At 72.3% G+C, this 57,671-nt stretch carries 46 protein-coding genes and 1 pseudogene (1 of these 47 running past the window's edge); 30 read left to right on the forward strand and 17 right to left on the reverse strand.

The genetic code is table 11. From position 1 onward, the window contains the following. Positions 1-654, forward strand: a 654-nt coding sequence (locus ACH5HR_RS07930; protein WP_416477238.1) for a PKD domain-containing protein, incomplete at its 5' end; no start/stop codon positions are given. Between the two features lie 214 nt (positions 655-868). On the opposite strand, the gene ACH5HR_RS07935 is transcribed toward ACH5HR_RS07930, so the two are convergent. The 4 genes from ACH5HR_RS07935 to aceA form a co-directional block, all read right to left on the reverse strand. Then, entirely contained in the window at positions 869-1,417 is a 549-nt protein-coding gene (locus tag ACH5HR_RS07935) for an HAD domain-containing protein (RefSeq protein ID WP_416477239.1), read from the reverse strand. Between the two features lie 66 nt (positions 1,418-1,483). Further along, complete coding sequence (locus ACH5HR_RS07940; RefSeq protein WP_416477240.1) at positions 1,484-1,912, reverse strand: hypothetical protein; 429 nt, start codon at positions 1,910-1,912, stop codon at positions 1,484-1,486. Positions 1,913-2,090: 178 nt separating this feature from the next. Next, the gene (aceB, locus tag ACH5HR_RS07945; RefSeq protein WP_416477241.1) at positions 2,091-3,818 is read right to left on the reverse strand and encodes a malate synthase A; all 1,728 of its coding nucleotides are present in this window, start codon (positions 3,816-3,818) and stop codon (positions 2,091-2,093) included. A gap of 27 nt (positions 3,819-3,845) precedes the next feature. Continuing rightward, positions 3,846-5,180: an isocitrate lyase gene (aceA, locus tag ACH5HR_RS07950; protein WP_416477242.1), complete on the reverse strand. Its 1,335-nt coding sequence runs from the start codon at positions 5,178-5,180 to the stop codon at positions 3,846-3,848. Positions 5,181-5,337: 157 nt separating this feature from the next. On the opposite strand from aceA, the gene ACH5HR_RS07955 reads away from it, so the two are divergent. Together ACH5HR_RS07955 and ACH5HR_RS07960 are read left to right on the forward strand one after the other, a co-directional pair. Continuing rightward, a complete protein-coding gene (locus ACH5HR_RS07955; RefSeq protein ID WP_402372135.1) occupies positions 5,338-6,894 on the forward strand; it encodes a helix-turn-helix domain-containing protein in 1,557 nt (518 codons plus the stop codon). Positions 6,895-6,946: 52 nt separating this feature from the next. Beyond that, positions 6,947-11,722 carry an NAD-glutamate dehydrogenase gene (locus ACH5HR_RS07960; RefSeq protein WP_416477244.1) on the forward strand — a complete coding sequence of 1,592 codons (4,776 nt, stop codon included), beginning with the start codon at positions 6,947-6,949 and terminating at the stop codon, positions 11,720-11,722. Positions 11,723-11,823: 101 nt separating this feature from the next. Here ACH5HR_RS07960 and ACH5HR_RS07965 read toward each other — a convergent pair whose 3' ends face one another. The 3 genes and pseudogenes from ACH5HR_RS07965 to ACH5HR_RS07975 all read right to left on the reverse strand — a co-directional run. Next, on the reverse strand, positions 11,824-13,044 hold the full coding sequence (locus tag ACH5HR_RS07965; RefSeq protein ID WP_416477246.1) for an acetyl-CoA C-acetyltransferase: 1,221 nt from the start codon (positions 13,042-13,044) through the stop codon (positions 11,824-11,826). Beyond that, positions 13,041-13,685 carry a CoA transferase subunit B gene (locus ACH5HR_RS07970; protein ID WP_416477497.1) on the reverse strand — a complete coding sequence of 215 codons (645 nt, stop codon included), beginning with the start codon at positions 13,683-13,685 and terminating at the stop codon, positions 13,041-13,043. The genes ACH5HR_RS07965 and ACH5HR_RS07970 overlap by 4 nt, the downstream gene beginning before the upstream one ends. Positions 13,686-13,754: 69 nt before the next feature. Beyond that, positions 13,755-14,558: pseudogene (locus ACH5HR_RS07975) on the reverse strand (CoA transferase subunit A); the annotation flags it as partial. Between the two features lie 135 nt (positions 14,559-14,693). Here ACH5HR_RS07975 and ACH5HR_RS07980 point away from each other — a divergent pair. After that, entirely contained in the window at positions 14,694-15,590 is an 897-nt protein-coding gene (locus ACH5HR_RS07980) for a LysR family transcriptional regulator (RefSeq protein ID WP_416477247.1), read from the forward strand. Positions 15,591-15,592: 2 nt separating this feature from the next. Here ACH5HR_RS07980 and nhaA read toward each other — a convergent pair whose 3' ends face one another. Further along, positions 15,593-17,059, reverse strand: a complete 1,467-nt coding sequence (nhaA, locus tag ACH5HR_RS07985; RefSeq protein WP_416477249.1) for a Na+/H+ antiporter NhaA — start codon at positions 17,057-17,059, stop codon at positions 15,593-15,595. A 172-nt stretch (positions 17,060-17,231) separates the two neighbouring features. On the opposite strand from nhaA, the gene phoH2 reads away from it, so the two are divergent. Continuing rightward, positions 17,232-18,569, forward strand: coding sequence for an RNA 5'-3' helicase PhoH2 (gene phoH2 / locus ACH5HR_RS07990; RefSeq protein WP_402372128.1), 1,338 nt, complete (start codon positions 17,232-17,234; stop codon positions 18,567-18,569). Between the two features lie 96 nt (positions 18,570-18,665). On the opposite strand, the gene ACH5HR_RS07995 is transcribed toward phoH2, so the two are convergent. Genes ACH5HR_RS07995 through ACH5HR_RS08010 form a run of 4 tightly spaced genes read right to left on the reverse strand, consistent with a single transcriptional unit; the run spans position 18,666 to position 21,955 of the window. Further along, complete coding sequence (locus ACH5HR_RS07995) at positions 18,666-20,099, reverse strand: class II fumarate hydratase (RefSeq protein WP_402372127.1); 1,434 nt, start codon at positions 20,097-20,099, stop codon at positions 18,666-18,668. A 46-nt stretch (positions 20,100-20,145) separates the two neighbouring features. Beyond that, positions 20,146-20,787 carry a carbonic anhydrase gene (locus ACH5HR_RS08000; RefSeq protein ID WP_402372126.1) on the reverse strand — a complete coding sequence of 214 codons (642 nt, stop codon included), beginning with the start codon at positions 20,785-20,787 and terminating at the stop codon, positions 20,146-20,148. Beyond that, positions 20,784-21,707, reverse strand: a complete 924-nt coding sequence (locus ACH5HR_RS08005; RefSeq protein WP_416477251.1) for a carbohydrate kinase family protein — start codon at positions 21,705-21,707, stop codon at positions 20,784-20,786. The genes ACH5HR_RS08000 and ACH5HR_RS08005 overlap by 4 nt, the downstream gene beginning before the upstream one ends. After that, positions 21,707-21,955, reverse strand: a complete 249-nt coding sequence (locus ACH5HR_RS08010; protein WP_402372123.1) for an exodeoxyribonuclease VII small subunit — start codon at positions 21,953-21,955, stop codon at positions 21,707-21,709. Before ACH5HR_RS08010 ends, ACH5HR_RS08005 begins: the two co-directional genes overlap by 1 nt. 131 nt (positions 21,956-22,086) lie before the next feature. Here ACH5HR_RS08010 and ACH5HR_RS08015 point away from each other — a divergent pair, with 131 nt between their 5' ends. After that, on the forward strand, positions 22,087-23,718 hold the full coding sequence (locus ACH5HR_RS08015; protein WP_416477253.1) for an ABC-F family ATP-binding cassette domain-containing protein: 1,632 nt from the start codon (positions 22,087-22,089) through the stop codon (positions 23,716-23,718). 32 nt (positions 23,719-23,750) lie between these two features. Here the strand turns inward: ACH5HR_RS08015 and ACH5HR_RS08020 are convergent, their stop codons facing one another. Next, positions 23,751-24,320, reverse strand: coding sequence for a hypothetical protein (locus ACH5HR_RS08020; RefSeq protein ID WP_416477254.1), 570 nt, complete (start codon positions 24,318-24,320; stop codon positions 23,751-23,753). Here ACH5HR_RS08020 and ACH5HR_RS08025 point away from each other — a divergent pair. Beyond that, entirely contained in the window at positions 24,306-24,968 is a 663-nt protein-coding gene (locus ACH5HR_RS08025) for a helix-turn-helix transcriptional regulator (protein WP_416477255.1), read from the forward strand. The two genes, ACH5HR_RS08020 and ACH5HR_RS08025, sit on opposite strands and share 15 nt — an antisense overlap. A gap of 16 nt (positions 24,969-24,984) precedes the next feature. On the opposite strand, the gene xseA is transcribed toward ACH5HR_RS08025, so the two are convergent. Next, positions 24,985-26,250: an exodeoxyribonuclease VII large subunit gene (gene xseA, locus ACH5HR_RS08030; protein WP_416477257.1), complete on the reverse strand. Its 1,266-nt coding sequence runs from the start codon at positions 26,248-26,250 to the stop codon at positions 24,985-24,987. 97 nt (positions 26,251-26,347) lie between these two features. Between xseA and ACH5HR_RS08035 the strand changes: the two genes are divergently transcribed. Beyond that, positions 26,348-27,388, forward strand: a complete 1,041-nt coding sequence (locus ACH5HR_RS08035; RefSeq protein WP_416477258.1) for a 4-hydroxy-3-methylbut-2-enyl diphosphate reductase — start codon at positions 26,348-26,350, stop codon at positions 27,386-27,388. Positions 27,389-27,391: 3 nt separating this feature from the next. Here the strand turns inward: ACH5HR_RS08035 and ACH5HR_RS08040 are convergent, their stop codons facing one another. Both ACH5HR_RS08040 and ACH5HR_RS08045 read right to left on the reverse strand, forming a co-directional pair. Continuing rightward, complete coding sequence (locus ACH5HR_RS08040) at positions 27,392-29,167, reverse strand: SLC13 family permease (protein WP_416477259.1); 1,776 nt, start codon at positions 29,165-29,167, stop codon at positions 27,392-27,394. Positions 29,168-29,208: 41 nt separating this feature from the next. After that, on the reverse strand, positions 29,209-30,792 hold the full coding sequence (locus ACH5HR_RS08045; RefSeq protein ID WP_416477261.1) for a DNA recombination protein RmuC: 1,584 nt from the start codon (positions 30,790-30,792) through the stop codon (positions 29,209-29,211). 94 nt (positions 30,793-30,886) lie between these two features. Between ACH5HR_RS08045 and ACH5HR_RS08050 the strand changes: the two genes are divergently transcribed. The 7 genes from ACH5HR_RS08050 to ACH5HR_RS08080 are packed head-to-tail and all read left to right on the forward strand — an operon-like array spanning position 30,887 to position 36,665. After that, complete coding sequence (locus ACH5HR_RS08050; RefSeq protein WP_416477262.1) at positions 30,887-31,693, forward strand: ABC transporter ATP-binding protein; 807 nt, start codon at positions 30,887-30,889, stop codon at positions 31,691-31,693. Further along, complete coding sequence (locus ACH5HR_RS08055; protein WP_416477264.1) at positions 31,663-33,285, forward strand: hypothetical protein; 1,623 nt, start codon at positions 31,663-31,665, stop codon at positions 33,283-33,285. Before ACH5HR_RS08050 ends, ACH5HR_RS08055 begins: the two co-directional genes overlap by 31 nt. A 59-nt stretch (positions 33,286-33,344) precedes the next feature. Beyond that, positions 33,345-34,400 carry a GNAT family N-acetyltransferase gene (locus ACH5HR_RS08060; protein ID WP_416477266.1) on the forward strand — a complete coding sequence of 352 codons (1,056 nt, stop codon included), beginning with the start codon at positions 33,345-33,347 and terminating at the stop codon, positions 34,398-34,400. Between the two features lie 51 nt (positions 34,401-34,451). Continuing rightward, positions 34,452-35,537, forward strand: coding sequence for a redox-regulated ATPase YchF (gene ychF, locus ACH5HR_RS08065; RefSeq protein ID WP_416477267.1), 1,086 nt, complete (start codon positions 34,452-34,454; stop codon positions 35,535-35,537). A 33-nt stretch (positions 35,538-35,570) separates the two neighbouring features. Next, entirely contained in the window at positions 35,571-35,852 is a 282-nt protein-coding gene (locus ACH5HR_RS08070) for a type II toxin-antitoxin system RelE/ParE family toxin (protein ID WP_416477269.1), read from the forward strand. Next, positions 35,827-36,147: a HigA family addiction module antitoxin gene (locus ACH5HR_RS08075; RefSeq protein WP_416477271.1), complete on the forward strand. Its 321-nt coding sequence runs from the start codon at positions 35,827-35,829 to the stop codon at positions 36,145-36,147. Before ACH5HR_RS08070 ends, ACH5HR_RS08075 begins: the two co-directional genes overlap by 26 nt. After that, positions 36,144-36,665, forward strand: a complete 522-nt coding sequence (locus ACH5HR_RS08080) for a P-loop nucleotide/nucleoside kinase family protein (protein WP_416477273.1) — start codon at positions 36,144-36,146, stop codon at positions 36,663-36,665. The genes ACH5HR_RS08075 and ACH5HR_RS08080 overlap by 4 nt, the downstream gene beginning before the upstream one ends. 183 nt (positions 36,666-36,848) lie before the next feature. On the opposite strand, the gene ACH5HR_RS08085 is transcribed toward ACH5HR_RS08080, so the two are convergent. Beyond that, positions 36,849-37,313 carry a hypothetical protein gene (locus ACH5HR_RS08085; protein ID WP_416477274.1) on the reverse strand — a complete coding sequence of 155 codons (465 nt, stop codon included), beginning with the start codon at positions 37,311-37,313 and terminating at the stop codon, positions 36,849-36,851. A 148-nt stretch (positions 37,314-37,461) separates the two neighbouring features. On the opposite strand from ACH5HR_RS08085, the gene ACH5HR_RS08090 reads away from it, so the two are divergent. The 15 genes from ACH5HR_RS08090 to ACH5HR_RS08160 all read left to right on the forward strand — a co-directional run. After that, positions 37,462-38,139 (forward strand): TetR/AcrR family transcriptional regulator, encoded by a 678-nt coding sequence (locus ACH5HR_RS08090; RefSeq protein ID WP_416477276.1) that lies wholly within the window; start codon positions 37,462-37,464, stop codon positions 38,137-38,139. A 507-nt stretch (positions 38,140-38,646) separates the two neighbouring features. Then, complete coding sequence (locus ACH5HR_RS08095) at positions 38,647-39,234, forward strand: hypothetical protein (protein ID WP_416477278.1); 588 nt, start codon at positions 38,647-38,649, stop codon at positions 39,232-39,234. A 63-nt stretch (positions 39,235-39,297) separates the two neighbouring features. Beyond that, positions 39,298-40,107, forward strand: coding sequence for a GNAT family N-acetyltransferase (locus tag ACH5HR_RS08100; RefSeq protein WP_402375922.1), 810 nt, complete (start codon positions 39,298-39,300; stop codon positions 40,105-40,107). Beyond that, complete coding sequence (locus ACH5HR_RS08105; RefSeq protein WP_402375924.1) at positions 40,104-40,319, forward strand: hypothetical protein; 216 nt, start codon at positions 40,104-40,106, stop codon at positions 40,317-40,319. The genes ACH5HR_RS08100 and ACH5HR_RS08105 overlap by 4 nt, the downstream gene beginning before the upstream one ends. A gap of 312 nt (positions 40,320-40,631) precedes the next feature. Further along, the gene (locus ACH5HR_RS08110; RefSeq protein ID WP_402375926.1) at positions 40,632-42,461 is read left to right on the forward strand and encodes an ABC transporter substrate-binding protein; all 1,830 of its coding nucleotides are present in this window, start codon (positions 40,632-40,634) and stop codon (positions 42,459-42,461) included. Positions 42,462-42,549: 88 nt separating this feature from the next. Next, a complete protein-coding gene (locus ACH5HR_RS08115) occupies positions 42,550-44,070 on the forward strand; it encodes an ABC transporter permease (protein WP_416477280.1) in 1,521 nt (506 codons plus the stop codon). A gap of 45 nt (positions 44,071-44,115) precedes the next feature. Then, positions 44,116-45,024 (forward strand): ABC transporter permease, encoded by a 909-nt coding sequence (locus ACH5HR_RS08120; RefSeq protein WP_402375930.1) that lies wholly within the window; start codon positions 44,116-44,118, stop codon positions 45,022-45,024. Continuing rightward, positions 45,024-46,763 (forward strand): ABC transporter ATP-binding protein, encoded by a 1,740-nt coding sequence (locus ACH5HR_RS08125; RefSeq protein WP_416477282.1) that lies wholly within the window; start codon positions 45,024-45,026, stop codon positions 46,761-46,763. The genes ACH5HR_RS08120 and ACH5HR_RS08125 overlap by 1 nt, the downstream gene beginning before the upstream one ends. Further along, positions 46,764-49,622, forward strand: coding sequence for an FtsX-like permease family protein (locus ACH5HR_RS08130; RefSeq protein ID WP_416477284.1), 2,859 nt, complete (start codon positions 46,764-46,766; stop codon positions 49,620-49,622). Further along, a complete protein-coding gene (locus ACH5HR_RS08135) occupies positions 49,619-52,381 on the forward strand; it encodes an FtsX-like permease family protein (RefSeq protein WP_416477286.1) in 2,763 nt (920 codons plus the stop codon). Before ACH5HR_RS08130 ends, ACH5HR_RS08135 begins: the two co-directional genes overlap by 4 nt. Before the next feature lie 27 nt (positions 52,382-52,408). After that, positions 52,409-53,287, forward strand: coding sequence for an ABC transporter ATP-binding protein (locus tag ACH5HR_RS08140; protein WP_402375936.1), 879 nt, complete (start codon positions 52,409-52,411; stop codon positions 53,285-53,287). Continuing rightward, positions 53,284-53,973 (forward strand): ABC transporter ATP-binding protein, encoded by a 690-nt coding sequence (locus ACH5HR_RS08145; protein WP_402375938.1) that lies wholly within the window; start codon positions 53,284-53,286, stop codon positions 53,971-53,973. Before ACH5HR_RS08140 ends, ACH5HR_RS08145 begins: the two co-directional genes overlap by 4 nt. A gap of 250 nt (positions 53,974-54,223) precedes the next feature. Further along, positions 54,224-55,846 carry a peptide ABC transporter substrate-binding protein gene (locus ACH5HR_RS08150; RefSeq protein ID WP_416477287.1) on the forward strand — a complete coding sequence of 541 codons (1,623 nt, stop codon included), beginning with the start codon at positions 54,224-54,226 and terminating at the stop codon, positions 55,844-55,846. A gap of 230 nt (positions 55,847-56,076) precedes the next feature. Beyond that, entirely contained in the window at positions 56,077-57,003 is a 927-nt protein-coding gene (locus tag ACH5HR_RS08155) for an ABC transporter permease (RefSeq protein WP_402375942.1), read from the forward strand. Next, on the forward strand, positions 56,996-57,671 hold the 5' portion of the coding sequence (locus ACH5HR_RS08160) for an ABC transporter permease (protein ID WP_416477289.1). The gene runs 305 nt beyond the window's last position; only the first 676 of its 981 coding nucleotides appear in the window; its start codon is at positions 56,996-56,998; its stop codon lies beyond the right edge, outside the window. Before ACH5HR_RS08155 ends, ACH5HR_RS08160 begins: the two co-directional genes overlap by 8 nt.

A 57,671-nucleotide genomic window follows, 5' to 3' on the forward strand; every position in this document is an offset into this window, starting at 1 on the left:
GCCACGGTGCATCAGTGCTGGCTGCGGGACCTGGACGCGACCCTGCTGGCCGAGGCGTGCGAAGAGGGCACCGAGATCGCCTACGACGGGCTGGACTGTGACGAGGACTCCTACGAGCTCGCCGGGCTGTGGGCTCTCACCGACCAGCCAGGCGACGCCCAGAGGCCCGCCGAGCTGGTCGACGAGGGCGCCTGCGTCACCCCGGCCGACCTGCTGGACGCCGCCACCCGCGAGTTCAAGGCCATGCCTATCGACCCCGCCCAGATCGCCCTGCACGCCGAACGCGACTGGGCCATCGTCAACTTCGGGGTCCACCCCCGCACGGACGACACCCCCCAGATGCTGGACACCACCCTGCTCGGGGTGCCCGTGCAGATCCGTGCCGTGCCGGCCGAGTACACGTGGGATCCCGGTGACGGCACCGAGGCCGTGGTCACCGACCACCCCGGCGGACCGTGGGACACCCCCACCGCGATCCACCTGCCCTACCCCGCCCCCGGCACCTACTCGGTCACCCTGACCACCACCTGGCACGGCCAGTTCCGCATCACCGGCACCCCCACCTGGACCGACGTGCCCGGCCAAGCCACCACGACCGACACCACCTACCCCATCGAGGTCCACGACGCCGAGGTCCGCCTCGTCCAACCCTGATCACGCCACGCGGGATCACCGTGTCCTGCGCGGGAGCCAACCACGCTGTGCGGACACCTGCGATCCGCCGACTCGTCCCGGCCCACGGTGTGGTCGACATCGACGCTCCATGCGCCGCGCTGACGCCTGCCGCCGATCGTGCTCCGGAGTGCCAGCAGGGTGTCTGGTCCTGGCGCGATGGCGAAGGCGAAGGCAACGAAGGACAGGTGGTGGGTCACGACGGTTCACTCTCGGCCAGCCCTCGAAGCCATGCCTCGACGACGTCGAGGTCGCTGGCCTGCATACCCGCCAGCGAGTCGACGCGATGCAGGAGTGTGGCCCCAGAGTGGTTTGCGCCCGCCCAGGCGCGGTCGACGGCCGTGAGCTCGTCGTCGATCCACACGAACGGGCGCCCCGCCGCGATCCGGCACAGGTGCTTCGTCTTCCAACTCAGCTCAGCAGACCCGTCGTCGTCGGCCCAGACCGGATCCTCGATCCCTGGCAGCACACCCATCTCCGCGACCGGCAGGGCAGGAAGACCGAGGATCGGTGCGATCACGGCGTTCGCGTCGTGCATCCACGCTGTTGCCCAGACGACGTCGCAGTCGAGCGCCAAGAGCCGCGGGCCGTGCGAGCGATCGATGGCAGCAAGCTGCGGGTTGTTCGGATGCTGCCACGTGGCGTACCAGGCCTCGAGGGATTCCGGGAGTGACACCCCGCCTGTCGGCAGCACGGTGCCGTCGACGTCGAGGAACAGCAGCGGGCGTTGCTCGGCGCGGCTCACGGCGGCGAAACTAGCAGGGAGGTCGCGGCCGCGCTCTCGCATTCACCAGGCGCCGCGTCCTGGACCTCAGGCGGCGTCGTCGAGGGCGAGCGGCCGGACCGCACCGCCGGCGGCGACGAACAGGCCGTGCAGCCGGAAGCCGCGCTCGGCGGCCTGGGTGCGCAGCGCGGTGTTCCACGCCCGGTCGGCGGCGGTCACGGACTGCTCGCCAGGTCGCTCGAGCATCGCCACCACGGAGCCGCCCGGCACGGACTGCCCGGTGACCGAGGCGATCACGCCGCCGAACCGGGCGGCGTCCTCCGCACTGGGCTGCTCGGGGACGTCGCGGACCGGCACGGCGATGCCGGTGACGCGGTCGTCCGCGTCGAGCCAGGTCAGGGTGAGGACCCGCTCGCGGGGGAGGACCCCGCCGGACAGGAAGGTGGCGAGCTCGAGGAGGGCGCCGTCGTCGGCCACCTTGTCGCCGGGGCGGAAGGACGCGGAGGTGAGATTCATGGCTGCCACCCTGCCCGGGACCGCCCACCGCCCGCAGGCGCCATCCACAGGTGACGACCCCGAGCCCGGCCTGTGGACGGACTCGGAAGCGTCTCCCGACAGCCGAGTATCCAGGTCCGGACCGGTATGGGCATCCATACCGGTCCGAACCTGGATACTCGGCGACCGAAGGGGAGGGTCAGAAGAAGCGGGCGTACGCGCTCGTCGTGAGGAACGGCGGGAACTCGTCACCCATCGCCACCTCGCGGAAGATCGCCGCGGCGTCGTCGAGCCGGTCCCCGCTCGACCGCGGCGTGGACCGCAGGAACTCCCGCAGCATGGCGTCGCACAGCGCCCGGGTGATCGTCACCCCGTCGGCCGTGACGGTCCCGGAGTGCATCCACTGCCACACCTGCGACCGGGAGATCTCCGCCGTGGCGGCGTCCTCCATGAGGCTGTCGAGGGCCGCAGCCCCGGCACCTCGCAGCCACGAGGCGATGTACCGCACGCCCACGGAGATGTTGGTCCGCAGGCCCTCCTCGGTGATCGTCGCACCCTCGCGGCGGGCCGAGGCCACGTCGAGCAGCTCGGCCTGACCCACCGTGACGTCGTCGCGCAGCCGCTCCACCTGGTTCTCGCGCTCGCCCAGCACCGCGTCGAACGCCTCGCGGGCGATCGCGATGAGGTCCGGGTGCGCCACCCAGGAGCCGTCGAACCCGTCGCCGGCCTCGCGCTCCTTGTCCGCGCGGACCTTCGCGAACGCCTGTTCCGTGACCTCCGGGTTGCGGCGGTCGGGGATGAAGGCGCTCATGCCGCCGATGGCGTGCGCCCCGCGGCGGTGGCAGGTCGCCACGAGCAGCTCGGTGTAGGCGCGCATGAACGGCGCCGTCATCGTGACCTGCGCCCGGTCGGGCAGCACGTAGGAGTCGCCGCGGTTGCGGAAGCACTTGATGACGCTGAACAGGTAGTCCCAACGCCCGGCGTTGAGGCCGGCGCAGTGGTCGCGCAGCTCGTAGAGGATCTCCTCCATCTCGAAGGCGGCGGGCAGCGTCTCGATGAGCACCGTCGCACGGATGGTGCCGCGCGGGATGCCGAGAGCCTCCTGCGCCAGCTCGAAGACCTCGTTCCACAGCCGCGCCTCACGATGTCCCTCGAGCTTGGGCAGGTAGAAGTACGGCCCGCGCCCCCGCTCGATCAGCTCGGCGGCGTTGTGGAAGAAGTACAGCCCGAAGTCGACGAGCGACCCGGAGGCAGGCTGCGTCGAGCCGTCCGTGCCCGTGTAGGCCAGGTGCGACTCGAACAGGTGCCAGCCCCGCGGCCGGAAGACGATCGTCGGCATCTCGGTCAGCTCGGGCGTCCGCAGCGCGTACCGCTTGCCGGGCGTGCGACCCCCGTCCGACGACGGCGCCTCGAACGTCAGCTCGCCCCGGATCGCGTCGCGCAGCGCCCGCTGGCCGGTGATCACGTTGGACCAGGTGGGGGACTGGGCGTCCTCCGCGTCGGCCAGCCACACCTTGGCGCCGGAGTTGAGCGCGTTGATCGTCATCTTCGGGTCGGTGGGCCCGGTGATCTCGACGCGTCGGTCGGACAGCCCGGGAGCGCCGGCCGAGCCGGCCACCCGCCACGAGAGGTCGTCCCGCACGGGGCGGGTGACGGGCAGGAAGTCCGGGTCGGCGCCGTCGGCGATCTCCCGCGTGCGCCGCTGGCGGGTGAGCAATAGCTCGCAGCGGGCGTCGGCGAACTGGTCGTGCAGCAGGGCCAGGAACTCCAGCGCCCGCGGGGTGAGGATCTCCTCGAAGCCGGGCTCCAGGGGGCCGACGACGTCCATGGTGCCCTCGGCGACGGTGGCGGAGTCGGACAGCGCGATGCCGCGGGGCGGCGTCGGCGCGTGCTCGGGTGTGCGGGGGCGGTCGGTGATCGTGGTCATGGTGTACCTCCGGAAGAACGGGGTGAGTCAGAACTGAGCGGCCTCGGTGGAGCCGGCGAGGGCGAGGGTGGCGGCGTCGGGGTTGAGCGCCGTGGACACGCGGTCGAAGTAGCCGGTGCCCACCTCTCGCTGGTGCTTCGTGGCGGTGTAGCCGCGGGTCTCGGAGGCGAACTCGGCCTCCTGCAGCTGCACGTAGGCCGTCATCTGCTCACGGGCGTAACCGTGGGCCAGATCGAACATGGAGTGGTTGAGGGCGTGGAAGCCCGCCAGGGTGATGAACTGGAAGCTGAAGCCCATCGCCCCGAGCTCGCGCTGGAACTTCGCGATCGTGTCGTCGTCGAGGTGCTTCTTCCAGTTGAACGACGGCGAGCAGTTGTACGCCAGCATCTGGTCGGGGAACTCGGCCTTGACGGACTCCGCGAACTTCTTGGCGAGCTCGAGGTCCGGGGTACCGGTCTCCATCCAGATGAGGTCGGCGTACGGGGCGTAGGCGTGGGCACGGGTGATGCAGGGCTCGATCCCGTTGGTCACCTCGTAGAAGCCCTCGGCGGTGCGCCCGCCCGTGAGGTAGGGCCGGTCGCGCTCGTCGACATCGGAGGTCAGCAGGGTGGCCGCCTCGGCGTCGGTGCGGGCGATGATGACGCTCGGCACGTCGGAGACGTCGGCCGCGAGGCGTGCCGCGTTGAGGGTCCGCACGTGCTGCTTGGTGGGGATGAGCACCTTGCCGCCGAGGTGGCCGCACTTCTTCTCCGAGGCGAGCTGGTCCTCCCAGTGCACGCCGGCCGCGCCCGAGGCGATCATCGACTTCATGAGCTCGTAGGCGTTGAGCGGTCCGCCGAACCCTGCCTCGGCGTCGGCCACGATCGGCGCGAGCCAGTTGCGCGTCGGCGCCCCGTTCTCCTCGACGTCGATCTGGTCGGCGCGCAGCAGTGCGTTGTTGATGCGGCGCACGACCGCGGGCACCGAGTTCGCGGGGTAGAGCGACTGGTCGGGGTAGGTCTGCCCGGACAGGTTCGCGTCGCCGGCCACCTGCCAGCCCGACAGATAGATCGCCTTGAGGCCGGCCTTGACCTGCTGCACGGCCTGGTTGCCGGTCAGCGCACCGAGCGCGTTGACGTAGTCCTCGCTGTGCAGCAGCTCCCAGAGGACCTCGGAGCCACGCCGGGCGAGGGTGTGCTCCTCGGCGACGGACCCGCGCAGCGCGACGACGTCCTCGGCCGAGTAGTCGCGCACGACGCCGGACCAGCGCGGGTCGGTCGCCCACCGCTCGGCGAGCGCCGCCGCGGTGGTGACCTGGTCGCCCGGGCGGGTCTCCCGGGTCGTGGTGCCGTTCGTGGAGCCGGTCTCGAGCGTCGCGGTCATGATCGTGCCTTCCGGTCGTGGTGCCTTCGTGGTGCAGCAGTGCCGTGGTGTGCGGCGACCTGCCCTCGAGAACGACTCTGCGCCCTGCGCAAGCCCTCCGGCCAGGATTCGTGAGAAGAAGTATCAGCATTCTTCTGCTTCCCAGAAGCAGTGGTCCATGTCACGCTGGACCATGGCCATCACGACGACGAACCGGACCGGCGCGGCGCCCCCGACGGCGCTCCCGGCGGGCACCGAGCCTGACGCCCTGACGATCGGCCGGCGCATCCGGCACCTGCGGACGCGCCGGGGGATGACCCTCGGCGAGCTCGGAGACGCCATCTCACGTGCACCGTCGCAGGTCTCCATGCTGGAGAACGGCAAGCGCGAACCGACGATCGCCCGCCTGCAGGCGGTGGCCCGCGCCCTCGGCACCAGCGTCGACGACCTGCTCTCGCCGGAGCCGCCGTCGCGCCGCGACGCACTCGAGATCGAGCTGGAGCGAGTGCAAAGAGGCCCCCTCTTCTCCGCGCTGGGCGTTCGCCCGGTGCGGGTGGGCAAGTCGCTGCCCAGCGACGCGCTGGAGGCGATCGTCGCGCTGCAGGCCGAGCTGGAACGGCTGCACCGCGAGCGCGCGCTCACCCCCGAGGAGGCGCGCCGCGCCAACACCGAGCTGCGGGCGGACATGCGCGCGCAGGACAACTACTTCCCGGACCTGGAGATCGTGGCGCGCTCCCTGCTGGACGACGTCGGGCACACGCGCGGCCCGATGCCGCAGCGGGCCGCGGTCGACGTCGCCGCGCACCTGGGCTTCTCGATCCACTACGAGCCGGACCTGCCCCAGTCGACGCGTGCGGTCATCGACCGGCGCAACCGGCGCGTCTACCTGCCGAGCAACGGCATCCGGGGCCGCTCGGACGCGCGGTCGGCCCTGCTGCAGGCGCTCGCCTCGCACGTGCTCGAGCACGCCGAGCCGGGCGACTACGCGGAGTTCCTGCGGCAGCGGGTCGAGGCCAACTACCTGTGCGCGGCGCTGCTGCTGCCGGAGCGGGACGCCGTCAAGCACCTGCGCGAGGCGAAGGACGCCCGGGCGATCTCCATCGAGGACCTGCGCGACGCGTTCGCCGTGTCCTACGAGACGGCGGCGCACCGGTTCACCAACCTCGCCACGCGCCACCTCGGCATCGGCGTGCACTTCATGAAGGTCCACGAGTCGGGCGCCATCCACAAGGCGTACGAGAACGACGGCGTGCGGTTCCCCGCCGACGCGCTCGGCACGGTGGAGGGCCAGCACGTGTGCCGGCAGTGGACGGCGCGGGTCGTGTTCGGGATCCAGGACCGGCTCAGCCCGTACTACCAGTACACCGACACCCCGACGGGGACCTACTGGTGCACCTCCCGCGTCTCGGACACGCCGGACGGCCGGTTCTCGGTGAGCGTGGGCGTGCCGTACGCGCAGGTCAAGTGGTTCCTCGGCCGGGAGACGACGGCGCGGTCCACCTCACGCTGCCCGGACGACTCGTGCTGCCGCCAGCCGGCGCAGCCCCTGGCCGAACGGTGGGCGGGCCAGGCGCTCCCCAGCGCCCGCCCGCACGCCTCGATGCTCGCGGCGATGCCGTCCGGCGCGTTCCCCGGTGTCGACACCACCGAGGTCTACGAGTTCCTCGAGCGGCACGCACCGGCCGCGGAGCACGACGGCGAGCTCTCGCCTGGCGTGACCCGGCCCCTTGGATAGCATCGAGTCCACCAGGTCACGGTCCACGTCCCGACGTAGAACGAAGAGGTACATGACCGACGTCGCTGTCTCCGACCCGCAGGTCCTGGAGGCCGTGGAGGGCCTCCCCGCCGAGCTGCAGGGCCATGTGCGAACGCTGCTGGAGGCATACTCCGCGGAGGATCTCGGCGAGCGGGAGGCGCGCGACGTCGTCGGCGCCGCCGTGTCGACGGTCCAGCTCGTGTCGCGCCGTGAGCCCGGCCAGACGCTCGTGCAGGTCTTCACCCCCACGCTCCGCGAGGACGGCTGGACGTCGCGGCGCACCGTCGTCGACGTCTGCACCGACGACGCGCCGTTCCTCGTCGACTCCGTCGACGCGGCCGTCGCCCGGCACGGCTCCACGCTCCACCTGCTGCAGCACCCGGTGCTCGCCGTCCGGCGCGACGACGACGGCGAGCTGCTGGAGATCGGCGCCCACGGCGGCCGCCTCGAGTCGTGGATCCACGTGGAGACGGAGCGGATCGCCAGCCAGGAGGAGCGCGAGGCGCTGGTCGCCAGGTTGCGCGACGTGGTCGCGGACGTGCACGCGTCGGTCGACGACTGGTCCGCGATGCGCCGGGCCTGCCTCGACATCTGCACCGACCTGCGCGTGCAGCCGCCGGGGACGGTCGACCCGGCCTCGGTCGCCCCCACCATCGAGTTCCTCACCTGGCTGGCCGAGGACCACTTCACGTTCCTCGGCTACCGCGAGTACACCCTCGACACCCTCGACGGCGAGGACGTGCTGCGCCCGCTGCCCCACACGGGGCTGGGGATCCTGCGCAAGCCGACCTCCGCCGTCGTCCACCTGCGCCCCGAGGCGCGACGCACCGCGCGCGAGCCGCGCCTGCTCACCATCACCAAGGCGAACTCCCGGGCGACGGTCCACCGCGACGTGTACCTCGACTACGTCGGCGTGCGCACCTTCGACGCCGACGGGAACGTCACCGGAGAGCGGCGGATCATCGGGATGTTCACCTCCGCGGCGTACGCCGCGTCGGTGCTCACCCTGCCGATCGTCGCGCCGAAGGTGAGGGCGGTGCTGCGGGCCTCCGGGTTCGCGCCCACCTCCCACTCCGGCAAGGACCTGCTGCAGACCCTGGAGCAGTACCCGCGCGACGAGCTCTTCCAGGACTCGGCGGAGCACCTGGCGGAGGTCGCCGGCGAGGTGACGCGTCTGCGGGAGCGCCGCCGGACCCGCATCTTCCTGCGGACCGACGAGTTCGGGAGGTTCGTCTCGGCCCTGGTGTACCTCCCGCGGGACCGCTACAACACCACGGTGCGGCTGCGCATCGAGGCACTGCTGCGCGAGGCGTTCGACGCGGAGCGGGTCGAGCACACGACGCGGGTGGACGACTCGCCGCTCGCCCAGCTCCACTTCGTCGTGCGCGTCCCGCGGGACGCCGCGATCCCCGCCGTGGACGAGGCGGAGCTGCAGCGCCGGCTCGAGGACGCCATCCGCACCTGGGAGGCGGCCGTCGTCGACGAGCTGCACCACGTCCACGGCGAGGAGGGTGCGGCGGAGATCCTCGGCCGCTACGGCTCGGCCTTCCCCGAGGCCTACAAGGAGCAGGTCACGCCGCGGGCCGCCGTCGGCGACATGTCGCGTCTCGACGGGCTCACCGAGGACCATCCCATCGCCGTGCACCTGTACACGCCGGAGGGGGACGACCCGAGCGTCCGCCGGCTGACCCTGGCCTCGTTGCGCGAGCACCGGCTCACCCAGGTGCTGCCGCTGCTGACCGACCTCGGCGTGGACGTGATCGACGAGCGGCCGTACACGATCAACCTCCAGAACGGCGAGACGCGGCACATCTCCGACTTCGGACTCACCGTCTCCGACCCCGACCTGTGGGGCGACGACGCCACCGCGGCGGCCCTGGAGGCGACCTTCTGCGCCGTGTGGTCCGGCGCCGCCGAGAGCGACGCGCTGAACGCGCTGGTCCTGCGCGCCGGGCTGTCGTGGCGGGACATCGTCGTCCTGCGGTCGATCGGGCGGTACCTGCGTCAGGCCGGCTCGGCGTTCTCGATGGAGTACATCGACGCGGCCCTCATCGCGTACCCGCAGCTGGCCGCCGACCTGGTGCGCCTGTTCGCCGTGCGCTTCGACCCGGAGGCCGAGGGCGACCGTGCCGAGCGGGCGCAGCAGGCGACCGACGCGCTGCTGGCCGCCCTGGACGACGTCGCCAGCCTCGACCACGATCGCATCCTGCGCTCCTTCGTCGGCGTCGTCGACGCCGTCTGGCGCACCAACTTCTACACCCGCGACGCCGACGGCGAGCCGAAGCCGTGGGTGTCGATGAAGCTCGACTGCGCACGCGTGCCGGGCCTGCCGCCACCGCACCCGATGGCGGAGATCTGGGTGTACTCGCCGCGGGTCGAGGGCGTGCACCTGCGGTTCGGCAAGGTGGCGCGCGGCGGGTTGCGCTGGAGCGACCGGCGCGAGGACTTCCGCACCGAGGTGCTCGGCCTGGTCAAGGCGCAGATGGTCAAGAACGCCGTGATCGTCCCGACGGGGTCCAAGGGCGGGTTCGTCGCCAAGCAGCTGCCGGACCCGGGCGACCGGGTGGCCTGGCTCACAGAGGGGCAGGCGGCCTACCGCACCTTCATCCGGGGGATGCTCGACATCACCGACAACCGCGAGGGCACCGAGGTGGTGCCGCCGGACCGGGTGGTGCGTCACGACGGGGACGACCCGTACCTGGTGGTCGCCGCGGACAAGGGCACGGCGGCCTTCTCCGACATCGCGAACGAGATCTCGGCCGAGTACGGCTTCTGGCTCGACGACGCGTTCGCCTCCGGCGGGTCCGCCGGCTACGACCACAAGGCGATGGGCATCACGGCCCGTGGCGCCTGGGAGTCGGTGAAGCGGCACTTCCGCGAGCTCGGTCACGACACCCAGACGCAGGACTTCACGGTGGTGGGCGTGGGGGACATGTCCGGGGACGTGTTCGGCAACGGCATGCTGCTCTCCGAGCACATCCGGCTCGTGGCCGCGTTCGACCACCGGCACGTCTTCGTGGATCCCGCCCCGGACGCCGCGGCCTCCTTCGCGGAGCGGCGGCGGCTGTTCGAGCTGCCGCGGTCCTCGTGGGACGACTACGACCGAAACCTGATCTCGGCCGGTGGCGGCGTGTTCCCGCTGTCGGCCAAGTCCGTCCGGGTGACGCCGCAGATGGTCGAGGTGCTCGGTCTCGACGAGAGCGTCACCAGCCTCACGCCGGCCGAGCTCAAGAAGGCCGTGCTGCTGGCGCCCGTCGACCTCCTGTGGAACGGCGGCATCGGGACGTACGTCAAGGCTTCCACCGAGACGAACGCCGAGATCGGCGACCGGGCGAACGACGCGATCCGCGTGGACGGTGCCGCACTGCGTGCCCGGGTCGTGGGGGAGGGCGGCAACCTCGGCGTCTCCCAGCGGGGCCGGGTCGAGGCGGCGCTGGCCGGCGTCCAGATCAACACCGACGCGATCGACAACTCGGCCGGTGTCGGTACGTCGGACCACGAGGTGAACATCAAGATCTTGCTCGGCGACGTGATGCGGGACGATCGGCTGGAGATCGACGAGCGCAACGAGCTGCTGCAGTCCATGACCGACGAGGTCGCGGAGCAGGTGCTCCGCGACAACTACGAGCAGAACGTGCTGCTGGGCAACTCGCGGGCCAACGCCGCCGAGATGCTTCCCGTGCACGAGCGGCTCATGGAGTGGCTCGAAGGCCGCGGCGAGCTGGACCGCTCCCTGGAGTTCCTGCCCGACGGCGTCCAGGTCGCCGAGCGCGTCGAGCAGCAGCAGGGGCTGACCCGCCCGGAGTTCGCGGTGGTCGTGGCCTACACGAAGCTCGCCCTGAAGGCGGACCTCACCGAGACGGACCTGGCGGACGACCCGTGGTTCGCCCGCACGCTGGCCGAGTACTTCCCTCAGGAGGTGCGCGACCGCTACGCGGGGGACCTCGCGGACCATCCGCTGCGGCGCGAGATCGTGGTCAACGCCGTGGTGAACTCGATGGTGAACCGGGGTGGCATCACGTTCGCCTTCCGTGCGGCGGACGAGACCGGCGCGCCGACGGAGCAGATCGCGCGGGCGTTCGTCGCGGCCCGGGAGATCCTCGACCTGCGCGGGTTCGTCACTGCCGTGGAGGCCACCGACAACGTGGTGGCGGCACGTGTGCAGACCGATCTCTACCTGGAGCTGCGTCAGCTGCTCGACCGGACGGCGCGGTGGTTCGTGCAGCACCGGTCGGACCGGGTGGACGTCGGTCAGGAGATCGAGGCGTACGCGGATCCCGTCCGCTCCTACGCCGCCCGGCTGGACGACCTGCTCCAGGGCGCCGAGCTGGAGCGCTTCACGGAGCGGGTCGCCAGCCTGGAGGCGGCGGGCTGCGGCCCGGAGCTCGCGCGGCGGGGTGCCGGCCTGCTCGGTTCGCTGCCGCTGCTCGACGTGGCCGAGCTGGCGTCACAGCGCGGCTGGGAGCTCGACCAGGTGGCGCGGACCTACTTCACGTTGACGAGCCGGCTCGGTGTGGGGGACATGCTCACCAACGTGTCCGGTCTGGCGCAGGACGACCGGTGGGACTCGATGGCCCGCGCCGCGCTGCGCGACGACGTCTACGCGGTGACCATCGCGCTGACGGCCTCGGTGCTGGACGGTACCGACTCCGGTGACGCCGCGGAGCGGATCGAGCGGTGGCTCGAGGGTGGGGGCGCACCGGCGCTGCGGGCGATGGACGCGCTGGCCATGGCGCGCGCCGTGGACCGGCCGGGTATCGCCACGCTCTCGGTGGCGCTGCGGCAGCTCCGCTCCCTCGTCCGGTAAACAAGCCCCCCCGAGCGTTGTGGGCGCGATTTCTGGGCCGGATATGGGCGCATATGGCGCATATCGGGCCAGAAATCGCGCCCACAACGTTCTGGGGCGGGTCAGGCCTCGAGGAGCAGCGCCTCGCCCTGGCCGCCGCCGCCGCAGAGCGCGACGGCGGCACGCGAGCCACCGCGCCCGGCCTCGCGGCCCCGCGCGAGCTGGTGCGCTGCGTGCACGGCCAGGCGCGCACCGGACGCCCCGATCGGGTGGCCCAGCGAGATGCCGCCGCCGTGCGGGTTGACGATCTCGGGGTCGATCCCGAGCACGCGCGTCGACACGGCCGTCACGACGGCGAAGGCCTCGTTGATCTCGACGTGGTCCAGGTCCTGGGGCGTCCAGCCCTCGCGGGCCAGCGCCGCGCTGATCGCGCGGGCCGGCTGGGAGTGCAGGGAGGTGTCCGGCCCGGCGACCTGGCCGGCCGAGCGCACCGTCGCCAGCACCGGCACCCCGGCTGCCTCGGCACGGTCGCGGGTGGTCAGCACGAGCGCCGCCGCGCCGTCGGAGATCTGCGAGGAGTTGCCCGCGGTGAGCGTCCCGTCGGAGGAGAAGGCGGGCCGCAGCCGGGCGAGGCCGTCGGCGGTCGTGTCCGGGCGCACCCCCTCGTCGGAGGAGACGACGACGGGCTCACCGCGTCGCTGCGGTACCTCGACCGGCGCGATCTCGTCGGTGAGCACCCCGTCCTTCACGGCGCGGGCCGCCCGCTGGTGGGAGGCGGCCGCGATCTCGTCCTGCTCGGCGCGCGAGACGAACACCTCACCGGAGTTGTGCTGCTCGGTGCTCAGGCCCATGGCCTGCCCGTCGAACGCGTCCGACAACCCGTCGCGCGCGACGGCGTCGAGCAGGGTGGCGTCACCGTAGCGGAACCCGGCCCGCGCGCCAGGCAGCAGGTGGGGGGCGTTGGTCATCGACTCCTGCCCGCCGACCAGCACCGCCGACGCCTCACCGGTGCGCAGCAGGCGCGCCCCGTCGACGACGGCGGTGAGCCCGGACAGGCAGACCTTGTTGACGGTCACGGCGGGGACGTCCATGGCGATCCCGGCGGCGACGGCGGTCTGCCGGGCCGGGTTCTGACCGGCGCCGGCCTGCAGCACCTGGCCGAGGATCACCGCGTCGACGTCACCGGCGACGTCGCCCGCCGAGGCGAGAGCGGAGCGTGCGGCCACCGCGCCGAGCTCGACGGCGGACAGCGCGGAGAGCGCGCCGCCCAGGCGTCCCTGGGGGGTGCGGGCGGCGGAGACGACGACGACGTCGTCGGGGCGCGCTTCGGTGGTGCGGGTCATGGCTGAACCTTTCGGGACGGGGTGAGATCGGGGTCGATCCGCAGCGGGGCACCGGTGGCGGCGACGACCTCGTCGGCCGTCACCCCGGGGGCCAGCTCGCGGAGCAGCAGGCCGTCGTCGGTCACGTCGATGACGGCCAGGTCGGTGATGATGCGGTCGACGACGCCGCGTCCGGTGAGCGGCAGCGTGCACTCGGCGAGGATCTTGGGCGATCCGTCGCGGGCGGTGTGATCCATGAGGACGATCAGCCGCCGCGCACCGTTGACGAGGTCCATCGCGCCGCCGGGGCCCTTGACCATCTTGCCGGGGATCATCCAGTTGGCGAGGTCGCCGGTGGCCGAGACCTGCATCGCGCCGAGGACGGCGGCGTCGATCTTGCCCCCGCGGATCATCCCGAAGCTCGTGGCGGCGTCGAACACCGAGGCGCCCGGCAGCAGCGTCACGGTCTCCTTGCCGGCGTTGATGAGGTCGGCGTCGACCTCGTCCTCGGTCGGGTAAGGGCCGACCCCGAGGAGCCCGTTCTCGGACTGCAGCACCAGGTGGCGGCCGTCCGGCACATGGTTCGGCACCAGCGTGGGCATCCCGATGCCGAGGTTCACGTACGAGCCGTCGGTCAGCTCGGCGGCGGCCCGTGCCGCCATCTCGTCCCGGGTCCGGCCGCGGCGTGGCGCGTCGGTCTCCGGGCCGGGGCTCGCTGCCGGGGTCGACGGCGCCCCGGCGGGACGGGTGGTGCGCTTCTCGATCCGCTTCTCGATCCCGGTGCCGACCGGCACCACGCGGTGCACGTAGACGCCGGGCAGATGGATCTCGTCCGGGTCGAGCTCGCCCGGCTCCACGAGCTCCTCGACCTGCGCCACGCAGACGCGCCCGGCCATGGCGGCCTGCGGCGCGAAGTTGCGGGCCGACCGGTGGAACACCAGGTTGCCGTGCCGGTCGCCCTTGGCGGCGTGCACCAGTGCGAAGTCTGTGCGGATCGCCTCCTCGAGCACGTACTCGGTCTCGGAGCCGTCCGGCGCGGCGGGATCAGCGAAGGTCCGCACCTCCTTCGCGGGTGAGGCGACCGCCACCCCGCCGTCGGCGTCGTAGCGTTGCGGGAGGCCGCCGTCGGCCACCTGGGTGCCGACCCCGGCGCGGGTGTAGAAGGCGGCGATGCCGGAACCGCCGGCGCGCAGCTTCTCGGCGAGCGTTCCCTGCGGGGTGAGCTCGAGCTGCAGCTCGCCGGAGAGGTAGCGGCGAGCGAACTCCTTGTTCTCGCCGACGTAGGAGGCCGTGATCCGGCGGATCCGGTCGGCACCGAGCAACAGGCCCAGGCCCCAGTCGTCGACGCCGCAGTTGTTGCTCACGACCCACAGGTCGCGCGTGCCGCGGCCGAGCAGCGCCTCGATGAGGGCCATCGGGTTGCCGCAGAGCCCGAAGCCGCCGACGGCGAGCGAGGCTCCGTCGGGGACGTCGGCGACGGCGTCGGCCGCGGAGGCGAGCACCTTGTCGGGTCCCGGGAGCGGGGCGGTGGGCATGGCAACCTCCGGCGTCGTCGTCGACAGGGCACGTCTTGCGATCGTCCTCCGATGGTCACAGGCGCGCGATGTGCGCGCAACGCTCGTTGAGGCACACCCGGTGTGCGCGCACGCACATCCGTCTACCGTGGGGGCATGCCGACGCCGTCCGCCGACCACCTGCTCGTCCTGCTCGCCGTCGCGCGCACCGGCCGGTACACCGCCGCGGGCGCCGAGCTCGGGGTCACGCACACCACGGTGGCGCGGACGGTCGCGGCCCTGGAACGCAGCCTCGGCGACCGGGTCCTCGTCCGCGGCACCGACGGGTGGGAGCTGACCGCCCTCGGCGAGCGGGCGACGCGCGCCGCCGAGGCCGTCTCGGACGCCGTCGGGCGCCTGGTGGCCGACGACGGCGAGACCGACCCCGTCATGGGGGTGGTCCGGATGACCGCCACCGATGCGTTCAGCGCCTACGTGGTGCCGCCCGCCGTCGTCGGGCTGCGGCGCGACCACCCCGACCTGACCGTCGAGGCCGTCACCGTCACGCGGCGTCCGGCCCAGCACCGGTCGGGTGTCGACATCGAGGTGGTCGTCGGCGATGCCCCCGCACCGCGTGCGCAGGTGGTGCCGCTCGGCGAGTTCGAGCTCGGGATGTACGCGTCGCGGGACTATCTCGCCGAGCACGGCACGCCGCGGACCGTCGCCGAGCTCGCCGGGCACGGGCTCGTGCACTTCATCGACTCGATGCTGCAGGTCGACGACCTGGACACCCCGCGCCGGCTCGTCCCGGGCATCCGGGACGCCATGACGTCCACCAACGTGTTCGTGCACGTGGAGGCCACGCGGGCGGGCGCCGGGGTCGGGTTCGTGCCGTGCCTGGCGGCCGACCGGCACCCGGACCTCGTCCGGCTGCTGCCGGACGAGGTGCGTGACCGGCTGCCGTACCGGGCGCTCGTGCACCCCGAGTCCTGGCGCCGTCCCGCCGTCGCAGCGGTCCTGGTGGCCCTGCGACGGCAGGTCGAGATGCAGCGGGACGCGCTGCTGGGCCGCTGAGCTCAGTGCTCCTTGCGGTCCTCCTCGTCGCCGATGACCGTGGTGACCTCGTCGGGCAGGTCGTCCCGGTTCATGTCCGGCCCGCGGTCCTGCTTGGCGTCCCAGCGCAGCGTCAGGGCGCCGAGCGTCGCAGCGACCACGGAGGCGATGAGGATGGCCGCCTTGGCACCCAGCGTGTGCTCGGAGCCGTGCCCGAACGACAGCTCGGAGATGAGCAGCGACACGGTGAAGCCGATGCCGGCAAGGAACGCCACCGGTAGCAGATCCCGGACGCCGATGCCCGGGGGCAGCCGCAACGGTGTGACGCGTGTGACGAGCCACGTGGTGCCCAGCACGCCGATCAGCTTGCCGATCACGAGCCCGCCGACGATGGCGATGACCACGGGCTGGGAGAGGATCTCGGCCGGACCACCGCCGTCGACCAGGTCGACGCCCGCGGAGAAGAAGGCGAAGAGCGGGAGCGCCAGGCCCTGCGACCACGGCTTGACCGCTCGCTCGTAGTGGTGGGTCCGGGTCTCGGTCTCGCCGTGGATCGGGCGGGCGGCGGCCGCGAACCCCATGAGGACACCGGCGATCGTCGCGTGCACGCCCGAGGCGTGCATGAACGCCCAGGCGACGACGAAGAGCGGGACGAGGATCCACCACCGCGGACGCCGCGTACGGATGTACCAGGCGAACACGGCGACGACGACGAGCGAGCCGCCGAGCCAGGCGCCGTGGATCGCGTCGGTGTAGAAGACCGCGATGATGATGATCGCCAGCAGGTCGTCGACCACCGCGAGGGTGAGCAGGAACGTGCGGATCGCGACCGGCAGGCCCTTGCCGAAGACGGCGAGGATCGCGAGCGCGAAGGCGATGTCGGTGGCCGTCGGGATCGCCCAGCCGTGCAGCGCGCTCGAGTCGCCCAGTGCGATGACTGCGACCACGTAGAAGACTGCCGGCACGGTCATGCCGCCCACGGCCGCGAGCATCGGCACGCCGGCCTGCTTGGGGCTGCGCAACGAGCCCGCGACGAACTCGTGCTTGAGCTCGAGGCCGACCGTGAAGAAGAAGATGGCCAGCAGCCCGTCCGCCGCCCACGCGGACAGCGACAGGTCCAGATGGATGTGCAGCGGGCCGAGAGAGGCGGGGCCGACGACGGTCTGGGAGAGGGTCTCGTAGGCGTCGCGCCACGGGGAGTTGGCGAAGATCAGCGCGACGGCGGCGGCGCCGATGAGGAGTGCGCCGCCGGTGGTCTCCCGCGAGAGGAAGCGCGACAGGCGCCGTCCGAAGGTCTGGTTGTCGACGTCGGTGCTCAGGGGAGGCTCCAGTTCGTTCAGGGCGTGGGTCGAGCCGGCGTCCCAGCCGGTACCGCCGACCAGACTTCCCGGCTCACCACCGATCAGACTACCGGTCGGACGCCGACGGGCACGGGCAGATGAACTCTCGACGACGACTTCGCGACGCGCCGGTCTCGTGACGTCCGTCACGCCGTCGTCGTCGTAGCGTGACGTGCAGGACGCACTCCCTGTGCGTTCTCGGGAGGCCATCTGATGGAGTGCACGCTCCGCGCAGGAGGGCCGGCCCCGGCTCTGCCGCACGACGTGCGCTCGGCCGGTCGCCCGCCCACACCACCGTCCCGCTCTGCGCGAGGAGCACATCGTGGCCACTGAGAACACCAGCACCGACCTGCGCACCTTCGTCATCGACACCTCCGTCCTGCTGTCCGACCCGCGAGCCATCCACCGATTCGCCGAGCACGACGTCGTCCTGCCGGTCGTGGTCGTGACCGAGCTCGAGGCCAAGCGGCACCACGCCGAGCTGGGCTACTTCGCCCGCAGCGCTCTGCGCGCGCTCGACGACCTGCGGATCAAGCACGGTCGCCTCGACGCTCCCGTGCCGATCGGCGACGACGGCGGCACCCTGCGGGTCGAGCTGAACCACACGGACCCGCAGGTGCTTCCCGCCGGGTTCCGGCTCGGGGACAACGACACGCGGATCCTGTCGGTGGCCGCCAACCTGGCGGCCGAGGGACGCGAGGTCACGGTGGTCTCGAAGGACCTCCCCATGCGCGTCAAGGCCTCCGCGGTCGGGCTGCGCGCGGAGGAGTACCGCCACGAGCTCGCCGTGGACTCCGGCTGGACGGGCATGCGAGAGATCGCGATGACGGACGACCAGGTCGGGGCGCTGTACGAGGGCTCCACCGTCGAGCTGGCGTCCCTCGACCCGCAGGTCGTGGCGGAGGCGAGCCCGCTGCTGTGCCACACCGGTCTCGTCATCCAGGGGGCCGGCGGATCGGCGCTCGGACGCGTCACCGCGGACAAGCAGGTGCGGCTCGTCCGTGGCGACCAGGACGTGTTCGGGGTGCACGGCCGCTCCGCGGAGCAGCGGATCGCGATCGACCTGCTGCTCGACCCGGACATCGGCATCCTGTCGATGGGCGGACGGGCCGGCACCGGCAAGTCGGCGCTCGCGCTGTGCGCCGGGCTGGAGGCGGTCCTCGAGCGCCGGCAGCACCGCAAGATCCTCGTCTTCCGCCCGCTGTACGCCGTCGGCGGTCAGGAGCTCGGCTACCTGCCGGGCACGGAGTCCGAGAAGATGAACCCCTGGGCGCAGGCGGTGTTCGACACGCTCGGCGCGCTCGTGTCGCCCGAGGTGGTCGAGGAGGTCATCGATCGCGAGATGCTCGAGGTGCTCCCGCTCACTCACATCCGCGGACGCTCCCTGCACGACGCGTTCGTCATCGTCGACGAGGCTCAGTCGCTGGAGCGCAACGTGCTGCTCACGGTGCTGTCACGCATCGGTCAGGACTCGCGGGTGGTGCTGACCCACGACGTCGCGCAGCGGGACAACCTGCGGGTGGGGCGGCACGACGGCGTCGCGGCGGTCATCGAGGCGATGAAGGGCCACCCGCTCTTCGCGCACGTCACGCTGACGCGGTCCGAGCGGTCGCCCGTGGCCGCCCTGGTCACGGAGATGCTGGAGTCGCTCGAGATCTGACTGCGGGAAGCGTGCCCGAACCCGCTGTGGGTGCACGACACGCCGCTGACACGAACGGCACAGCGGCGTGTCGTGCACCCACAAGCGGGGGAGGGGTCAGGCCTGCGGGGGGCGGGTCATCGACAGCACGTCGAGCGCCTCGTCGAGCTGCGCCTCCGTGACCTCGCCCCGCTCCACGAACCCGAGCGCCACGACGGCCTCGCGGACCGTCAGTCCCTCGGCCACCGCCTTCTTCGCGACCTTCGCCGCGGACTCGTAGCCGATCACCTTGTTCAGCGGCGTGACGATCGACGGCGAGGACTCCGCGTACGCCCTGGCCCGCTCCGCGTTGGCGGTCAGGCCGGCGACCGTCTTGTCCGCCAGCACGTGGGAAGCGTTCGTCAGCAGGCGGATCGACTCGAGCACACCCTGCGCGATGACGGGGATCTGCACGTTGAGCTCGAAGGTGCCGGTCGCGCCGGCCCACGCCACCGTCGCGTCGTTGCCCACCACGCGGGCGGCCACCATGAGCACCGCCTCCGGGATCACCGGGTTGACCTTGCCCGGCATGATCGACGAGCCCGGCTGCAGGTCCGGGATGGCGATCTCGCCCAGACCGGTGTTGGGGCCGGAACCCATCCAGCGCAGGTCGTTGCAGATCTTCGTCACCGAGACGGCGATCGTGCGCAGCGCACCGGACAGCTCGACCAGCCCGTCGCGGGCGGACTGCGCCTCGAAGTGGTCGCGCGCCTCGGTCAGCGGAAGCCCCGTGTCCTCGCGCAGCAGCTCGATGACACGCTGCGGGAAGCCCGCCGGGGTGTTGATGCCGGTGCCGACGGCGGTGCCGCCCAGCGGGACCTCGGCCGCCCGGGGGAGCGCCGACTCCAGGCGCTCGATGCCGTAGCGCACCGCGGCCGCGTACCCGCCGAACTCCTGGCCGAGGGTCACCGGCGTGGCGTCCATGAGGTGGGTGCGCCCCGACTTCACGACGCCGGCGAACTCCTCCGCCTTGGCGGACAGGGCGTCGGCCAGGTGCGCCAGCGCGGGCACCAGGTCCCGCACGACGCCGGCGGTGGCGGCCACGTGCACCGAGGTCGGGAACACGTCGTTCGACGACTGCGAGGCGTTGACGTGATCGTTCGGGTGCACGTCGCGGCCCAGGGTGCGGGTCGCCAGGGTCGCCAGGACCTCGTTGGTGTTCATGTTCGACGACGTGCCGGACCCGGTCTGGTAGACGTCCACCGGGAAGTGCTCGTCGAGCTCGCCGGACGCAACCCGGTCGGCGGCGGCGGCGATCGCGTCGGCGACGTCCTGCTCGAGCACGCCGAGCTCCGCGTTGGCGAGGGCGGCGGCCTTCTTCACCTGGGCCAGCGCCTGGACGTGGCCGCGCTCGAGCGGGGTGCCCGAGATCGGGAAGTTCTCGACCGCACGCTGGGTCTGGGCGCGATACAGGGCTCGGGCCGGGACGCGGACCTCGCCCATCGTGTCGTGCTCGATGCGGTACTCGGTCTCGGGCGCGTCGGCGCCGCCGGCGACGGTGTCGGAAGTCATGCGTCTATCGTGCCGCACCCGCGGCGCGGTCAGCGTGTGAAAGGTGTCACGCCAACGGTTCCTCGCCGACCTCGCCGTCCACGGCCACGAGCCGGGCCGATCCCTCGGCGAGGTCGTACTCGACCCCCACGATCGCCACCCGACCCGCGGTGACCGCGGCGTCCAGCGCGGCCGAGTACCCGCGCAGCAGCCTGACGGTGTGCCGCACGTGCTCGGTGCGCAGGTGATCCTCCAGCGGCACGCCGTCGTGGGAGACCTCGTCCCAGCGGCTCGTCATCCCGGCGATCGACGGGATGACCTTGTCCACCACGGCCCGGACGAAGCCGGGCGGCTGCTCCCCGGTCATCAGGGTGTCCGCCGTGGCCTTCACCGCGCCGCACGAGTCGTGCCCGAGCACCACCACCAGCGGTGTCCCGAGCAGCTCGGTGCCGTACTCGATCGAGCCGATCACCGTGGTGTCGACGACGTGCCCGGCCGTGCGGACCACGAAGAGGTCGCCCAGGCCCTGGTCGAAGATGATCTCTGCCGCGACCCGGGAGTCCGAGCACCCGAACATCACCGTGTGGGGGTACTGCGCCGACGTGAGCTCGGCGCGCCGCAGCGACATCTGGGACCGCTCGGCGGGGGAGTCGGTGACGAATCGTGCGTTGCCGGACCGCAGCGCGGTCCATGCCTCGGTGGGGGTCATGCGTCCTCCAGCTCGTGGGACCACGGCGGGTTCGCACCCGCCCGGGAGACTGTCACCGCGGCGACCGCGACACAGCGTGCCAGCAGGGTCTGGACGGTGTGGTGGTCGATCGCGCGCAGCGCGTCGCGCCGGTCTGCGCCGAGCAGCTCGGCCGACCACAGGCCGTCGAGCAGCGCACCCATGAAGGAGTCGCCCGCGCCGACGGTGTCGACAACCTGGACCGACCGGGACGGGACGTGGACCTCGCCCGACGTCGTCACCGCCGTCGCGCCCTCGCCGCCGAAGGTCACGACCACCATGGCCGCGCCGAGATCGTGCACCCAGGCGCGCGCGACGTCCAGCGGGGCGGTCCCGGCGGCCAGCCACTCGAGGTCCTCGTCGCTGACCTTCACGACGTCGGCCAGCCGGACGAGCGCCTCCACGTGCGTCCGTGCGACCGCGGGCTCGCCCATGAGGACGGGACGGGCGTTGGGGTCGTAGGTGATCGTCGACGTCGTCCGCGCGGCCTCGACGAGGGCGCGGACGTCGGAGGCTCCCGGTTCGAGCACCGCGGCGATCGACCCGGTGTGGACCGCCAGCGTGTCGGCGGTGGCGCCTGCGTCGTCGGGCACCTGCCACTCGAGGTCGAACTCGTACGTCGCCGAGCCGCCCGCGTCGAGCGTGGCCTGCGCGACCGAGGTCCGCGGCGCGCGGTCGCTGCCCGCCGTCGTCGTCACGGACGACTCCGCCAGCCAGGCCCGCACCGCGTCCCCGCGGTCGTCCCGGCCGAGCCACGTCGCCAGCCGCGAGTCCCGGCCGAGCCGGCCCAGGGTCAGGGCCACGTTGGCGAGAGAGCCGCCGGGGTGCTCGGCGCTGGAACCGTCCGCCCGGTGCACCACGTCCACCAGCGCCTCGCCCACGGCGAGGACGTGCCGCGCCATCAGTCGTCCCCGGCGGGGCTGGCCGTCGCCTGGGCGGCGGCCAGCCGCTCGCGGGCGCCGTCGAGCCACTCCTGGCAGCGGGCCGCGAGCGCCTCGCCGCGCTCCCACAGGGCGAGGGAGGCCTCGAGCGGTTCGCCACCGGCCTCGAGCCGCGCGACGACCTGGACGAGCTCGTCGCGAGCCTGTTCGTACGTGAGCGTCCCGACGTCAGGGACGTCGGCCTGCGGGGCGGGTTCTGCGTCGGTCACGGGGACAGTTAACCGCACCGCACCGACATGCCGCCCGTCTGTCCGTCCGTCAGGACGCCGTGCCGCGCTCCGGCCCGCTCGGCTCGCATATCCCGTTGCCCCGGGCGGCCCCGACGGCGCACCATCGACCCATGGGTCATCTCGAGGTAGCGCACGTCGAGTACGTGCTGCCGGACGGTCGCGCGCTGCTCGACGACGTCTCCTTCCGCGTGGGGGAGGGCAGCGCGACGGCGCTCGTCGGCCCGAACGGTGCGGGCAAGACGACGCTGCTGCGTCTGGTCACCGGCGAGCTGCTGCCCGACGCCGGCACCGTGACCGTGAGCGGCGGGCTGGGGATCATGCCGCAGTTCGTGGGTTCGGTGCGCGACGACACCACCGTGCGCCAGCTCCTGGCCGGCGTCGCGCCACCGCGGATCCGCGACGCCGCGCGCGCGGTCGAGGCGGCGGAGCAGGAGGTGATGGAGCTCGACGACAGCACCGACGGGGTTCCCGCGCAGATGCGGTACGCGCAGGCGCTCGCGGACTGGGCGGAGGTCCAGGGCTACGAGGCGGAGACGCTCTGGGACGTGTGCACGACGGCGGCGCTCGGCGTGGAGTTCGAGCGCGCCCAGTGGCGCGAGGTGCGCACGCTCTCGGGCGGTGAGCAGAAGCGGCTGGTGCTCGAGGCGCTGCTGCGCGGCCCCGACGAGGTCCTGCTCCTGGACGAGCCCGACAACTACCTCGACGTCCCGGGCAAGCGCTGGCTGGAGGACCAGCTCCGCGCGACCCGCAAGACGGTCCTGTTCGTGTCTCACGACCGTGAGCTGCTCGCGCGCTCCGCCGACCGGATCGTGGCGCTCGAGCCCGGGCCGGCGGGGTCGGACGCGTGGGTCCACGGTGCGGGCTTCGCGACCTTCCACCAGGCACGGCGCGAACGGTTCGCGCGGTTCGAGGAGCTGCGCCGGCGGTGGGACGAGAAGCACGCGCAGCTGAAGAAGCTGGTGCTCGCGCTGCGCCAGCAGGCGGCGAACAGCCCGGACATGGCCTCGCGCTACCGGGCGGCGCAGACGCGGCTGCGCAAGTTCACCGAGGCCGGGCCGCCGCCGGAGCCGCCGCGCGAGCAGGACATCCGCATGCGTCTGCGGGGTGGCCGCACGGGCACCCGCGCGGTCATGTGCGAGGCGCTCGAGCTCGTCGGTCTGATGGAGCCGTTCGACCTCGAGGTCTTCTACGGCGAGCGGGTCGCGGTGCTCGGGTCCAACGGTTCGGGCAAGTCGCACTTCCTGCAGCTGCTCGCGGGTGGCGACGTGGCGCACACCGGCTCGGCGCGCCTCGGGGCACGTGTGGTGCCGGGCCACTTCGCCCAGACCCACGCGCATCCCGAGCTGGCGGGGCGCACGCTGCGCGACATCCTCTGGGAGGACCATGCGCAGGATCGAGGCAAGGCCATGGCGGCGCTGCGCCGCTACGAGCTCACGACGGCGGCCGAGCGGCCCTTCGACCGGCTCTCCGGCGGGCAGCAGGCCCGCTTCCAGATCCTGCTGCTCGAGCTCGCGGGCTGCACCGCGCTGCTGCTCGACGAACCGACCGACAACCTCGACCTGGAGAGCGCCGAGGCGCTGCAGGAGGGTCTCGAGGCGTTCGACGGCACGGTGCTCGCCGTGACGCACGACCGGTGGTTCGCCCGCGGCTTCGACCGGTTCCTCGTGTTCGGCCAGGACGGCACGGTCCGGGAGTCGGCGGAGCCCGTCTGGGACGAGGGCCGGGTGGTCCGCGCGCGCTGACCGCCCTGCCCAGCCTGCCCTCGTCCCGGGGGTCAACCGACGTCGGCGAAGAAGGCGCGCAGGTCGTCGGCGAGCAGCTCGGGGACCTCCATGGCGGGGAAGTGCCCGCCGGCGGTGTGCTCGACCCACCGGTCGACGGTCCCCCACGCGTTGAACACCTTGGCCATCAACGGGTGGGTGTCGAACACCGACCAGGCGGAGGGCACGTCGGCGGCCATGAGCCAGTCGAGCTCGGAGTGGGACGCCTCGTAGTAGAGCTGCGCGCTCGAGGCGCCGCTGCGCGTGAACCAGTACAGGGAGACGTTCGCGAGGAGCTGGTCGCGGTCGACCGCCTCGTCCGGTGTGCGGTGGGCGGGGTTGGCCCAGGTGCGGAACTTCTCGGCGATCCACGCGAGCTGGCCGACGGGCGAGTCGACGAGGGCGGCACCGATCGTGTCCGGGCGGTGGTTCTGCATCGCGAAGTAGCCCTGCTCGGCCGCCTCCTGCGTGCGCACGGCCTCGATCTGTGCGAGCTCGTCCTCGGTCAGCCCGTCGGGGCAGGGGAACTGGTCGCCGACCATCCCGAGCGACCTGCCGTCGCTGCCGACGTGCGTCCCGATCACGCGCTCGGGGTGCAGCGCGGCGAGCCGGCCGGCGACGCCGGCGCCGATGTCGGTGCCGTGCGCGGCGAACCGGTCCCCGGTCCCGACCCGTCGCTCGACCTGGGGGCGCTCAGCGCTGTCGCCGCGGCGATCCGCGGTCGTGAACGACTCCGGTTCGCCTACCGGTCGCATGCGGGCGCCGAGTCCACGCGTCACGTGGAGCCGTACCGGCTCGTGAGCTGGGGGTCGCGCTGGTACCTGTTCGCCTGGGACCTCGACCGGGACGACTGGCGCGTCTTCCGTGCCGACCGGGTGGTGCCGCGAGCGCCGACCGGTGCGCGGTTCACGCCGCGTCCGCTCCCGGAGGGCAGCGTGGCCGAGCACGTCGCCGGGCGGGTACGGCGGGCGACGTGGCGCTACCGCGCACGCATCGAGGTCCACGCCCCGGCCGAGGTGGTCGAGGCGGCGCTCGGGGCGGCGGCCGACGTGGAGCCGGTCGGTCCGGGGAGGTGCCGCGTCGACGTGGGCTCCGACGACCCGGACCGGCTCGCGCTGTGGATCACGCAGCTGGACGCCGACGTGGAGGTGATCGAGGGCCGGGAGCTCGCCGACGCCTTCGCGCGGCTGGCCGCCCGGATGCGGCGCGCCGCGCGCACCGCGTCCGGCTGAGCGGAGCCCGCGTCCGTCAGGGTGCGGTGGCGGTGACCGTCGCGTCGAGGGAGCCGGCCGAGAGCCGGACGTGCACCGGGTCGCCGGTGGCCACCTCCGCCGCGGCACGGACCACCGCACCGTCGCCGCGCTGGACGACGGCGTAGCCCCGGTCGAGGGTGGAGGCGGGCGACAGCGCCCGCACCTGGCCGGCGAGACGGCCGATCTCACCGGCTCCCCTGAGCAGGGCGGCGTCGAGACGGTGCCGCGCGTGGCGCAGGTGCTGGGCGATCTCCGTCTCCCGGGCCTCGACCATCGTCTGGGGGCGGGCGAGCACCGGTCGTGACCGGACGGAGTCGAGCCCGTGCTGCTCGCGGGCCAGCAGCGCCGTGACGGCACCGCGGATCCGCTGGCGGGCCTGGACGACGCGCTGGCGCTCCTCGGTGACGTCCGGGACGATCCGTTTGGCGGCGTCCGTCGGGGTCGAGGCGCGGTAGTCGGCCACCAGCTCGACCAGCGGGGTGTCGGTCTCGTGCCCGATGGCGCTGACCAGGGGAGTGGTGCAGGCGGCGGCGGCCCGCACGAGCGTCTCGTTGCTGAAGGGCAGCAGGTCCTCGACGGAGCCGCCACCGCGCGCGACGACGATCACGTCGACCTCGGGGCGGGCGTCCAGCTCGGTGATCGCCTCGCACACCTCGCGCACGGCGTTGACACCCTGCACCGCGACCTCGCGGATCTCGAAGCGCACCTGTGGCCACCGCGCCCGGGCGTTGACCACGACGTCGTGCTCCGCCTTGGACTCCCGGCCGCAGACGAGCCCGACCACCGCGGGCAGGAACGGCAGCGGGCGCTTCCGGTCGGCGTCGAAGAGCCCCTCCGCCGCGAGCACCTTGCGCAGCTGCTCGATGCGGGCGAGGAGCTCGCCGACACCGACCTGCCGGATGGCCGTGGCACGCAGGGACATCCGGCCGGTCTTGACCCAGAACTCCGGCTTCGCCTGCACCACGACGTGGTCGCCGACGTCGGGCTTGCGGTCGAGACCGTCGTAGGCGCGGGTGAGCATGTTCACGGGCAGCGACGCCTCGACGTCGGTGTCGCGCAGCGTGACGAACTGCATCCCGGAGGTCCGGCGGTACGTGTGCTCGACGACCTGTCCCTCGACCCACACCGGGGACATCCGGGCGACGTAGTCGCGGATCTTGGTCGACAGCAGGCGGACGGGCCACGGGCGCTCGGCGGTGGTCTCCGCGGCGCGCTCGGGCAGCGGCAGGGGGGAGGCGGGTCCGGGGCTGGCGTCGGTCACGCGTCCCAGGATGCCGCACACCACCCACAGCGGACGTGCGGCAGGCCGTTCGCGGGCCGTCACAGGCTCTCCACACCCGGCCTCCTAGACTGGTCGGGTGACGACGACTGCTCCGGCCCCCGCACCCACCACCACCAAGCGTGTCCTGCTCGCTGCGCCGCGTGGCTACTGCGCCGGCGTGGACCGCGCCGTGGTCGCCGTCGAGAAGGCGCTCGACGCCTACGGCGCGCCCGTCTACGTGCGCAAGGAGATCGTGCACAACAAGCACGTCGTCGACACGCTGCGCGACCGGGGGGCGATCTTCGTCGAGGAGACGGACGAGGTGCCCGAGGGTGCGCGGCTCGTCTTCTCGGCCCACGGCGTCTCGCCCGCGGTGCGCGAGTCCGCGGCGGCCCGCAGCCTGGACACGATCGACGCGACCTGCCCTCTGGTGACCAAGGTGCACAAGGAGGCCGTGCGGTTCGCCAAGGACGACTACGACATCCTGCTGATCGGCCACGACGGTCACGAGGAGGTCGAGGGCACCGCCGGTGAGGCGCCCGACCACGTCCAGGTCGTCAACTCGCCCGACGAGGTCGACAAGGTCGTGGTGCGCGACCCCGAGAAGGTCGTCTGGATCTCGCAGACCACGCTGTCCGTCGACGAGACGATGGAGACGGTCCGGCGCCTGCGCGAGAAGTTCCCCGAGATGCAGGACCCGCCGAGCGACGACATCTGCTACGCGACCCAGAACCGTCAGGTCGCGGTGAAGAAGCTCGCCCCCGAGTGCGATCTGGTGATCGTGGTCGGCTCGGCGAACTCCTCGAACTCGGTCCGGCTGGTCGAGGTCGCCCTGCAGGCCGGTGCCCGCACGTCGTACCGGGTGGACCGGGCGACGGAGATCGACGACGCCTGGTTCGAGGGCGTCACCACGGTGGGCGTGACGTCGGGCGCCTCGGTGCCGGAGATCCTCGTCGACGACGTCCTGCGCAAGCTCGCGGACCACGGGTACGGAGAGGTGCAGGAGGTCCGCACCGCGACGGAGGACCTGATGTTCTCGCTGCCGCGTGAGCTGCGGGCCGGGCTCAAGGAGTCCGGCGCCTCGGACGACCGCCCGCGCCCGCAGAAGCGGCGTGAGCTGCCGATCCAGCCGGTCTGAGCCTCAGCCGACGGCGGGCCAGAACACCGGCACCAGCGCGACGGTCGCCACGATCACGAGCAGGGTGAGCATCCAGCCGAGGCGCGCGTAGTCGGTGAACTGGTAGCCGCCCGGGCCGTAGACCATCATGTTGGTCTGGTAGCCGATGGGGGACAGGAACGACGCCGAGGCGGCCACCGCCACGGCGACGGCCGCTCCGCGCGGGTCGACGCCGCCCGCGGCGGCCGCGTTGACGGCGATCGGCAGCATGAGCAGGGCGGCGGCGTTGTTCGTGATGAGCTCGGTGAGCACGATCGTGGCGAGCACGAGGCCGAGCAGCACGCCGTAGGGGCCGAGAGCGCCGGCCACCTCCACGAGTCCGCCCGCGATGATCTCGGCCAGGCCGGAGCTCTCCATGGCGGCCGCCAGGCCGAACGCCGAGGCGATGACGAGGATCACGTCGAAGTCGATCGCCCGGCGCGCCTCGGTCACGGTGAGGACCTTGGCGGCGAGGAGCACGGCGGCGGCGACCAGCGCTCCGTCGAGGATCGGCACGAGGCCCGTGGCGGCCAGGACGACCACGGCTGCCAGCAGCGTCACGGGGACCCAGGCGCGTGACGTCGCCACGGGCGGGCTCCCGTCGAGCTCGGCCACGAGGAGGAAGTCGGGCCGGTCGCGCCAGCGGTCCCGGAACCCGGGGTCGCTGACGATGATGAGGGTGTCGCCCAGCCGGATGCGCTCCGTGCCCAGCCGGTTCGCGACGAGCTGTCCGGACCGGTGGATCGCGAGGACCGCGGCCTGGTAGGCGGAGCGGAACCCGACGTCCTTGAGCGTCTTGCCGACGAGGGGCGACCGCTGCCCGACGACGGCCTCGAAGTAGCGGACGGCCGGCTCCTCGAGGTCCAGGACGTGCGCGAGCTCGGTGGACCGCAGACCGGGGGTGTCCTGGAGGTCGACGACCCGGCTCGCGGGGCCGACGAAGTGCAGACGGTTGTCCCCACGCAGGACCGTCTCGGGCCGGACCGGCGCGATGACCGTGTCGCCGCGGTCGACGGAGGCGAGGAACAGTCCCTCCAGGCGCCGCAGCCGTGCCTGCTCGACGGACTTCCCGTCCAGCGGGCCGCCGGGCACGACCTGCATCTCGAAGGAGAACCGCCGGCCCTCCTCCTCGACCTCGGCCCGGGCCGACCGTCGGTCCGGCAGGACGACGGGTGCCATCACCACGAGCACGGCCAGGCCGACCAGGGCGATCGGCAGCCCGACCTGGGCGATCTCGAAGAAGCCCAGCTGTTCGAGGCCGAACGTCGTCATCTGGCTCGAGACGACCAGGGTCGTGGAGGTGCCGATCACCGTCAGCAGGCCACCCATGATCGCCGCGAACGAGATCGGCATGAGGAACTTCGACGGGGCGATGTCGCGCCGCTCCGCCCAGGCGGACACCTGCATCACCAGCATCGCGACGACGGGCGTGTTGTTGAGGAAGGCGGAGGCCGCCATGGTCGGGGTCAGGCTGCGCAGCAGCGGGCGCCGGTAGGTGCCGTTGTCGCCGAGCGTGCGTTGCATCACCGGTGTCAGGGCGCCCGTCTTCTCGACCGCGGCGGCCAGCACGAAGAGGGCGGCGACGGTGACGGGGGCCGGGTTGGAGAACCCGGAGAAGGCCTCTTGCGGGGTGACCACGCCGAGCACGAGTACGGCGACGGCCCCACCGAGCAGCACCAGCGAGGGCGCGACGCGGCCTCGCACCAGCAGCGCGAGCACTCCCACCACCACTGCCAGCGTCACCCAGGCGTCGACGCTCACGTTTCTCGCTCCACGGAGCGAGAGTACTTGCCCCGGCGGCGTCAGCCCGCAGCCGCGTCGGAGTCGTCCGCAGAGTCCGCGGCGCCGTCCTGGTCCTCGCGGCGCGCGGCCGCCCGCTCGAGCGCCCTGCGGTCCGCCTCGACCAGCGCCTCGAGCGCGGAGTCGGCGCTCACCGAGTCGATCGCGACGACGCCGCCCTCGTCGGCGGCCAGCAGCTCCGGCTTGGTGATGGGGCGCGGCGTCTCCTCCAGGCCGCGCACCTCGGAGATCTCGTCGCGCGCGTCGACGACGTCGAGCTCGACCATCCGGCGCGCCGAGGTGAGCACGTTCCGCTCGAGCGAGCCGACCATCGAGTTGTACGCCTTCGTCGACGCCTCGAGCGAGCGGCCCATCTTGGTCACGTGACCGGTCATCGTGACCAGCCGGGAGTGCAGCTCCTTGCCGACCTTCAGCACGCGCTGGGCGTTGTCCGCCAGCGCCTGCTGGCGCCAGGAGTAGGCCACGGTGCGCAGGAGGGCCAGCAGGGTGGCCGGGCTGGCCAGGATGACGTTCTTGCGCGCCGCCTCCTCCATCAGGGACGGGTCACGCTCCAGGGCCGCGGACAGGAAGGCCTCGGCGGGCACGAACATCACGACGAACTCGGGAGCCTGGTCGAACAGGTCCCAGTACCGCTTGGACGCGAGGTCGTCGACGTGCTTGCGCACGTGCCGGACGTGGGCGGCCATGCGTTCCGCGCGCACCTTCGGGTCGTCGGCCTGCTGAGCCTCGAGGTAGCCGAGGAACGCGACCTTGGAGTCGACCACGATGTTCTTGCCGCCCGCGAGGTTGATCACCATGTCGGGCCGCAGCGTCTCGCCGTCGTCGTTGGTGGCCTGGACCTGGACGTCGAAGTCGACCTGCTCGATCATCCCGGCCGCCTCGACGACCCGCTGGAGCTGCAGCTCGCCCCACGCGCCTCGCTCCTGCGAGGACCGCAGCGCCGTGACGAGGTCGTTGGTGCCCTTGCGCAGCTCGGTGTTGACCTCGGCGAGGCTGCGCATGTTCTCGCTGAGGCGCGAGTCGAACTCGATGCGCTTCTTCTCCTGCTCGGCGACCTCGAGGCGTACCTGCTCCAGGCTCTTCCCGATCGGCTCGACGAGGGCGGCGAACGCCTGCTCGCGCTTGGCGAGGGTCTCGTCGCCCCGCACCGCGGACTGCTTGAGCCGCTGCTCGGCCAGGTCGAGGAACTGCTTGCTGCTGGACTGCAGGACCTCCCCGGCCAGCGAGCGGAACTGCTGGGCCGTGCGCTCCTGGTCGCCCTTGACCTCGGCGACCTGCCGTTCGGCGTCCTGGCGGACCTGGGCGAGCTGCTTGTCCGCCTGGTCACGGGCCGCCGCCAGCTCCCGGGCGTGCTGCTCGCGTGCGTCCACGAGCCGGCGCTCGGCCTCCTGGCCGGCCTGCTGGAGCTGGTCACGCAGGGTCGCGGTCTCGCGTCGTGCCCCGGCGAGGTCGCTCTGCAGGCGTACGGACTCCATCTCCCCGGACCGGTCCTGGCCGGTCGCGCGCAGGGCGTGCCAGAGCCAGCCGACGAGCACCCCCACGCCGAGGGTGCCGAGCGAGAGCAGCAGAGCGGTCGTCGTCTCCATGTGCTTCAGGCTGCCACGCGGCACCGACACCGGTGGGGGAGGCGCTCGGGGAGACGGGCGGATCCGGCGCCGCCGGGACGGCTACGGTGGTCCCGTGACAGCGCCTCCCGACCCCACGCACCGGGGTCCCGACCCGGCCGCAGCGCTCAGCCTGCGCGGCCTGTGGAAGAAGTTCGACGACAAGATCGCCGTCGCGGGGATCGACCTGGACGTGCCGGCCGGTTCGTTCTTCGGGCTGGTGGGCCCGAACGGTGCCGGCAAGACGACCAGCCTGTCCATGGCGACGGGGCTGCTGCGCCCTGACTTCGGCACCGCGCACGTGCTCGGCACCGACCTGTGGGCGCACCCCGACGAGGCCAAGGCCCGGCTCGGGATCCTGCCCGACGGCGTGCGCCTGTTCGACCGCCTGACCGGCGCCCAGCTGCTCACCTACGCCGGCCTGCTGCGCGGTCTCGACCGGCCCACGGTGGCGGAACGCACCGAGGAGCTCCTGGCGGCGATGGACCTCGCCGCGGACCGCGACACCTTCGTGGTCGACTACTCGGCCGGCATGACCAAGAAGGTGGCGCTGGCGAGCGCGATGATCCATGCCCCGCGCGTCCTCGTGCTGGACGAGCCGTTCGAGGCCGTCGATCCCGTCAGTGCCGCCAACATCCGCGACATCCTGCACTCGTACGTCGGCGGCGGAGGCACGGTCGTCGTGTCCAGCCACGTCATGGACCTCGTCCAGCGGATGTGCTCGCACGTCGCGATCATCGCCGGCGGGCACGTGCTCGACGCGGGCACGGTGGACGCCGTGCGCGGCGAGCAGACGCTGGAGGACCGGTTCGTCGACCTGGTGGGCGGTCGGCGAGGGACGGAGGGCCTGGCGTGGTTGCGCACCTCGTCCGACTCAAGCTGAGGCTCCTCGTCAACACGTTGCGGCGCAGCGTGTGGCAGACCATCGGGCTCTGCTTCGCCCTGCTCTACGGGCTGTTCGTCGTCGGTCTCCTCGTGACGGTCGCGATCGCCGGCGGCCGGAACGACCCGGTGCTCACCGGGCAGCTCCTGACCGTGGTGGGTGCCGTCGTCGTGCTCGGGTGGTGGGTCGTGCCGCTGTTCGCGTTCGGGGTGGACGCCACGCTGGACCCGATGCGGTTCGTCACGTTCGCCATCCCGCGTCGCCAGCTGCTCGCCGGGCTCGCGGTGGCGAGCGTGGTGTCCGTCCCGGCGGCGGTGACGCTGCTCGCCGCGCTCGGCACCTCGTTCGCATGGGCGAGCGACCCGCTCGCGCTGCTCGCGGCGCTCGTCGGCGCCGTCGCCGCACTCGCGCTGTGCGTGGTCGGTTCGCGGGCCACGACGACGGCGCTCGCCCCGCTGCTCGACTCCCGCCGGTACCGCGAGATCCTCATGGTCGTGGCGATCGTCCCGCTCCTGCTGGTCGGTCCGGGCATCGCCTGGCTGACCTCGGGAGCCGAGCGGTCCGCCGGTCCGGAGGGCGTCACGGTCACCGCGTCCGGCCCCGAGCCGGCCGTGTTCGACGCGCTGGCCCAGGTGGCCGACGTGGTCGCGTGGACCCCCTTCGGGGCGCCCTGGGCTTTCGCCGGGGCCGTGCACGACGGCGCGTGGGGGCTGCTGCTGGCCCGTCTCGCCGTCGTCGTCGTCACCCTGGGCGTCGCCTGGTGGGTCTGGGACCGTGCACTCGCCCGCGCCCTGGTGAGCCCGCCGCACAGCGGCGCCGGCGGGAAGGTGCGCGGCCTGGGCTGGTTCGGCCGGTTCCCCGCGACACCCACGGGCGCCGTCGCCGCGCGGTGCGCCACGTACTGGTTGCGCGACCCTCGCTACGCCGTCTCGCTCGCGGTGATACCGCTGCTGCCGGTCGCGCTCGCGGCGTTCGGTCTGTCGTCCGGTGCGGGTGTCGGGATGCTGCTCGTCGTGGCGCCGTTGGTCGCCTTCATCCTGGGCTTCGGGATCTCCAACGACGTGGGGTACGACCACACGGCGTTCGCGCTGCACGTGGCCACGGGCGTGCCGGGTCGGGCGGACCGGTGGGGCAGGGTGCTGCCGGTCCTGGTCGTGGGCGTGCCGCTGGTGGCGGCGATGGCCGTCGCGGCCGCGGGCGCCGCCGCGAGGTGGGACGTCCTGCCGGCGCTGCTGGGCCTGTCGCTCGGCGTGCTGGGCGCCTCGCTCGGGACGTCGAGCGCCGTCTCGGCGCGGCTCGTGTACCCCGTGCCGAAGCCGGGGGAGAGCGCCTTCAAGACGCCGCAGGGCGCCACCGTCGCGACCCTGGTGGCGCAGTCGGTGGCGTTCCTGGTGGTGCTCGCGCTCGTGCTGCCGACGCTCGTGCTGGCCCTGGTCGCCCTGCTGGGTGGGGCGACCGGGTTCGGCTGGGCCGCGCTCGCCGTCGGGACCGCCACGGCGGCGGGGGCGCTCGCCGCCGGCACCCGCTGGGGCGCGCGGGTCTACGAACGACGCCTGCCGGACCTGTTGGCGCAGGTCACAGCCTTCCGCTGACCTGTCCCGCGGTGCCCACGCACCCGGGCGTGTCGCACGGACCTGACACACTGGTCGGCGTGAATTCTGCGAGTGACCGACCGGCAGCGACTCTTCCCGACGACTGGACGGCGGTGGCTCCCGGCCTCGCGGACGCTCCACGGCTGAGCGAGCTCCGCGCCCGGCAGGCCGCTCCGCACACCGGGTCGACGGAGGCCTACGTGCAGGCCGTCGAGAACGAGATCGCCGGCCAGGCGTCCTGGACGCGTCGGCACGTCGTGGTGCGTGACGCCGACGGCATCGTCCGTGCCTGGGCGCACGCCCACGACCGGGCGGCGGGCCGCGCGGTCATCGGGATCGAGGTGGACCGCACCGTGGCGACCGAAGTCCAGGAGCGGGTGGCCGCCTGGTGCTACGCGTGGCTGGCGGACGTCGGCCGGGAGCTCGCCCAGGTCCGCGGCCTGGAGGCCACGCAGCTCGACGCCGGGGCTTTCGCCGGCGACGACGTCGTGCGCGGCTGGTTGACCGCGGCCGGCTTCCGCCGCGCGCGCACCTGGTGGCACATGACGCGACCGGTGGAGGCCCACGAGGGGGAGCCCGGAGCGTTCCCCGCGCCCAAGGACGGTGTCACCGTGCGCCGCGTCTCGCAGCACGACAACGGCATCCCGGTCGCCGAGGACGTCAACGCCGTCTACCAGGTCCTGGAGACGGCGTTCACCGACCACTTCAACTCTTACCAGGAGTACTTCACGGAGTTCGTGCAGCGCCTGCGCGAGGACCCGGGGCACCGCTGGGACCACTGGTGGCTGGCGTTCACGGACGACCCCTCCGCCCCCGAGGCGCAGCCGGTGCCCGCCGGTGCCCTGGTGGGATCGGAGTCCAAGCCGGACGCGTCCGGCAGCAGAGGGACCTACATCGACTACATCGGTGCGCTGGCCGAGGCGCGGGGCCGAGGAGTGGCGACCGCGCTGCTGTACGCCGTCATCGCCGACGCGGCCGCCCGTGGCCGTCGCCGGGTGGGTCTGGAGGTCGACGCGGACAGCCCCACCGGGGCCGAGGCGCTCTACACCAAGCTGGGCTGGCACACGGCGTACATCACCGAGTCCTGGCACCGGGACATCACGGTCGAGGCTTGAGGCCCCGGACCTGACCGGTCGCGGTGCGGACGATGCGTAGACTGGGCCGACGTGGCACTCACTATCGGCATCGTCGGCCTGCCCAACGTCGGCAAGTCCACCCTCTTCAACGCCCTGACCCGCAACACCGTGCTCGCGGCGAACTATCCGTTCGCGACGATCGAGCCCAACGTGGGAGTGGTGCCCCTGCCGGACGAGAGGCTCGGCAAGCTCGCCGAGATCTTCGGGTCCGACCGCATCCTGCCCGCGACGGTGTCGTTCGTCGACATCGCGGGCATCGTCAAGGGCGCCTCCGAGGGGGAGGGGCTCGGCAACAAGTTCCTCGCGAACATCCGTGAGGCCGACGCGATCTGCCAGGTGACGCGCGCCTTCGACGACGGCGACGTGGTGCGGGTCGAGGGCTCGCAGGACGCCGCCGGCGACATCGAGACGATCTCCACCGAGCTCATCCTCGCCGACCTCCAGACCCTGGAGAAGGCGCTGCCGAGGATGGAGAAGGAGGTCAAGATCAAGAAGGGCGACCCGGTCCTGTTCGCCGCGGCGAAGCAGGCGCAGGAGATCCTCGAGGCGGGCACCACCCTGTTCCAGGGCGCGAAGACCGCCGGTCTCGACCTCGCCGAGATCGCCTCGCTGCAGCTCATGACGGCCAAGCCGTTCATCTACGTCTTCAACACCGACGACGCCGGGCTCGCCGACACCGCGATGCAGGACCGCATGCGCGAGCTCGTGGCGCCGGCTCACGCGATCTTCCTGGACGCGAAGTTCGAGGCGGAGCTCGTCGAGCTGGAGCCCGACGAGGCGGCCGAGATGCTCGCGGAGTCGGGGCAGACGGAGGCCGGCCTCGACCAGCTCGCCCACGTCGGGTTCGACACCCTGGGCCTGCAGACGTACCTCACGGCCGGCCCCAAGGAGGCCCGGGCCTGGACCATCCGCAAGGGCTGGACTGCCCCGCAGGCCGCCGGCGTCATCCACACCGACTTCGAGCGAGGCTTCATCAAGGCGGAGATCGTCTCGTTCGAGGACCTGGTCGAGCACGGCTCGGTCCAGGCCGCCAAGGCGGCCGGCAAGGCCCGCATCGAGGGCAAGGACTACGTGATGGTCGACGGCGACGTGGTGGAGTTCCGGTTTAACGTCTAGCGTTAATGATGGCGCCCGTTATGCACTGGTCTCGTGATCAGATCGTTCGGCAGCAAGGACACCGAGCGCATCTGGCATGAGCAGTACGTCAAGCGCGTTGACCGGTCGGTGCAGCGGGCGACCTTACGGAAGCTCGAGTTGATCCATGCAGCGAAGGATGTCGAGGACCTCATGGTCCCGCCCAGCAACCGCCTGGAGCGTCTGGTCGGCGACCGACGCGGGCAGCACAGCATCCGTGTGAACGGGCAATGGCGTCTCTGCTTCGTCTGGAGAGATGGAGGTGCGGACAATGTCGAACTCGTCGACTACCACTGAGGGCGACCTGATCGAGCCGATCCACCCGGGAGAGATCCTGATGGAGGATTTCATCGAGGCCCTCGGTATCACGCAGCACAAGCTGGCTGTGTCCATCGGCGTGCCCCCGCGGCGGATCAACGAGATTGTTCATGGCAAGCGCGGGATCACGGCAGACACTGCGATCCGACTGGCGCGCTACTTCGGAACGTCCGAGGAGCTCTGGATGAATCTGCAGTCACACTACGAGCTGCGGCTCGAGCGGCGCGCTCTGCGCGAGAAGGTCGCTGCAATCACACCGCTAGTCGTCGCGTGACCGGTCGCCTCGTCGTGGTCTCCGGTCTGCCCGGGGTTGGTAAGACGAGCGTCGCCGAGATCGTCGCTGCGCGCACGGGGTCGGTCCATCTTTCCATCGATGCGGTCGAGGAGTCGATCCTTGCCTGCGGTCTGCCGTCAGGGTGGCAGGTTGGCGTCGCTGCGTATGAGGCGGCGCGTGCGATGGCGGAGCAGAATCTGCGGCTCGGTCACGATGTCGTCGTCGATGCTGTCAACGACAGTGAAGAGGCTCGGCAGACCTGGCGGACTGCGGCCACGCGAACCGGTGCACACATCGAGTTCGTGTACCTCATGATCTCCGATGCGCGGGAGCATGAGCGAAGGCTCAGCGGCAGGGATCGCGGTCTCGTCTTCGTCGGTGAGCCGACCTGGACGGACGTTGAGCGCCGGCGCGCTGACGACGCCGCATGGTCCGATGAGGTCGTGGAGTTCGACACGGCAGCGCGGACTGCGGACGAGATCGCAGACGCACTTGCCGCGCGCCTCAGCACGAAATGAGCGCACGATACGGAGGGGGTGAGGTCCGCGCCGAGCCATCGACCTCCCGCCCACGGCCGTGGCGACGGAACCGTGGCCGCCGCACATCTCGCATGCGACCCCACCTGAGCAGCACGTGAAGCGCGTTGGCCGGACGGTGCAGCGGGAAGTGGGGTATGTGGGGCCGTGAGGTTCCTCTGCCGTTCACCGCTCGGACGGTGCGGGGCGCCCGCGCCGGCGCAGGAGCAGCGGGGCCACGACGGCACCGGCGGCGCAGGGGAGCAGGAGCGTGCTGCTGATCGGCAGGGCGAAGCCGAGCTCGCCCGAGGTGTCCCGGATGAGTATCACGGTCAGCGAGACGGTCACGCCCAGGACCAGCGCGACGAGGGCGAGCACGCCCGCCCCACGGCGACGAGTCGCTATCAGGGCGATGGTCGTCGTCCAGACCAGCGCGCCGAGCACCGCGACCGACACGAGGATGCTCGCGGAGAGGTCGACGGCCGTCGCGACCTGGGCCCCGGTGTACCCGGGGTAGGCGGAGCGCAGATGGGCGGCGAGAAGTCCGTCACCGGTCGCGTCGAGGATCGTCACGAGCGCGACGACGAGGGTCGTCGCGAGCCCGAGGGCGCTCCACCACAGGGCTGCGCGGGACGGGGGCGGTGTGGTCATGAGTTCCTCCTGCGTAGCGCTCGGCTGTTTTGTGAACATGTTCTCAAAATAAAGGAAGACGCCGCCGGTGCGCAACGCCTTACCCGGAGGGCAGCAGGAGCAGGCGGGGCGACGGCTCGTACCGAGAGCGTCGGGAGATGATGGGCCGATGTCACGTGCGCAGCCCGAGACCCGTCGTCGCGGCCGTCCGTCCACGACGTCGCGCGCGGAGATCGTCGCTGCCGCGCGCCGGCTCATCGAGGACGAGGGTGCGGAACGGCTGACCCTCCGGCGTCTCGCGACGGCGATGGGCGTCGGTCCCTCGACGCTCTACCGCCACGTCCGTGACCGGGAGGACCTCCTGGTCCTGGTGCTGGACGACTTCCTGCAGCAGGTGCCCCTGCCGGATCTGCCGCGGGCGCCGCGCGAGCGCGTCGTCGTGGCCGCGGTCGCCATGCGGGACGCGCTCGCGAGCCGGCCGTGGGCGGCGGACGTGCTCGCCGTCGACGGGTTCCTCGGTCGGCTCGACGACGCCTCGGTGCGCCTCGTCGAGGTCGTGCTGGCCGCCGCCGTGGAGGCGGGATGTTCGAGCGAGCAGGCCGTGGACCTGTTTCGAGCCCTGTGGTCGCACTGCGTCGGCGAGGTGCTGATCCGCGCGCGGTCCCGGACGACCACGCGCGAAGAGCGGGCCCGTTACCCAGGGTTCGCGTCACGCGACCCGCGGCTGCTGCCGCGCCTGGCGGAGATCGGGACGCGCTGGCCGCACATCGCGGCACGGGACACCTACGCCGCAGGTGTCCGTGCGCTCGTCGACGGCATGCTGCCGCGGCCCGCCGACGGCGCCTGAGGCGTGGCCATGGAGCACGCCTGCAGTCCACCATCGTTTCACCATCGTCGACGGACATCGGGTCTATGACCGCGAGGCCGCGAGATCTTCGGTCCGGCGGTCGCGCGCATTCACCCGCGACCTGCCCGAGGCACGAGTCGAGCTGTACCCGGGCGGCCAATTCCTCCTCGAGTCCGCGCTCGACGAGGTCACGACGTCCGTGCGCTCGTTCCTCGCAGGGGCGCTGGCCTGATGGACCCCCTCTCGTCCACCGAGCGGAATTGCCGCACAGCAATCACCATTCGCACGACGATCATGTCGTCGACATGTCGGCTGCACCATCTCGACAGCTGTCATGAATGGCAGCGCGCCAATGCGCCCGGCCGATAGCGAGAGTCCATTCCGGTGACGACGGCGAGATACCGCTCGTCGATATCGCGTTCCGGTGCGGACCCGGCCGGTACCGCACCCGCCACGCCGGGGGAGCCCGCCGTTGCCCCTGGTCGCGCCCCGTGCCACGGTGGCAGCGTGAGTCTCGGACGCGGCGAGGTGCGGCGCTTCTGGGCCGAGCTCGTCGGGCCGGAGGCGACGCCCGTCGACCACGCCCTGACCGTCGCCACGACGGTGGCCGGTGCGGTGGTGGCACCGCTCGTCGCCCGGAGGAACGATGCCGGCCGGGCAGGTGCCGTCGCGGCCTGCCTGCTCGCCGTCGACCTCAGCGGTGGTGCCTACGTCAACAACACCCGGGCGTGCGCACGCTGGTACGAGCGTCCGGGCCAGGGCGAGGCGGACCACCTGACGTTCGCCGCGCTGCACGTGCACCCGGCCGTCGTCGCCTGGATCGACCGGGGGATCGGCCGCCGGGTCCCCGGCGTCACCTGGGCCGCGGCCCACTACGCCTACCTCATGGGGTCGACGGCGGTCATCCGGCGCTTCCCGGCCCGTCGGCGGCCGCTGGGCGTGGCCCTCACGGTCGGAGGTCTCGCGCTCGACGCCGCGCTCGGCCCGTCCGCCCGGGCCCCGTGGTTCGCGTGGACCTACTACCCGAAGCTGCTGCTCGGGCACGCGGCGGCGGCCCTGTGGTCGGACGAGGACCTCAGGGCTCCGCTCTCGTAGGCGGATCCGACGACCCGCGGAAATGCGTTGCTCTCACCGCGACCGGGTGGCAACGTCACGGGCATGACCGGTCTCGCTCCGCTGCTCGCCGCCTATGACGACCAGCTCCGCACGGACGCCGAGACCCCGTCGGCGTCGCGAGTGGACCGTCTCGGCCCGCTGCGGCTCGTCACGTTCCCCGGTGGCCGCGGGTTCGTGACCTACCCGGATCTCGGTGGCGCCGACGCGGCGGGCGTGCGCGAGCTCGTCGCGTCCGCGGTGGAGCACTACCGCGGTGACGAGGAGATCGTCCGGGTCGAGTGGAAGACGCGTGGACACGACCACGCACCCGGGCTGCACGAGGCGCTGACCGGTGCCGGGTTCGTCCCGGACGGGACCGAGTCGATCATGGTCGGCCGGACCGAGGAGCTCGCGGCCGTCGACGTCGTGCCGCCCGACGGCGTGACGCTGCGCAGGATCGACGCCGAGGCGGACGTCCGCGCGATGCAGGCGATGGCGGACGAGGTGTTCGGGGACCCGCCGTCGGCCGGGAACGCCGACGCGATCCTGCGCAGGCAGGCGGTCGACCCTGCCATGGAGATCTGGATCGCGGAGGCGGGCGACGAGATCGTGAGCGCGGGGCGGCTCGAGCCCGTCGCCGGCACCGAGTTCGCGGGAGTCTGGGGCGGTTCGACGCGCCCGGGGTGGCGTGGACGCGGCATCTACCGGGCCCTGACCGCTGCCCGCGCCCGGTCGGCGCTCGCGGCGGGCAAGCCGCTGATGCACAGCGACTCGACCGAGCACTCCCGGCCGATCCTGGAGCGGGCGGGCATGGTGAAGGTGTCCACGACGACGCCGTACCGCTGGCGGCGCCACGCAGAGGCGGACCGATGAGCCTGCAGGACGACCCGTTCGACTACCGGGTCACGAAGGACGGCCGGGTCCTCGTCAGCAGGGGCGGCCGGCTGGTGGTCGTGGTTTCCGGGGCGAAGGCGGCCCGGCTGGTCTCGCTCCTGGGCCGGGACGACGCCCAGGACCAGGAGCTCCTCGCGCGGGCCACCGGGAACTACCGCCGCGGCAACGAGAAGCGAGGCCATCGCCCCTGATGGTGCGGGAATTCGGGGTCGATTCCCTTTCGTGCCCCTTCCATAACACCGCCATACTGGTGTTGATGTGATGGAACAGGGTCACCTTGTTTCGCTTGTGTTCCGGTGCGACCGGCGAAATCGTGCGTTGTGCTTCTAGGCAGTCTCAGATCCATAACGATCAACTCGGAAAGTGTCGAGAGGGTGAATAGCATCACTCTCTGCTGGGTACGGTGTGGCGAACACCACGGACCCTCCGAGGGTGAGGCCGGACACAGCGCGTCGCGCGCCGGTCGAGCACGACGGGGGTCCTTCCCCTGAGGAGGAAACCCAGTGAAGATCAGGCGAGCAAGCGCAGCCGTCGCGGCCGTCGCCGCGGGCGCCCTGCTGTTCTCGGCATGCTCCAGCCCGGCAGCCGACGACGAGCCCCAGACCGAGGACACCGCTGCGGAGTCGATGGAGACCGAGCAGATCAGCGATCCGTGCAAGGTCGACACCGGCACCACGGAGACCGCGGAGGGTGAGGTCAAGTACTCCGTCGGCGAGGACGAGTTCCTCGGTTACAACACCCTCACGCCGGAGACGTACTCCACGTACAACAGCGCCGTGACCGAGCGCATCCAGGGTCTCTTCTGGTACTTCGGCGTCGACGGCACGATCTGCCACGACGAGAACTTCGGCACCTACGAGGCCATCTCCGAGGACCCGCTGCAGGTCCGGTACACGATCGCGGACGACGCGGTGTGGTCCGACGGTACGCCCATCACCTACGCCGACTTCCTGCTCGACTGGGCCACTCAGGCGATCACCGCCGACGGCGCCGTCACCGAGGACGCGAGCGAGGAGGCGCTGTTCAACAGCATCAGCGGCCTGACCCTCGGAGACTACGTGCCGGACGGTCCGCAGGCCGACGCCGCGGACGCCAAGACGTTCCAGTACGACTACGAGCGCGTCTACGCCGACTGGGAGATCCTGGTCAGCACCCCGCTCCCGGCGCACGTGGTCGCCGAGCAGATCGGCATCACCACCGAGGAGCTCGTCACCGCGATCCAGGAGGTCGACATGGACGTCCTCGAGGACGCCGTCGAGTTCTGGAACACGGGCTGGCTCTCCGAGACGCCGGGCGAGCTGCCCGACCCGGCGCTGGTCCCCTCCTCCGGCCCCTACATGTTCAAGGAGGACGGTTGGGTCGCCGGTCAGTCCATCACCCTGACGGCCAACGAGAACTACTGGGGCCCGCCGGCCGCGACCCAGGACGTCACGTTCCGGTTCGCCGCGGCGGACACCCACGTCCAGGCCCTGCAGAACGGTGACCTCGACGTCATCGAGCCGCAGGCCACCGTGGACACGGTGGACCAGCTCGAGCAGCTCGGTTCGCAGGTCACCGTCACCACCGGCCAGACGCTGACCTGGGAGCACCTCGACTTCAACTTCAACAACGGCATCTTCTCCGAGAGCCTGGACGCCCGCGAGGCGTTCGCCTACTGCGTGCCGCGCCAGAAGATCGTCGACGACCTGATCAAGCCGATCGACGACACCGCCGTGGTCATGAACGCCCGCGAGGTGTTCCCGTTCCAGACGGAGAAGTACGACGAGATCGTGGCCGAGTCGTACGACGGCCGCTACGACGAGGTCGACCTGGAGACGGCCAAGGAGAAGTTCGCGGCCGCCGGTCTCGAGGAGGGCACCGAGGTCCGCATCGGCTACTCCGCGCCCAACCCGCGCCGCGCCGACGAGATCGCCTCGATCAAGGCGTCGTGCGACCAGGTGGGCTTCGACATCGTCGACACCGGCTCGCCGGAGTTCTTCGACAAGGACCTGCCCAACGGTGACTACGAGGTCGCGCTGTTCGCCTGGGCCGGCTCGGGCCAGAAGGCCTCCGGTCAGAACATCTACGCGACCGGCCAGCCGCAGAACTACGGCGGCTACTCGGACGAGGTCGTCGACGAGGCGTGGGAGACCCTCGCCTCGACCGCCGACGAGGCGGTGCACGTCGAGCAGACCAAGGTGATCGAGAAGCAGCTCTGGGACACGCTGTTCGGCATCCCGCTGTTCGCTCACCCGGGTGTCGGTGCGTACAGCTCCGACCTCGAGAACGTGCGTGACACGGCCGCGCAGTCGGGCATCGTGTGGAACGCGGAGCAGTGGGCTCGCGCGTCCTGACGTCCTGACCGCCTGAGAGGCACGCGCGTGCGGGGACAGGGGAGCTCCCCTGTCCCCGCACGCCTGCCCGATCGTGAAGGGGCACCTCGTGCTCAAGTTCAACCTCCGCCGCCTGGGCATCTCCGCCCACGTCCTGCTGGCGGCGTCGTTCCTCATGTTCGTCCTCACCGTGAACTCCGGTGACCCGCTCAAGGACCTGCGCGAGAGCAACGCGGACAACAAGCAGCAGCTCATCGACGCGCGCGTCGATCACATGGGGCTCGACGACCCGGACGTGGTCCGCTACGTGGACTGGCTCGCCGGCGTCGGCCAGTGCTTCACGGGCACCTGCGACCTCGGCACCACCGTCACCGGCGCCAACGTCCTCGACCTGACCGCGCAAGCCGCGACCTCGACGCTCCGGCTGGTCACGGCGGCCACCCTTCTCGCCATCGTCGTCGGGATCGCCGTCGGGATCATCTCCGCCATCCGCCAGTACTCCGGGTTCGACTACTCGGTGACGTTCCTCGCCTTCCTCTTCTTCTCGCTGCCGGTGTTCTGGGCGGCGGTCCTCCTGAAGGAGTACGGCGCGATCCGGTTCAACGACTGGATAGCCGGTGGCGACATGAAACCGCTGATGATCTTCGGCACAGCGGCCGTCGCCGGAGTGGTCGTCGGAGCGGTGCTCGGCGGCTCCTGGCGACGCATCCTGAGCACCGGTGCGGTGACCTTCGCGTTCGTCGCTCTCGTGCTGTGGGTGCTGAACGCCCTTGACTGGTTCCGCAACCCGTTCTTCGGCCTCGGCATGGTGCTGCTGACGTCGCTCGGTGCCGCCGTCCTGGTGACCGCCATCGTCGCCGGGCTCGGCAACCGCCGCGTGCTGTACGCGGCGCTGACCACCGCCGTCGTCGGCGCCCTCAGCTACCTCGCCTTCGCCGGGATCCTGCTCGAACCGTCGTCGTGGTGGGTCCTCATCGGGCTGTTCCTGCTCGCCGTGGTCGTCTCGATCGGCATCGGCGCCGCCTGGGGCGGCTACGCACGCAAGCAGGCGATGCTGATCTCCGGTATCACCGGTGCCATCACCTCGCTGGTCATCGTGTTCGACATCCTCGTGGCCAGCTGGGCGAGCTTCCTGCAGCTCAAGTCGCGGCCGATCTCGACGATCGGCTCGGAGACGCCGAACTTCTCGGGCGACTTCTGGGAGTCGGTGCTGGACACCGGCATGCAGCTCGTGCTGCCCACCGTGGTCCTGACCCTCATCTCGGTCGCGTCGTACTCCCGTTACACCCGCTCGTCCATGCTCGAGGTGATGAACCAGGACTACGTGCGCACCGCGCGGTCCAAGGGACTCTCCGAGCGGGCGGTCGTCACCAAGCACGCCTTCCGCAACGCGCTGATCCCCATCACGACGATCGTGGCGTTCGACTTCGCCGGGCTCATCGGCGGCGCGGTGATCACCGAGAGCGTGTTCGGCTGGAAGGGCATGGGGGCCATGTTCCGTGAGGGTCTCGACCGCGTCGACCCCGCCCCGGTGATGGCGTTCTTCCTGGTGACCGGTACCGCGGCGATCCTGATGAACATGCTCGCCGACATCGCCTACGCCTACCTCGACCCACGGATCCGGCGGTGAGACCCATGACCGGAACCCGTACGCCTCACACCCGCGGAGCGAGCCATGACTGACCTCCAGACACCTCCGGCGCAGGAGAAGTCCTACAGCCAGGGCCAGCTCGTCCGGATGCGGTTCTTCCGCCACCGGGGCGCGATCGTCGCCATGGTCGTGCTGGCCGTCATCGTCCTCGTCGCCTTCACGTCCATCGGGATCGGCCCGATCCCGGGGTGGTGGGACAAGGTCCCCGAGGCTCCGTACGAGAAGATCGGCACGGGCGCCCCCACGTGGGAGCACCCGTTCGGCCAGGACACCATCGGCAAGGACTACTTCGCCCTGGTGATGCTCGGCACCCAGAAGTCGCTCATCATCGCGTTCGGCGTCGGCGTCATCTCCACGCTCATCGGCACGGTGGTCGGCGCCGTGGCCGGCTACTTCCGCGGCTGGCTCGAGTCGCTGCTCATGCGCCTGACCGACCTGCTCCTGGTCATCCCGCTGCTGGTGCTCGCCGCCGTCCTCGGCAAGATGGCGAGCGCCTGGGGGATCTGGGGGCTGACCATCGTGCTCGGCATCGTGCTGTGGACGTCCCTGGCCCGGCTGGTGCGCGGGGAGATGCTCTCGCTGCGGGAGCGCGACTTCGTCGTCGCGGCCACGGCCGTCGGCACCGGCAGCGGCCGCATCATCTTCAAGCACATCCTGCCCAACGCCATCGGCACCATCATCGTCTCGGCGACGCTGACCATCTCCTCCGCGATCCTGCTCGAGACGTCGCTGAGCTACCTCGGCTACGGCGTGCAGGCACCCGACACCTCGCTGGGCCTGCTCATCTCCGACTACCAGACGGCGTTCACCACGCGCCCGTGGCTGTTCTGGTGGCCGGGTCTGATGATCCTCGCCATCGCCCTGACCGTGAACTTCATCGGCGACGGCCTGCGCGACGCCTTCGACCCCCGCCAGAACAGGACCAAGGCCTGATGACCACCCTCGACATCACCTCGTCGTCCGACGCCACCTCCACCGGCGCCGCCGTCCTGTCGTTCACCGACCTCGAGGTCACGTTCGGCACGGAGTTCGGTGACGTCCACGCCGTCAAGGGGGTCTCGCTCGAGGTCCGTCCCGGCGAGGTCGTCGCGCTCGTGGGCGAGTCCGGTTCCGGGAAGTCCGTCACGTCCACGACGGCGCTGGGGCTGCTCCCGGCCAACGCCCGGGTCTCCGGCACGGTCCGGGTCGGCGACAAGGTCGTCGGCGAGCTGGACCAGGCGGGCCTGCGCACGATGCGCGGCAACGACATCGCCATGGTGTTCCAGGAGCCGATGACGGCGCTCAACCCGGTGCTGACCATCGGCGACCAGCTCACCGAGGCGCTCCAGCTCCACGGGATCGCCTACGGCAAGCAGGCGATGGCCCGTGCGGCGGACCTGCTGCGGATGGTGGGCATCCCGGAACCGGAGCGACGGCTCAAGCAGTACCCGCACGAGCTCTCGGGCGGGCAGCGCCAGCGCGTCGTCATCGCGATGGCGATCTCCTGCGACCCCAAGGTCATCGTCGCCGACGAGCCGACCACGGCCCTCGACGTCACGGTGCAGGCGGACATCCTCGACCTGCTGCGATCGCTGAAGGACAAGCTGGACACCGGCATCCTGCTGATCACCCACAACATGGGCGTGGTGGCGGACATGGCCGACCGCGTCGCGGTGATGCTCCGGGGCGACCTCGTGGAGACGGGCACCGCCGAGCAGGTCCTGACGAACCCGCAGCACGAGTACACGAAGAAGCTCCTCGGTGCGGTGCCCCACCTGGGGGAGGGCGTCGGCCAGGCCGAGGTCGCCGCGGGGCAGGCGAGCGAGCCCGGTCGTGTGAAGCCGGCGCTGGCCCTCGACAACCTGGTCATCGAGTACCACCGTCTGGGCAAGCCTGCGTTCCGCGCCGTCGACGACGTCTCGTTCACCGTCGGTCCGGGCGAGATCGTCGGTCTGGTCGGCGAGTCGGGCTCGGGCAAGTCCACCATCGGCAAGTGCGCGCTGGGGCTTATCCCGGCGGTCTCGGGCGGTGTGCGGATCCTCGGCGAGGACTACGCCGCGCTCGGCAAGAAGCAGCTCAAGGCGCTGCGCCGCCGGATCGGCGTCGTGTTCCAGGACCCGGCCGCCTCGATCAACCCCCGGTTCCCGGTGGGCGAGGCGATCGCGGAGCCGCTCGCCGTGCACCAGGTGGGTGACGCCGCGTCCCGTCACGACCGGGTGCTCGAGCTGTTGGACGCCGTCGAGCTGCCGCGCTCGTTCTACAACCGCTACCCGCATGAGCTCTCCGGCGGGCAGCGTCAGCGCGTCTCCATCGCGCGGGCGCTCACCCTGGAGCCGGAGCTCCTGGTCGCGGACGAGCCGACGTCGGCGCTCGACGTCTCGGTGCAGGCCTCGGTGCTGGACCTGTTCACGTCGTTGCAGCAGCAGTTCGGGTTCGCCTGCCTGTTCGTGAGCCACGACCTGGCGGTCATCGACCTGCTGGCCCACAAGGTCGTCGTGCTGCAGGGCGGGCGCATCGTGGAGCAGGGGGACCGGGACGCGGTGCTGCGCAACCCGCGCGAGGACTACACGAGGCGGCTGCTGGCGGCTGCTCCGGTGCCGGACCCTGCCGAGCAGAAGCAGCGGCGCGAGGACCGCCACCGGCTCCTCGCCGAGCTCGGCGACGAGATCGTCGAGCTGCGCGTCGGCGGCTGAATGGGCTATCTGCGGCGTCGGGCCGGGGCTCACCTCGGCCTGCTGAGCCTGGTCGCCCTGCTCGTCGCCGTGGTCGCGGCGACGAGCGGGGTGATGCTGGGCGCCGTGGTCGCGTCGACCACGGACGCCGCACGCACGGCCCTGGCGGAGCCCGAGCCGGCGACCCTGACCGTGACGACGCGCGTCGCGCCGGACGCCGCCGCGCAGGACGCGCGCGTCCGTGACCTGGTCGACGAGGTCTTCGACGGCGCGCCGCTCGACGTGGCCCGGTCCGAGACCCCGGACGGCACCGACACCCCGTTCGCCACGTGGCGGGTCACGCCGGACCTCGAGGCGTTCACGTCGGGCCACGCCGCCGGCCTCGCCGCCGGTGGTGACGGACTGCGGACCGCCCTGCGGGAGGCCGACGGCGTGGCGGTGCGTGGCGTCGTCGTCGAGGGCGACCTCGGCGAACGGGCCGCGGTGGTGCACGCCGCCCAGCGGGACGCGGGCGCGGTCGCCGCGGTGCCCGTGGTCCTGCTCGCCCTGACCGCGGTGGTGGCGCTGACACAGGTCGCGCGGCTCCTCGCGGCGACCCGCGAGACCGAGGCGGAGATCCTCGTGGCCCGTGGCGCGGCGCCGCGGCAGCTCACGGCGGCGGGCCTCCTCGAGGCCGCCGTCGTCGGTGTGCTCGCGTCGGGCGCCGGCACGGCGCTCGCGGTGGGCGTGCTCGCGGTCCGTGGCGCGGCACCGACGGCGAGCGTCGCGTGGACGGGCGCCCTGACGGCGGTGGGTTCCGTCGTCGTCCTGACCGCCGTCGTCGCGCTGCAGGCGCGCGCCGTCGCCCGTCGCGAGGTCACCGACCGGTCGGGGCGCCTGCGGCAGGTCGCCGCGCTCGGCACCGTGGTCGCCGCCGTCGCGCTCGGTGCGGCCGGGTTGCTGCGCCTGCGAACCCTCGGCTCGCCGCTCGTCGTCGTGCCCGACGGCGCCCGCACCGACCCGCTCGCGGCCGCGGCCCCGGCGCTGGTCCTGGCGGCCCTGGGCGTGGTCGTCCTCGCGCTGCTCGGTCCGGGCGCGCGCCTGTGGTCGGCCCTGGCCGCACGGGGGCGGGGCACGACGGCGGTGCTCGCCGCCCGGCAGGTGGCGCGGCGCCTGCGGGTGGTGGTCGTGGGCGTGGTGCTGCTGGTGCTCGCCTCGGGTTCGGCCGTGCTGGCGGGCGCCTACGCCGGGACGTCGGAGCAGGCGCGCGCCGACGCGATCGCGCAGCGGGTCGGGACCGACGTGCGGGTGACCGTGCCGGCGCCCGGTCGGCTGAGTGCCGAGCGGCCACCGCCACGCGCCGACGAGCTGGCGGCCCTCGACGGCGTGGCCGCCGCGGCGCCGGCGCTGGTCGCCGACGCGACCGTCCAGGGTGCGACCGTCGGACTCACGGCCCTGGCGGCCGACCGGGTGTCGGCCGTGGTGCGCACCCCCGACGCCGCCCCGCTGTCCGCGATGCTGCGCGGCGACGACCCGTTCGCCACGGCCCCGTCGGTGCCGGACGACGCGACGGGCCTGGTCCTGGCGCTGGACGCGTCCGTGACGAGCGACGTCGACCTGCAGGCGCCTCAGGAGCTGCCCACTGACGTCCTCGAGGAGCTGGAGGAGGCGGCGGCCACGGAGACCATCGAGGTCGAGGTGTCGGCCTGGCTGGCCGCGGCCGACGGGTCCCTCACGGTCGTCGAGGCGGGCACCACCGAGCTGCCCGAGGGGTCGAGCACGGCGAGCCTGACGGCGGACCTCCCGGCAGGCGTGCCGCCCGGTGCTCGCCTGGTGGCGCTCGACGTCGGGTTCGACGGCGTGCCCTGGCCGCGCGAGACGGCCCTCGCCGTGTCGGTCGCGGCGACGGTGCCGGGCGGCGGCGCGTCCGCCGAGGTGCCGCTCGAGGTGTCGGCCGCCGCCTGGGCCCCGGCGGACATCGGGTCGGTCCGGTTCGAGACGCCGGCCGACGGCACGCTCGGGATCGACGCGGTGCTGGACTCGAACCACGCCTCGCGGCTGCGCCTCGTCGCCACGGACCCTGCTACCCCCGCCGCGACGCCGGTCCCCGCGGTGGTCAGCGAGGCGGCCGCCCAACGGTGGGACCTCGCGATGGGTGACACCGTCGAGGCCACGACGGCGGGCTCCACGGTCCCGCTGCGGGTGGTCGGTGTGACGGCGGCGGTGCCGGGCCAGACGCACCCCGAGGCAGCCCTGGTGGACCTCGCCACGCTCGACGCGTCGCTCCTGCGCGCCGCCGCGCAGCTCCCGCGGCCCGCCGAGGTCTGGCTGGCCGCGTCGGACCCCGACGACGCAGGCGCGGTGGAACGCCTCGCCGCCACGGCCCGGTCCGCGGCCGCGGCGTCGGCCGCGGAGCCGCAGGACGTGGAGGTCGTCACGGCTGGCGGCGGTGGCGTGGACGCCGCCGCGCCGGTGCGCCTCGCCTTCACGCTCGCCGCGGCAGGAGCGGCGGCGCTCGCCGTCGTCGGGCTGGCGGTCGTGGCGGTCGCCGGTCTGTCGGGCCGGCGGGACGAGGTCGTCGTGCTGCGCGCCGCGGGCCTGGGGCCACGCTCCCAGGCGGCCGGGCGCGCGCTCGAGGCGGCGGTGGTCGGCGTCGTCGCCCTGGGCGCCGGGATCCTGGCGGGGTGGTCCGTCGCCGCCGCGACGGTCCCCGGCCTGGTGGGAGCCACGCTCGGCAGCCTCGCCGTCGGCACCGCGCAGCCCGCGCTCGTCGTGGACGCGGGCACGGTGGTGGCCCTGACCGGCACCGCAGCCCTGGGGACGGCCGCCGTCGCCGCCGTCGTCGCGGTACGGGTCGCGGTGCAGGCGCGAGACACGACCTACCGCCCGGAGGTGCGATGAGCTTCCTGCTGCTGGTCCGCCGCCACCTGCGCACGGCTGCCGGACCGACCGTCGCGCTCGCCGTCGTCGCGCTGCTCGCGGCCGCGGTGACGTCGGCCGTGCCGCGCGCCGTCGCGAGCCTGCACGCGGAGCAGCTCGCGCACGCCACGGCCCAGGCCTCGGCGATCGCCCGGGACGTCATCGCCACGAGCCCCGGCGTCCCGGGGTACGGCGAGGGCTACGTGGCCTACGACGGTCCGGTCCTGGGCGGGGCGGGGGCCGCGCCGGTCGAACCTCCCCAGCCGGACCTGGCCGGCTACCGCGACGGTCTGCGGGACCTGGCCGCCGGCCAGCCGCAGCCGCTGGCGGGCGTCCTGGGTGAGCCGGACCTCATCACCTCCGGCGAGCGCGTCGACGTCGAGCGGGTCGAGGGCAACGACGTCGCCTCGCCGTGGATCATCCTGCGCGCGGGCCCCACGGCGCGCGACCAGGTGGAGCTCGTCGAGGGCAGGTGGCCCGAGCCGACCCCCGTGGTGTCCGACCGGCACGCGCTGCTGCCCGGCGCCGACGGCGTGGTGGACGTCGAGCCCGTGCCCGTCGAGGTCGCCATGTCGACGGCGAGCGCCGCGGAGCTCGGCTGGACCCTCGGCTCCGTGCACCCGACCGGCGACCCGCTGCTGCCGCCCGCCGAGCTCGTCGGCATCTGGGAGCCTCGGGACGCGGGCTCCGACTACTGGGTGCACGGCCCGCTCGCGGTGACGCCGGAGGTCGTCATCGACCCGAACATCGGCAAGATCGCCACGGCCGCCGTCTTCGCCGACCCGGGCACGCTGGGCGCCTGGGTCGCCAGCCCGACCACCCGGATCTGGTACCCGGTCGACACCGGCGCGGTCACGTCGGCGCAGGCCCTCACGCTCCTGGCCCAGCTCCGGGGCCTCACCGCCACGACGTCGACGCCGGTGGCGGGGGACGCCGTCGTGCTGGAACCGGACTCCGGGTTGGTCGACGTGCTCCAGCGGGTGCTGGGCCAGCGTCAGGGGGTGGACGCGATCGTCGCGGTGCTCGCCGTCGGCCCGCTCGGCGCCCTGGTGGCGGTGCTGGTGCTGGCGGCCCGGCTCGTCCTCGAGCGCCGCCGTGGCGCGTTGGCGCTGGTGCGGGCGCGTGGGGCGTCGAGCCTCTGGGTACGGGGGGTGGTGGCCGCCGAGGGCCTCGTCGCCGGCCTGCCCGCGGCCGTCGCGGGGGCGGCGCTCGGGCTGGCCGCCGTGCCGGGCGCGGTCACGCCGGGCCAGGTGCTCGCGGTGCTCGCCTGCGGGCTGGCCCCGGCGGTCGCGCTGGGTGCCGTCGCGTCCTCGCGCGGGCTGCGCGACCAGCGGGCGGACCTCGACGCGGTGCCCGCCCGACGGCGGCGCGGCCGGTTGCTCGCGGAGGGCGCCGTCGCGCTCGCGGCGGGCCTGACCACGTGGCTGGCGCTCGACCGGGGTGTCGTCACCGGCGCGGCCGGCACCGGGCCCGCCGTCGACCCGCTGATCGTCGCCGCACCGCTGCTGGTCAGCCTGACGGCGGCGCTGGTCGTGGTGCGGCTGGTGCCGCCCGCCGTGCGGGGGATCGAGCAGGTGCTGGCCCGCCGGGCCGACCTGGTGCCGTTCCTCGGTGCCGCCCGCGTGCGGCGCGACGCCGCCGGAGGGCTGGTGCCGGCCCTGGCCCTCGTGCTCGCGGTGGGTGTCGCCGCCTCCTCGACGGTGCTGGCCACCACGGTGCGCGACGGCGTCACCCGCCAGGCGTGGGGCACGGTCGGCGCCGACGTGCGGGTGGCCGGCCCGCTCATGGACGACGAGACGGTCTCGGCGCTCGCCGGCGTCACCGGGGTGGCGGCGGTCGCGCCGGTGCTCGACCTGGGCCGGGTCCAGGTCGGGACCGCGAGCGGGACGGCATCGGTCACCGTGTACGCGACCGATGCCGCGGCCCTCGCGGCCGTGCAGGCCGACGTGCCGGGCGCGCCGACCCGGTCGGCGGAGCTCGTGCAGCCGGCCGGCGACGCGCTGCCGGCGATCGTGGCCGGCGACCTCGCGGAAGGTCCGTCGCGGTGGCCGGGCGGGGCGGAGATCGAGGTGCTCGAGCAGGTCGACCGGCTCCCGGGCTTCCCGCCGGCGACCGCCGCGCTGCTCGTCGACGCCGTGGCCGTCGAGCGGCTCGACGTCGACCCGGGCTTCTCCCGCCTCGCTCTGCTGGGCCTCGACGACGGCGCCACGGCAGCCGACCGGGCCCGTGCGGAGCAGGAGATCTTGGCGGTCGAGCCGAACGCCGTCGTCGACGACCCGACGGACGGCGAGCAGGAGCTGCTCGCCTCGCCGTCGGCGGCAGGCCTGCAGGTCGCCTTCGTGCTCGCGGTGGCCCTGTCGGTCCTGCTGAGCGCCGCGGTCGTGCTGCTCGCCCTGGTGCTGGCGGCACCGGCACGGCGGCGCCTGCTGGCCGTGCTGCGCACGCTCGGGCTGCCCCGCGGGGCCGAACGGGGGATCGTGGCGTGGGAGACGGCGCCGTGGACGGCGGCCGGCCTGCTCGCCGGGGGAGCGCTGGGCTGGGCCGTGCCCGCGCTCGTGCTCGCCGTCGTCGACCTCACCCCGCTGACCGGCGGCGACAGCGCTCCGGCGCTCGCCGCCGACCCGCTCTGGCTCGGGGCGCTCGGCCTCGGGCTGCTCCTCGTCGTGGCGGCCGGGACCGCCGTCGCGGGGACGCTGGGGCGCCGGCACGACGTCGACCACCTGCGGGCCGGGACGGACTGAGGCGATGGAACCGGGAGGGACGGACGCATGAGCGAGATCCTGTGCAGCGGGCTGGTGCGCATCTTCGCCACCGACGGCGTGGAGGTGCAGGCCCTGCAAGGGCTGGACCTGCGCCTCGAGGCGGGAGAGCTGGTCGCCGTGGTGGGGGCCTCGGGCTCGGGGAAGTCCACGCTGCTGGGCATCCTGTCCGGGCTGGACACCCCGACCGGGGGATCGGCCGTCGTGGCGGGTACGGACCTGCTGACCATGTCGAGGCGGGAGCGGGTGCGCTACCAGCGCCACGCCGTCGGGTTCGTCTGGCAGCAGACGTCCCGCAACCTGCTGCCGTACCTGACGGCCGCGCAGAACGTGCGGCTCGTGCTGGACCTGGCCCGGTCGCCGCGGGGCGAGCGGGACGAGCGGGTGGCCGAGCTGCTCGACCTGCTGGGGGTGGCCGACCTCGCCGACCGGCTCCCGGCCGAGATGTCCGGCGGCCAGCAGCAGCGCGTGGCCATCGCGGTGGCGGTCGCCAACCGTCCCCGGGTGCTGCTCGCCGACGAGCCGACCGGTGAGCTGGACGAGGCCACGAGCGTGGAGGTGCTGGAGGCGCTGCGCGCCGTCAACGCGGCCACCGGGGTGACCACGCTCATCGTCACCCACGACCCCACCGTCTCCGAGCACGTGGCCCGCACCGTGCAGATCCGCGACGGCCGCACCGCCACCGAGGTGCTGCGCCGCACGGAGACCGACGACGAGGGCGTGGAGCGGCACGTCGCGCAGGAGTTCGCGGTGCTCGACCGGGTGGGGCGCCTGCAGCTGCCGACGGACTTCGTCGCGGCGCTGGACCTGCGCGACCGGGTGCGGCTCGCCCTGGAGCCGGACCACGTCCAGGTCCGGCCGGACGCTTCCGAGGAGGGGGACCGATGACGGCGGTACCGGGCACGACGACGGCGCTCGCGGCGACGGAGGTGACGCGCACCTTCGGCAGCGGGCCGGCCGCCGTGCACGCGCTGCGCGGGGTGAGCCTCACGGTGGGGCCGGGTGAGCTGCTGGTGGTCCGCGGCCCCTCCGGGTCGGGCAAGACGACGCTGCTGAACGTGCTCGGCGGGCTGGACGCGCCGTCGTCGGGCCAGGTGTGGCTGGGCACGCGCGAGCTGACGGCGATGCGTCCGGACGAGGTGCTCGCCGTGCGCCGGGACGAGATCGGCTACGTGTTCCAGGCGTTCGGGCTGCTGCCGGTGCTGTCCGCGGCGGAGAACGTGGAGGTACCGTTGCGGCTGCGGCGCACACCCCCGGCCGAGCGGGCGCGCCGGGTGGCCGAGGTCCTGGACCGGGTCGGCCTGTCGGAGCACGCCGCCCAGCGGCCCTACGAGCTCTCGGGCGGGCAGCAGCAACGGGTCGGGATCGCCCGGGCCCTGGTGGCGGCTCCGCGCGTGCTGCTCGCCGACGAGCCGACCGGTCAGCTCGACTCCGCCACGGCGCTGCGGGTGATGGACCTGCTGCGCGAGCTGGTGCACACCCAGCGGGTGGCGGCCGTGGTGACCACCCACGACCCGGAGCTGGTGGCGCGGGCCGACCGTGTGGTGGACCTGCACGACGGTCGGCTGATGTGACGTGCGTCCCGGTCGCGAACCGGACGAATGTCGCATCCGGCGCCTCGGAAAGCGCTTGCGCAGGCCCCCGGGTTTCGTCAGCGTTCCAATCGGGTCACGATCGAGGCACCCTGTCGCCGACGAGTGACCCGGGACACGATCGAGGGGTTAGGCTCCTTCCCGCATCGTGCCGTGAGCGCCCATCCGCGCCAGGGCACCACCGCGCCCGGACATCCATGCCGGGAGCGTGCACACCTACTCAGGAGGACACGTGACACCTCGACGACGTCTAGCAGGCATCGGCGCCTTCACCCTGGCCTCGGCACTGCTGCTCTCTGCGTGCGGAGACTCGGGCTCCGACGAAGGCGACTCGACCGCGGAGGGCGACGGCGCCAGCACCGGCATCGTCTCCGTCAACAGCGGTGAGCCCCAGAACCCCCTGACCCCCGGCATGACCAACGAGGTCTACGGCGGTCTCGTGGTGAAGAACATCTACTCCGGTCTGGTCTACTACGACGCCGACGGCGCCGCGCAGAACGAGATCGCCGAGTCGATCGAGACCGAGGACAACAAGTCCTGGACGATCACGATCCAGGACGGCTGGACCTTCTCCGACGGCACGCCGGTCACGGCCGCCAGCTTCGTGGACGCGTGGAAGTTCATCGCGAACCTGGACAACGCCCAGAACCAGCAGTACTTCTTCAACGGCTTCGCCGGCTTCTCGGACTCGGAGGCCTCCGACATCGAGGTCGAGGCCGTCGACGAGACCACGTTCACCGCGGAGCTCGCCGAGCCGTCGGCCGACTTCCCCCTCTGGTTGGGCTACACGGCGTTCTTCCCGATGCCCGAGGCCTTCTTCGAGGACCCGGACTCGTTCGGCGAGACGCCGATCGGCGCCGGCCCCTACGAGCTGGAGAGCTGGGAGCACGACAGCCTCATCACGCTCATCCCGCGTGAGGGCTACGAGGGTCCGCGCCAGCCCGCCAACGGCGGCATCGAGATGGTGGCGTACACCGAGGAGGACACGGCGTACAACGACATGCTCGACGGCAACCTCGACGTGCTGCCGAACGTGCCGTCGTCGGCGTTCGCGACCTTCGAGGAGCAGCTCGGCGAGCGGGCGGTCAACCAGCCGGCCGCGCTCATCCAGGTCGTCAACGTGCCCGAGTGGCTCCCCGAGTTCCAGGGTGAGGCCGGCGTGATGCGCCGCCAGGCGATCTCGATGGCGATCGACCGCGACACCATCACCGAGACGCTCTACAACGGCTCGCGCACCCCGGCGACCGACTTCACCTCGCCGGTCATCGACGGCTACTCGGAGGACATCCCCGGCTCGGAGGTGCTCGAGTACGACCCCGCGGGCGCCAAGGAGCTGTGGGACGAGGCCGAGAGCATGGAGTCCGTCGGCGACGACTACACGCTGAAGATCGCCTCTAACGCCGACTCCGACCACCAGGACTGGGTCGACGCGGTGTGCAACACCATCCGCCAGGACCTGGAGATCGGCTGCGAGTTCGCGCCGTACACCACGTTCGACGAGTTCCTCAACGCCCGCGACTCGGGCGAGGTCGAGGGCCTCTTCCGCGGTGGCTGGCAGGCCGACTGGCCGTCGATGAGCAACTTCCTGGGCCCGATCTACGGCTCGGGAGCCGGCTCGAACGACGCGCAGTACTCCTCCGAGGAGTTCGACGCCAAGCTGGCCGAGGCCGGCGCGGCCCCGGACACCGAGACGGCGACCGAGCTCTACAAGGAGGCCCAGGAGATCCTGTTCCAGGACCTGCCGGGCATCCCGCTGTGGTACCAGAACGCGACCGGTGGCTACGCCGACACGGTCGAGAACGTTCAGTTCGGCTGGGACAGCGACCCGATCCTGTACCAGATCACCAAGGAGTGACCCGCTGACCGGACGCCGTCCTCGCACCTGCGGGGGCGGCGTCCTGTCGCGAGAGTTTCCGAGTGGTCGGCGTCGTCCGGTACGGTCTGACGTCGACCACTCGACGTGCGGGGCCACGGACCGTCCACCGACGCCCTCCGCCCCTCCCGCCGTTCGCGGCTGCGACGCCGTGACGAGACAGAACCCGTAACCTGGGGTGAACCTCCAGGTACACGAGGAGACAACTTCGCATGCTCTGGTATCTCGGACGCAGGCTCCTGCAGGTGATCCCTGTGTTCCTGGGGGCCACCCTCCTGCTGTACGCCATGGTCTTCCTGCGACCCGGCGACCCGGTGGCCGCGCTCGGTGGTGAACGCGGTCTGCCCGAGGCGGTGCAGGAGCAGATCCGCGCCGAGTACAACCTCGACAAGCCCTTCGTCATCCAGTACCTGCTGTTCCTGCGCGGCGTGGTGACGCTCGACTTCGGTGTCGACTTCCGGGGCCGCGAGATCACCGACGTGATCGCCAACGCCTTCCCGGTGACGATCCAGCTCGCCCTCATGGCGCTGGCCTTCGAGGCGATCTTCGGCATCGGCTTCGGGCTCGTCGCCGGCATGCGCAAGGGCGGGATCTTCGACGGCAGCGCCCTGGTGGTGAGCCTCATCTTCATCGCGGTGCCGACGTTCGTGGTCGGTTTCGTCATGCAGATCGTCGTCGGCGTCCGGCTCGGCTGGCTGCCCGTCAGCGCCGGACGAGATCCCGACTTCATCAGTCTGCTGATGCCTGCGATGGTGCTCGCCGCGGTCTCCTTCGCCTACGTGCTGCGGCTCACCCGCACCTCCGTGGCGGAGAACATGTCGGCCGACTACGTCCGCACGGCCCGCGCGCGCGGCCTGCGCCGCTCCGAGGTGACCGGGCGCCACGTGCTGCGCAACTCGCTGATCCCCGTGGTGACGTTCCTCGGTGCCGACATCGGCGCCCTGATGTCCGGCGCGATCATCACCGAGGGCATCTTCAACATCAACGGCGTGGGCGGCACACTCTACGACGCGATCATCCGCGGCGAGAGCGTGACCGTCGTGTCGCTGACCACCGTGCTGGTGCTGGTCTACATCGCGGCGAACCTGCTCGTGGACCTGCTGTACGCCGCCCTCGACCCGAGGATCCGTTATGCCTGACAACCGCTACGAGAACCCGGGCGGGTCGGTGACGCCGACCCCGCGGCCCGGGCAGGAACGCTACGTCGCACCGATCGACGAGGGCGGTCTCGGCGCCGTCGACGCGGTGAAGGCCGACGACGCACCGACCAGCCTCTGGCGGGACGCCTGGCACCAGATGCGTGGCCGGTGGCTGTTCTGGATCTCGGCCGCGATCATCGTCCTCGTCGTCCTCGTCGCCGCGTTCCCCGGGCTCTTCACGTCGTTGAACCCGCGCGTCTGCAACCTGGCCGACGCGCTGGGCGGTCCGCAGGCCGGCCACCCCTTCGGGTTCGACCGGCAGGGCTGCGACATCTACACGCGCACCATCTTCGGGGCGCGGGCGTCCGTCGTCGTCGGCGTGCTCGCCACGACGATGGTCGTGGTCCTCGGTACCGCGATCGGCGCGGTCGCCGGGTACTACGGCAAGTGGTTCGACACGATCCTGAGCCGCATCACGGACATCTTCTTCGCCATCCCGCTGGTGCTCGCAGCCATCGTCATCATGTCGGTGACGACCAACCGCACGTCCTTCACCGTGGCGTTCGTCCTCGCGCTGTTCGGGTGGACGCAGATCGCCCGGATCACCCGCGGCACCGTGCTGTCGGTGAAGAACAACGAGTTCGTCACCGCTGCCCGGTCCCTCGGCA

This window comes from Isoptericola maris, assembly GCF_048065335.1.
Taxonomy (GTDB): Bacteria; Actinomycetota; Actinomycetes; order Actinomycetales; family Cellulomonadaceae; genus Isoptericola; species Isoptericola rhizosphaerae.

What these genes read in the sequence shown, in the direction of transcription:
- ACH5HR_RS07940 (WP_416477240.1), bottom strand. Translation starts at nt 1,912, where the DNA reads ATGAATCTCACCTCCGCGTCCTTCCGCCCCGGCGACAAGGTGGCCGAC.
- aceB (WP_416477241.1), bottom strand. Translation starts at nt 3,818, where the DNA reads ATGACCACGATCACCGACCGCCCCCGCACACCCGAGCACGCGCCGACG.
- aceA (WP_416477242.1), bottom strand. Translation starts at nt 5,180, where the DNA reads ATGACCGCGACGCTCGAGACCGGCTCCACGAACGGCACCACGACCCGG.
- ACH5HR_RS07955 (WP_402372135.1), top strand. Translation starts at nt 5,338, where the DNA reads ATGTCACGCTGGACCATGGCCATCACGACGACGAACCGGACCGGCGCG.
- ACH5HR_RS07960 (WP_416477244.1), top strand. Translation starts at nt 6,947, where the DNA reads ATGACCGACGTCGCTGTCTCCGACCCGCAGGTCCTGGAGGCCGTGGAG.
- ACH5HR_RS07965 (WP_416477246.1), bottom strand. Translation starts at nt 13,044, where the DNA reads ATGACCCGCACCACCGAAGCGCGCCCCGACGACGTCGTCGTCGTCTCC.
- ACH5HR_RS07970 (WP_416477497.1), bottom strand. Translation starts at nt 13,685, where the DNA reads ATGGCGGCACGGGCCGCCGCCGAGCTGACCGACGGCTCGTACGTGAAC.
- ACH5HR_RS07980 (WP_416477247.1), top strand. Translation starts at nt 14,694, where the DNA reads ATGCCGACGCCGTCCGCCGACCACCTGCTCGTCCTGCTCGCCGTCGCG.
- ACH5HR_RS07995 (WP_402372127.1), bottom strand. Translation starts at nt 20,099, where the DNA reads ATGACTTCCGACACCGTCGCCGGCGGCGCCGACGCGCCCGAGACCGAG.
- ACH5HR_RS08000 (WP_402372126.1), bottom strand. Translation starts at nt 20,787, where the DNA reads ATGACCCCCACCGAGGCATGGACCGCGCTGCGGTCCGGCAACGCACGA.
- ACH5HR_RS08005 (WP_416477251.1), bottom strand. Translation starts at nt 21,707, where the DNA reads ATGGCGCGGCACGTCCTCGCCGTGGGCGAGGCGCTGGTGGACGTGGTG.
- ACH5HR_RS08015 (WP_416477253.1), top strand. Translation starts at nt 22,087, where the DNA reads ATGGGTCATCTCGAGGTAGCGCACGTCGAGTACGTGCTGCCGGACGGT.
- ACH5HR_RS08045 (WP_416477261.1), bottom strand. Translation starts at nt 30,792, where the DNA reads ATGGAGACGACGACCGCTCTGCTGCTCTCGCTCGGCACCCTCGGCGTG.
- ACH5HR_RS08075 (WP_416477271.1), top strand. Translation starts at nt 35,827, where the DNA reads ATGTCGAACTCGTCGACTACCACTGAGGGCGACCTGATCGAGCCGATC.
- ACH5HR_RS08085 (WP_416477274.1), bottom strand. Translation starts at nt 37,313, where the DNA reads ATGACCACACCGCCCCCGTCCCGCGCAGCCCTGTGGTGGAGCGCCCTC.
- ACH5HR_RS08090 (WP_416477276.1), top strand. Translation starts at nt 37,462, where the DNA reads ATGTCACGTGCGCAGCCCGAGACCCGTCGTCGCGGCCGTCCGTCCACG.
- ACH5HR_RS08100 (WP_402375922.1), top strand. Translation starts at nt 39,298, where the DNA reads ATGACCGGTCTCGCTCCGCTGCTCGCCGCCTATGACGACCAGCTCCGC.
- ACH5HR_RS08105 (WP_402375924.1), top strand. Translation starts at nt 40,104, where the DNA reads ATGAGCCTGCAGGACGACCCGTTCGACTACCGGGTCACGAAGGACGGC.
- ACH5HR_RS08120 (WP_402375930.1), top strand. Translation starts at nt 44,116, where the DNA reads ATGACTGACCTCCAGACACCTCCGGCGCAGGAGAAGTCCTACAGCCAG.
- ACH5HR_RS08125 (WP_416477282.1), top strand. Translation starts at nt 45,024, where the DNA reads ATGACCACCCTCGACATCACCTCGTCGTCCGACGCCACCTCCACCGGC.
- ACH5HR_RS08130 (WP_416477284.1), top strand. Translation starts at nt 46,764, where the DNA reads ATGGGCTATCTGCGGCGTCGGGCCGGGGCTCACCTCGGCCTGCTGAGC.
- ACH5HR_RS08135 (WP_416477286.1), top strand. Translation starts at nt 49,619, where the DNA reads ATGAGCTTCCTGCTGCTGGTCCGCCGCCACCTGCGCACGGCTGCCGGA.
- ACH5HR_RS08140 (WP_402375936.1), top strand. Translation starts at nt 52,409, where the DNA reads ATGAGCGAGATCCTGTGCAGCGGGCTGGTGCGCATCTTCGCCACCGAC.
- ACH5HR_RS08145 (WP_402375938.1), top strand. Translation starts at nt 53,284, where the DNA reads ATGACGGCGGTACCGGGCACGACGACGGCGCTCGCGGCGACGGAGGTG.
- ACH5HR_RS08155 (WP_402375942.1), top strand. Translation starts at nt 56,077, where the DNA reads ATGCTCTGGTATCTCGGACGCAGGCTCCTGCAGGTGATCCCTGTGTTC.